Source organism: Bifidobacterium sp. W8110, from assembly GCF_016101375.1.
In the GTDB taxonomy this organism is placed as follows: domain Bacteria; phylum Actinomycetota; class Actinomycetes; order Actinomycetales; family Bifidobacteriaceae; genus Bombiscardovia; species Bombiscardovia asteroides.
Map to the genome: position 1 here is coordinate 230,685 of NZ_JACFQO010000001.1, position 57,671 is coordinate 288,355.

A 57,671-nucleotide genomic window follows, 5' to 3' on the forward strand; every position below is an offset into this window, starting at 1 on the left:
TGGGATGCTCTGCTGTTTCTGGCTGCCGTAGCCCAGCTCGGGCGGAATGACCAGAAGGACCTGAGAGCCTACCGTCTGGCCGGCCAGACCCTGCTGCCAGCCCTTGACCACCTGATCCAGGCTGAAGTCGCTGGCCTGCCCCCGGTCCCAGGAGGAGTCGAACTGCTTGCCGTCGGATGCCAGCCAGCCGGTGTAGTTGGCGCTGACGCTCTGATGCTCGCCGACCTTGGCCCCCTCGCCCTTGATCAGGGTCTGGACGACCAGTCCTCCCTTGGGCTGGTAGCCGTTGAGGTCCAGGGAGGGCTTGCCCTTGTCGTCAAGGCTTATCTTGGGCAGGTCGCTGGGCAGGTCGGTCACCTTCTGACCCTGGGCACGGGTCAGGTTCTTGGACCGGGAGACGAAGGTCAGGGCCATGATATAGGAGTCGGTCGCCTGGCTGCTGCCGGAGCCCGACTCATCTATGCCCACGGCCACGGTGGAGTTGACCTTGAGGCCCTTGAAGGTGTCATAGTAGGCCGGGATGGCTTTCTTGCTGACGACGATGGAGCACTCCGGGCTGCTGTTGTCCCAGGTGGAGTTGATCACCTTGCCGGTCTTGGCGTCCAGGGCCAGGCTCCTTGTGCATACGCGATCCCCATCGCGGATGACCTCGCCATTGCCCTCCTGGATGACCTGATGGGTCTGGTTCTCGACCTTAAAAGGAGTCTTGAAGCTGATGTCGGGCTTGCTGCCAGGTTTGCCACTGGCTGATACGCCCTGCATGGTGTCGCCCGAGTGCCCGCCTCCGTCGGCTTTACCGCTACAGGCCGACAGTCCAAGACATAGAGTCAGAGCGGTTATGGCGCCCAACAGACGCTGGCTGCCTGATTTTCTTGCGATGATGGTCATGGAAGACCAGTTTAGGGCTTATGGGTGATTTCCCGGTGCTGGAAACCATCTCATAGGGTGCCGACGGTAGAATGTCGATAATATGGAGCAAGTACCCGAGGAAAAAGATGAGATGACGCGGCCTGACAAGCCATCGCGTCACAGCATGATCATGCGCGGCATCGTCACCCCCATCTTCGGGCTGCTGGCTGTAACGGCCATTGTGCTGGGTATTCTCAACGGCACGGTCTGGAAGCCTTCGGCTCATGTTGATGCGCATGCGCGTACGAAGGCAGCCTACGTAGTGACCGATCCAGGTGTGCTTCCCCTGGTGGACAACAGAGTGACCATGCGTGTGGATGCGGCGTCGACTGGAACCGCCGCGTCCGCAGATCGGAATTCGCAGAAGCCTACCGTCTGTATGGCCCTGACCACTGCCAAGGATGCGGCTGGTTGGACGGCCGGACATGATGTGGCCCGGGTGCGCGGTCTGGATGATTGGCAGACCCTGTCCGTCGGCAGGGACACCAGCCCTGGCAAGGCCGTCAAAAGTGATCCGGGCGTGGCTTTTCAGGATTCGGACATGTGGAAGCAGGTCACCTGCTCCGACAGCAGCGTTTCCATGTCCCTGAAGACCGATGATCCGCAGGCAGTTCTGCTGGTCGCAGTTTCCCAGGGTTCCCCCTCCCTTGGGCTGGAGATGCTTTGGGAGCGGGACAAGCTGCCCAACTTCGCCATGCCTTTCTACTTCGCCGGCGGGCTTCTGGCCCTGCTGGCCGTTCTTTCAGCCACGGTCTTCGCCATGGATCCGGTCAAGCGCCGCAAACAAATCGAACCTGAACAGGAGACTGAGGAGCCTCCTGAGGTCAGTGTGATCCAGGCCCTGGGAAGCGCCATTCTGCCTGGTCTCGGAAATCGGCATAGTCCGGCTTCAGGGCGACGTCTTCGTCACGCTCGTGGCCAGGCGCGGCAGGGGGATCCAGGACCCCCGCCCAGGCCGCCGGTGGTGATTGATCCGCGCAACCGGAATCTGGTCGCTGACCAACAGGAGGGCGGCGACCGGAGAGCCGACGATGAGTCGTCCACCAGGGTCATCAGCAGTCAGGAGATGGCCTCCTACCTGGCCAGGCTTGCCCACGAGGGGGAGGAGGAGCGCCCATGAGTATGAACAAGCCGATGAACAGGGTAGGGGTTGCAGCGGCACTGGCCTTGTCCCTGGTCCTTTTGCCGGGGCTGTCCGCCTGCGAAGGGCAGGTTCCGCAAACCAGCCGGACCGAACCTCAGAGCACTGCAACCACAGCTCCCGCGCCCAACCTGACCCCGGCCCAGGAGGCCCGTATCCGTAAGAACATCGGGGCTGTTCTGGATCAGGCCAACGAGGCCAAAGACCCGGCCGGGTTGGACCAGCGGGTCAGCGGCCCCCAGTTGGAGATCCGCACCAGCGAGCTGACCATAGCCCGGGCCACCGGGCAGTTGGATCCCAAGACGACCATCCCCACCACCATCGCCCAGACGGTCATCCCCGGCGATCCGGGCTGGCCACGTTCGGTTTTCTCGATTACCACCACCACGCAGGATCAGCAGTCCAAGCGCCTCCTGGTTCTGGATCAGGAGTCCGCCCATGAGAACTATAAGCTCTGGGGTGTGGCACGGCTCTTCCAAGGAGCCCAGCTGCCCAAGTTCCCGGTGGCCACCATCGGTGCCAGGATGGGGCAGGGCGACGATCAGGGTCTCAAGGCCACGCCGGTGGAGGCCGTGCGCCGCTATGCCGACCTCCTGCAGAATCCCCAGGGCAGCAAATATGCCAAGGAGTTCGCCCAGGATGACTTCCGCAACTCCCTGGGTACGCTGACTCAGGTGGTCCAGCAGGGGATTCAAGCCAACAAGGGTAGCCAGTCGCAGACCTTCACGCCGGCGCAGGGACAGCTGCGGGTCATGCACTCCTCCGATGGAGGCGACCTGGTCGTGGCCCGGATCGATTCGGTTTGGATCAGGCAGGCGGGTGAGGGCCGCGAGTCCTCGCCCGCATCGGATGCCGAGAAGGCCCTCTTTGGACAGGGCAAGCCCACCAGCACCATGAAGGTCACCTATGTCAACGTGATCGCCCTCTACGTGCCCTCGGCGGACTCGCATGAGCCCATTAGGGCCGTGGGCGCCGAGCGTGAGCCCATCAAGGTGGAAGCGGTCTGAACGGCGGGATTGCGCTAGGTGAAAGCCCGGACTTTAGACTAGATTGGCTTCCAGGAGTTTGCATTCGAGGGCGGACCGAAGCTGCAGTCGGCGGCCGCCAGGTTAAGGAGGACTGACATGGCGAACAAAAACGGGCAGGGGCAGCCGGGCGTCTCGCTGGCAGGAGCAGTCGACCTGGGCGCACTCAAGCACCAGGTTGATGCCGAGCCAGGCCAGCAGGGAGGGGCGCCCGCTGCCGGCGGCTACGTTATCGATACAACCGAGGCCAGTTTCCAGGCCATGGTTCAGACCTCTGCCACCTTCCCCATTCTGATTCTGCTCTGGGTACCCACCGATGACCGCCTCTTCCCCCTGGCCACACGTCTGGCCCAGGCCGTCAACGCCCTGGAGGGGCGCATTCAGCTCTCCCGTATCGACATCGCGACCAATCCGCAGATCGCCCAGACCTTCCAGGTGCAGGATGCCCCGGCCCTCTTTGCCCTGTTGGCCGGCAGGCCCATGCCCATCCTGCAAGGACTGCCCACCGATGAGGAAATGAACCAGATCACCGATCAGCTCATCCCACAGGTGGTCCAGATGGCGCAGAAGGCCGGCATCACCGGCAGCGCCCCCTACCAGGAGACCAACGACCAGGCACAGGACCAGCAGGCTGGTCAGGCAGCGGCCGATGCCATCCCGCCTGCCCATCAAGAGGCCCACCGGCTGGCCCAGGAGGGCGACTATGCAGCTGCAGCCGAGGCTTACGGCAAGCTGGTCCAGGCAGATTCGACCGACGATCTGGCCAAGCGCGAACAGGCCAAGTGCCTGCTGATGGCCCGGTCAGCCCAGGCCGATGTTCGCAAGGTCCGTCAGGCGGCTGCCGATGCCCCTGACGACTTGCAGGCTCAGTTGGATGTGGCCGATGTGGACATGATCGGCGGCCAGATCCAGGACGCCTTCGATCGCCTGCTCGATTTTCTGGCCGGGCACCGGGATCAGACCGATCCCATCCGCCGCCGTCTGCTGGAGTACTTCGTCATTCCTGAACCGACCGATCCTCGGCTGGCCAAGGCCCGTCGTCGTCTGTCCACGCTGATGTACTGATCAGGCTACCGGGTACTGGCATTGGCCGGTAGCCTGATCAGGATTCTCGGTTCCCGTCGAAGTTGGTAAGGAAGCGTGGTCCGCTGGCCTTTAGCTCCCGGTCGAAATCAGCCGCCCAGTTGCCGAAGGGGTGGTCAGCCAGTCCGTCGTTGGAGAACCGCGGGTCGTCGGTGATTTCCGTGGCGCAAAAATCAGGGATGGTCAGGTCGGTCACCGGCCCGGTCCGCTCCACCTCGGCCACCACCAGGGGGGCGTTCCCATCCCCGAAGACATCCAGGTTCCACCAATCCTCATCCAGCCAGACCCCATACCGGTTCTTGACGATGGGAATGCCGCCCCGCAGGATCAGCTCCAGGGCGATTCCCGGATCGATGGCCCGTTCAGCCTCGTAGCGGGTGCCGCCGACGGAGGGCCCCTTGGCCGTCATTGAGGCAGCGTCGAAGTGGTCGCCTTCCTCAAGCAGGGTGTGGAGGGCATCGGTCCGGGCCGTCATGGGCACCACCGGATCCACCTGGCCCTGCAGACGCACACGAAGAGCGAAGTTGTCCTCATGCACGTAGTAGCTCTGCACAATCAGGGTCGGTCGGCTCTCCCCGAGCAGCTCCCGGGGAAGGTCCCGGCAGAAGAATCTGCGCTCGAACTCGAAATCGTCCTCGTCTTCATTCACGCCCATGCATCCCATGGTACGGTAGGCCGGGCGCGGCCACCATCTGCTGTTCATGACCCATTCGGGTTGTCCAGGTATGTGAAGGCCGCTTGTGATGGCTGGGTGAAGGAACTACAGTGGAGTCTATCCCGAGAGAAGATCATCCGGGAATGTTGGCGGCTTCGCGCCACCGCATGAGGATGCAATGGCGCAACCGGGGCGGTGGCACGAAGCCTTGCCATCACGATACCCACGAAACGCCTGAAATCCTGGGGTAACACGCCGATGTCGGCATGAGCTTAACCGACACGTGAAGACGCGCATGGGTGCGAAACTGTGCAAAATGTCCTAGTATGGTCTCTGTTGTCCACTGGAAAGTGGTTGTCGGGTTCGTAGCTCAGCGGATAGAGCGTCTGTCTCCGGAACAGAAGGTCGAGGGTTCGAATCCCTTCGAGCCCACCAGGATACAATCCCTGCAGCAGGGAGAGCGCAGGGATTTTTCTTTAGACGATCTTGTCTGTCACAATGACCGAGATTGCGGCATCTACTGGATGAGGTAAGCGCACTCCTGGCGTCACGATATGTGTGGTGAATCACTAAGCTTTTGAGGAACATGGCCCTCGGCCCGCTTGTGTCTTCGTTTCCAGGTGCCATAGTAAAAGGGTAAGACCGAACGTCGGGGAGGATCGACGCTTCCGCGTTGTGGCGGAGCATCCTTTCCCCGGTGAAGCAAAGGAGTTCACATGGCCAATCGAATCAATGCAGGGGATGCTGTCCTTCACGTCCTGGAGCAGTGGGGGGTGCCGCGCATCTATGGCCTGCCCGGCGGTTCCTTCGACTCTATGATGAACGCCATCCACAATGAGCGCGAGCGCATCGATTTCATCCAGGTTCGTCATGAGGAGGCCGGAGCCCTGGCAGCCGCCGGCGAGGCCAAGCTGACCGGCCGGATCGGTGTCTGCTTCGGATCGTCGGGTCCCGGTGCCGTCCACCTGCTCAACGGCCTCTACGATGCCCGCGAGGACGGCGTGCCGGTGCTGGCCCTGGTGGGTGAGGTGCCCCAGGCCTTTATGAACATGGACTTCTTCCAGGCCATGGACGAGGTGCCTATCTTTACCGATGTGGCCGTATTCGCCCGGGCCGCGACCAACGCCCAAGGTCTGCCGGCCCTGGTGGACGAGGCCATCCGCCGCGCCTATGCCAGCCATGGGGTCTCCGTGGTCATCATCCCCAAGGATCTGGCCTGGGCTGAGATCGACGACCGCCCGGTGGCATCTGCGCCTAACTTCCGCAAGCCGGAGCCGCTGAAGCCTGCGGCCGACCAGGTCAGCAAGGCGGTTGAGATCATTCAGTCCGCCAAGGCGCCGCTGCTCTACTTCGGCCAGGGCGCTGCCGGGGCCCGCGATGAACTGGTCGCCATGTCCGAGCGTTTCAAGATGCCCATGGTTTCCACATTCCCGGCCAAGGGGATCGTGGAGGACACCTATCCTGCCTACCTGCAGTCGGCCGGCCGTGTGGCCACCAAGACCGCCACGGAGGCCATCTACACCTCGGATCTGACGGTCTGGGTGGGTTCGGACAACCCCTTCGGGTCCATGTTCGTCACTCCCAACACCAAGGTCATCCAGATCGACCTGAACCCGGTCAAGCTGGGCAAGCGCTTCCAGGCCAACGTGGTTCTGGCCATCCAGGCCGACGCCCGCGAGGCCCTCAAGGCAATAACCGCCGCCGGCCAGGACCAGGAGGAGTCCGTCTTCTACCGGGCCTGCCTGCGCAGCAAGGAGAACTGGGACCAGTGGCTGGCCTCCTTCAACGAAGACACCCGCACGCCCTTGAGGCCCGAGCCCGTCTACCACATCATCGATCAGCAGCTTGAGGACAATGACATTGTCATCCCCGACGTGGGCAATGTGGACATCGACTTCCTGCGTCTGCTGCATCTGAAGCCCTCCAACCGCTGGACAGTCTCCGGCAAGCACGCCACCATGGGCTACGCCGTGCCGGCCGCCTTGGCCGCCAAGCTGGAGCATCCGGAATCGACCGTCTACTCCCTGAGCGGCGACGGCGGATTCGCCATGCTCGGCGAAGAGGTGCTGGCCCAGCTCAAGTACCATGCACCGGTCATCAACGTGGTCTTCTCCAATCAGTCCTTGGGCTACATCGAGGCCGAGCAGCGCGACGACAGCCATCAGCCCCTGAGCGGAGTGGACCTGCCCGACACCGATTGGGCCAAGGTCGGCGAGGGCATGGGCGCCCTGGGCTTCACCGTGCGCACGGTGGCCGATGCCCGTCATGCCTTCTCAGAGGCCCGCAAGGCCGACAGGTCCTCGGTCATTGACATCAAGCTGACAGGAGCCAGCCCTCTGGATACCCGCTATATGCGGTTCCCGGAGACCTGCTCGGATCCGGACCAGGTCGAGAAATTCGTCAAGACCTACGAGGCCGGCGACCTGCGCTCCCTGGCCTACTGGATGGGTCAGGAGGCTCGCAAGGGCTGAGACTGGTACCGCTTCTGCTGGGCGGGCACTCCTATAGTGGACGGTGTCCGCCCGGGGCTTCGGCCCGACATGGGTGCGGCGGACCTGTAGAAAGGACGGACTCATGGAAGATGGACCGGAAGAGATCGGCACGCCATATGCGCCCCAGGCCTTGGGAGCCTATAGTCAGGCTGTGAAGGCCGGGGGCTTTGTTTTTGTCTCCGGACAGTTGGGCATTGACCCGGAGACCGGCGAGCTGGTGGAGGGCACTGCGGCCGACCAGGCCACCCAGGCCCTGAAGAACGTCAAGAACATCCTGGATGCAGCCGGTAGCGGCATGGAAAAGGTGGTCAAGGCCACCATCCTTATGCGGCGGGTGGAGGATTTCACCCAGGTGGACCAGGCCTACTCCCAGGTTTTCATCGGTTCGGTGCGGCCGGCCCGCGTGGCTTTCGGCGGCGCGGACATCCCCAAGGGGGCCCTGGTCGAGATCGAGGTCGTGGCTCTGGCCTGAGACAGGCCGGATACTGGTCCCCGCCGTCGCTAGACTTGAGGGCATGAGTCCTGAAGCACTTGCCCGTATCATCTCTTCGACCGCCGTCCAGATGGCCCAGTCAGGCCGCCTGGGAAGTCTGGAGCCCGACATGGTTCCTGACGCCGACCATCTGGCGGTCATGCGCCCCAAGGACCGCTCCCACGGGGACTGGTCCACCAACATCGCCATGCAGCTGGCCAAGAAGGCTGGCATGAGGCCTGTCGAACTGGGGCAGGCCTTGGCTGAAGACCTGCGAGAGGCAGACGGGATCGCCCAGGTGGATGTGGCCGGGCCTGGCTTCATCAACATAACCTTGGATTCGGCCTCGGCGGCCGCTGTGGTCGATGCGGTCCTGGAGGCGGGATCCGCCTTCGGAAGCAACGATCACCTGAGCGGGCGCACGCTCAATCTGGAATTCGTCTCGGCCAACCCCACGGGTCCCATCCACATCGGCGGCACACGGTGGGCGGCTGTGGGCGATTCCATGGCCCGCGTCCTGGAGGCAAACGGTGCCAAGGTGGTCAGGGAATACTACTTCAACGATCACGGCACGCAGATCGACCGCTTCTCCCGATCGTTGGTGGCGGCGGCCCATGGCGAGCCCGTGCCCGCCGACGGCTACAAGGGCTCCTACATTGATGAGATTGCCTCCCGGGTGGTCAAGGAGGCTGCCGATGAAGGGCAGGACATCCTGGCCATGCCCAGGGTGCGCGACGAGGACGGCGCCGAGGGTGACAGTCCCCAGCGCGAGGCCTTCCGCACTCGGGCTGTGCCCATGATGTTCGCGGAGATCCAGCAGTCCATGCGTGACTTCCGGGTCAACTTCGATGTCTGGTTCCACGAGAATAGCCTATATGAGTCCGGCCAGGTGGACCGGGCCATTGACGAGCTGAGGGCCAAGGGCGACATCTTCGAGAAGGATGGGGCTACCTGGTTCCGCTCCACCACCTACGGCGACGACAAGGACCGGGTGATCATCAAGTCCGACGGCCACGCAGCCTATGTGGCCGCCGACATCGCCTACTACCTGAACAAGCGGCGCAGGCCCAATGATCCCTGCGACGAGGCCATCTACATGCTGGGTGCCGACCATCACGGCTACATCGGCCGGATGATGGCCATCTGCGCGGCCTTCGGGGACACTCCCGGAGTGAACATGCAGATTCTGATCGGCCAGATGGTCAACGTCATCAAGGACGGCCAGGCCGTACGCATGAGCAAGCGGGCAGGCAACGTGGTCACCATCGACGATCTGGTGGATGCCGTGGGCGTGGATGCCGCCCGGTATTCCCTGGCCCGCACCGACTACAACCAGAGTGTTGACATCGACCTGGACCTGCTGGCCTCGCATACCAACGACAACCCCGTCTACTACGTGCAGTACGCGCACGCCCGCTCCAAAAACGTGGATCGAAACGCAGCCCAGGCAGGCATCGACCGGTCCGGCGCCGATCTGTCCCTGTTGGACACTGCCGCCGACAACGAAGTTCTGGGCGTCCTGGCCCTCTATCCCAATGTGGTTCAGACTGCCGGCGATCAGAAGGCCCCCCACCGGGTGGCCCACTACCTGGAACAGCTGGCCGGGGTCTATCACCGCTGGTACAACCTGGAGCGCGTGGTGCCCATGGAGCCGACCGGCCGGACGGATCTGGACCAGGACGAGGACAGGAATCCACAGCCGGCTCGGGCGGCGGCGCGTCTGCGGCTCAATGACGCCGTGCAGCAGGTCATCGCCAACGGTCTGGAGCTGCTGGGCGTCCAGGCCCCGGACCGTATGTAAGCCTGAAGGTCGCCGGGAGGTCGTTGATGGAAACAGGGATGTGCGGGCTGGGGTCCGATGGGTTCTGGCCCGGGGCTATGCAGCGGGATCACCAGGGCATGATGATCATGCATGGATGCTCCATGGGGGATCTGGCCAAGCGTTATGGCACCCCTTTGTATCTGATGGACACCGCGATGATGGCGGAACGGGCCTCGGCCTTCCGTCAGGCGGCCCTGCAAGACCTGGGCGGTGCGACAACCAGGGTCAGCTACGCCGGTAAGGCCTTCCTCAGCAAGGAGACCGTGCAGATCATGCTGCGCCAGGGGCTGGATATCGACACCTGTTCCCTGGGCGAGATGCTGATTGCCCGGGCCGCCGGTGCCCCCGGCCGCCGTCTGGTCCTGCACGGCAACAACAAGTCCGACCAGGAGATCGAACTGGCTGTGAGGGAGGGCTACAGGGCCATCGTCATCGATGCGCCTGACGAGCCGGCCCGTATCGCCGCTGCTGCAAGGGCACAAGGGCGTCGTGCCAGGGTCATGCTCCGGGTGACCGTGGGCGTGCACGCCGGCGGCCACGAGTACATCTCCACGGCACATGAGGATCAGAAGTTCGGCATCCCCCTGCTGCCCCAGGGCACCGACGTGGGCCTGCTGGACCTTGGGCCTGAGCCTGGAACCTCAGAGCAGGCCGGGGCAGCGGCTTCGGCGGCCACAAAGGGTGACATCTCCTCGGCTTTTGGCGATTCCGTGGTCTCACCGTCCTCCTCGGCCCTTTATTCGGCTGCCAACGGGCCCGCTGAGCAGGCTGATCCCGCCCGGATCAAAGCCATGTCCGCTCTGGCCGACGGCCCGGCCATTGCCCTGCTCAAGGAGATTCGCTCTTACGAGAAGGAACTGGAACTGGTAGGCATCCATACCCATATCGGCTCCCAGATCCATGACCCTTCGGCCTTCATCGAGGCCGCCCGGCGCATGATGCTGCTGCGGCACACCTTCTGGGCCACCGACGGATACCTTATGCCCGAGGTGGATCTGGGTGGCGGCTTCTCTGTGCCCTACACCCCGGATGAGGATCGGATGGATCTGGACCGGACATTGACCAGCCTGGGGACTGACATGGTCGCCATCAACCGTCGCCTGGGCATGCCCATGCCGGTCATCGCCTTCGAGCCCGGCCGCTGGATTGTGGCCCCCTGTGGCATGAGCCTGTACCGGGTGGGCACCGTCAAGCCCGTCCCCCTGTCTGACGGAAGCGTGCGCACCTACGTTTCGGTTGACGGCGGCATGAGTGACAACATTCGTCCGGCTCTGTATGGGGCCGAGTACACTGCCGTCCTTGCCAACCGACATGGCAGCGTGGACCGGATTCAGGCCCGTGTGGTGGGCAAGCACTGTGAATCTGGGGATATCCTGGTGCAGGATGTGCCTCTGCCTGCGGACATCCGCCGGGGTGACCTGCTCCTTGTGCCGGTGACCGGTGCCTACGGGCGGACCATGGCCAGCAACTACAACCAGGCTCTGATCCCTCCTGTGGTGGGTCTGGACCAGTCCGGTGCCCATCTGATGCTGCGGCGGCAGACCATGGATGACCTGCTGGCCCTGGACCAGGGATGAGCCTCGCCCCCGGTGGAACCAGCCGCTCGGGTGAGTAGGGGTGTCGGATTGGCTTTCTAAGATGGAGCAACACCCGGTGACAGGCCCCGTTGGGGCGGATGGAGGACCATATGCCTGAACGCATGCAGCAGCAGGAGGCCGTCAGGCCCATCCGTGTAGCACTTCTGGGAGCCGGGACCGTGGGTTCCCAGACTGCCCGCCTCCTGGTGGAGCAGAGCCGGGATCTGGCCAGTCGAGTGGGCCGTCCCATGGAGCTGGTGGGCATCGCCGTCCTCCACCCTGACCAGGTCAAGGCTGATTGGATTGATTCCTCCCTGCTGACCACAGACTCAGACGGTCTGGTCACCCGGGCGGACATCGTCATCGAACTGATCGGCGGCATCGAGCCGGCCCGCACCCTGCTGCTCAAGGCCATCGAGTCCGGTGCCAGCGTGGTCACCGCCAACAAGGCCCTTCTGGCCCAGCATGGCCCTGAGCTCTACCGGGCCGCCGAAGAGCGTGGAGTCGACATCTACTTCGAGGCGGCCGTGGGCGGGGCCATCCCCATCGTGCGGCCCCTGCGAGAATCCCTGGTGGGCGACGGCATCACCAGCCTGGTGGGCATTGTCAACGGGACCACCAACTACATTCTGGATGAGATGACCACCAAGGGTCTTCAATTCGACCAGGCCCTGCGCGACGCCCAGGCCAAGGGCTTCGCTGAGGCGGATCCCACCGCCGATGTGGACGGGCTGGATGCAGCCGCCAAGGCCGCCATTATGGCCACACTGGCCTTCCACACCGATGTGCGTCTGGATGATGTCTCCGTGGAGGGCATCCGCGCCATCACCGCCGACGATATCGCGGCCGCACAGACCGAGCACCGGGTCATCAAGCTTCTGGCCGTTGCTGAACGTGGCGAGCAGGGCATCTCCGCCCGGGTCTACCCGGCGCTGATCCCCGACAGCCACCCCCTGGCCTCGGTCCATGGCAGCTTCAACGCGGTCTTCGTCACCGCCAAGGCCGCCGACGACCTCATGTTCTACGGTCGGGGTGCCGGCGGAGCGCCCACAGCGTCGGCCGTTGTGGGGGACGTAGTCACCGAGGCCCGCCACATCGTCCAGCATGGCATGGGTCCGGTGATTCCCATGTACGCCAACATTCCCATGGCTCCGCTGGATGCATCTCGGGCTGCCTTTGCCGTCCGTTTCCTGATTCACGACAAGCCTGGCGTGTTGGCGGCCATCGCCCAGGTCTTCTCCGAGGCGGGCATCTCCATCAACGGAGTCAACCAGGACATCAAGCCCACCCTGCATGACCCGGGCTACAGCGGTGAGATTCAGCAGCTGCGCGTGGTCACCCACCTGTGCGACGAGGTGACCCTGCGACAGGTAGTCAAGCGGATCTCCACCTTCGATTCGGTCACCGGGCAGGCCTCCATCCTGCGCGTATTCGATCGGCAGGCCCAATGATGACGGCTGCCACAGAGAGTCCGTCCACCGTGCGGGTGCGTGTGCCGGCCACCAGTGCCAACCTGGGTTCGGGGTTCGATGCGGTCGGCCTGGCACTGGACTACCACGACGAGATCGTCTTCACCCGTTCCGTGGACCCGGGCGACACCACCGCCTATGTGGTCATCAAGGGGGAGGGGGAGCGGACCCTGCCCCGAGACGAGACCCACTTGGTTGTCTCCGCCTTCCGACGTGCCTGCCAGGTCTTTGGTCTGCCAAAGTTCGGCTTCATCATGCGCGCCGTCAATCGTATTCCCCAGGCAAGGGGGTTGGGATCCAGCGCTGAGGCCATCGTGGCCGGGATTGCGGCGGCTGCGGCCTTCGCCCACGCCGGCCCTCTGCGCCGTGATGCCGTCTTCGCGCTGGCCGCCCAGATCGAGGGACATCCCGACAATGTGGCGCCTGCAGTCTACGGGGGACTGACCGTCTCCTATGATCTGGCCACTGGCGAAGGGGTGGGTTCCCTGCCCATAGCCGGGGGCGCACCCCTGGAGGGCGGTTACCATACCCTGCGCTACAAGGTGGATCCGGCCATCAAAGCCACAGTCTTCGTCCCTGGTGCTCATCTGTCCACACAGAAGGCCCGACAGGCCCTGCCCAACCGGGTGCCTTACGCGGATGCCGTTCATAACCTCTCGCGGGCTGCCCTGATTCCCGGCGCTCTGAACCCCGGCTCACTGGATGACCTGGGGACCGAGGCCGTCGGGCAGGCTGCCAGGGCCAACGCCCTGCTCTTCGTAGCCACCCAGGATCGGCTCCATCAGCCATACCGGGCCGGGCTCATGCCCTCATCGACCAAGCTCCTGCAGCTCCTGCGCCGTCAGGGTTACGCGGCGGCCGTCTCAGGGGCTGGACCGTGCATTATCGTCCTGCACTACGGGGATGCTGAAAATCAGCTGCGGACCCTTGCCAAGGACTATCTGGATTCCGGTCGCTGGCGGATTCTGCCCCTGGATGTGGACTGCCAGGGGGTTCAGGTGGAACGGGACCAGGAAGGCAATCGTGAACACTGAAGACAGGCATATCCCGCTCATCCTGGCCTCATCCTCCCCCTCCAGGCGTCGGCTTCTGGTCCAGGCAGGCATTGACCCCATCATTCGACCCTCAAAGGTGGATGAGCCAGCAGTCCTGGCTGAACAGGCCGGAAAATCAGGTCGTCACCTGGATGACCTGGATGCGTGCGAACGGGTCGGTGTCTTGGCTGAGGCCAAGGCCTCGGCTGTCCAAGCGACCATGGATGCCGTCAAGGATGCCGAAAGGCGCTCGCGGGGCGAACTGGTCACGTTCAGGCCTCTGAACCAGAGCGATTCCGGTGCATCCTCCCGGAATCCCATGAGCCAGGTCCTTGGGGCCTGGGGCGGGATGATCGATGCCGAGCGCGGACCCCTCCTGCTGGGATGTGATTCGCTATTCAGCATGGACGGGGTCGTCATGGGCAAGCCTCACAAGCCGGAGCGTGCTCTGGAGCGGCTTATGGCCATGCGTGGCCGAACCGGCACCCTGGTCACCGGCCACTGCCTGATCGATTTGGCCACCGGACATCGGGCCCGGGCGGTCAGCAGTGCTCAAGTGATCTTCGGAGACTACGACCGGGCCACCATGCAGGCCTATGTAGCCACCGGCGAACCCTTGGAGGTGGCCGGATCCTTCACCTTGGAGGGGTTGGGCAGCGCTTTCATTCAGGGCGTCGAAGGCGACCCCAGTGGGGTGATGGGATTGAGCATGCCCGCCCTGCGCGCCCTGGCCCAGGAGCTGGGTGTCTCCTGGTCTGACCTTTGGGCCGAACGGGTCATGCCCGAGCGTCAGCCGGCCGACGGATCGACGCATGGTCCTGAAGGACTGGCCGCCCCCGCGGAGAACGTCCATCAGCCTGGCGACGGATGGGTGGACTGCGCCTGCGGCAAGCGGCACTGGGGGCTCAATGGGGCTGCCGGTGTCTTGCTGGCCCGGCGTGATGTCCGCAGCGGCGCGCCGGTCAGTGTGCTTCTGCAGCATCGGGCACGTTGGAGCGCTGAGGGCGGCACCTGGGGTGTGCCGGGCGGTGCCATCTCCGACGGGGAGAACCCCCTGGAGGGCGGTCTGCGCGAGAGTTATGAGGAGGCCAACATCCGCCCGGAGGACATTCAGGTGGTGGGGTCCTACCTGGAGGACCATGGTCCCTGGGGTTACACGACCATCCTGGCCTTCGAGCGTCCCGGCCACCATGTCGACCCCCGCATGAATGACGACGAGAGCATTGCCCTGGAATGGGTGGACCTGGACAAGGTCTCGGGCCTACCTCTTCTCAAGGCTTTCGGACAGGACTGGCCGCACTTCCGGCAACGCTTGGAGACCCTGGCGGCCGAAGGCTGAGCGGGAAGCCTGTTCGGGCGTATCAGCTCAGCAGCAAGGCGACCAGGGCGATGATCACGGGCGAGCTGATCGTGCTCAGCAGGATGGCGTCCCTGGCGAAAGTGGTTCCCACCCCGTAGCGGGCTGCGTAGTTGTAGACGTTCTGGCCGGTGGGCAGGGCCGCCAGAACCACGCACCCGTACAGCTCCGCCCCGCTGAAGCCCATCATGAACCGGGCCAGCAGGTAGGCGATTATGGGCATGACCAGATTCTTCAGAATGACCGCGCAGAGGGTGGCCCGGCGGTCCGTCCCCCGGCCCATGGGCCGTGAACCCCGCAGGGACATGCCGAAGGCCATGAGGATCATGGGCACTGCCGACTGCCCGATCATGTCGATGGGCTTGTAGACGAAGTCGGGGATGACGAAATGGCCGGCATGGGCGCTGATGGCCGAGATCACTATGCCGCCCAGGGAGCCGATGAGGATGGGCTGCTTCAGAGGCTGTTTGAGGATGGTCTTGACTGAGAGCCTGCCGCTGGTGGTCGCGTCCAGAACGGTCAGCCCGATAGGGGTGAACAGGGCCTGTTGCATGACCAGGATGGGCGCCACCAATGTGGGATTGCCCAGAATATAGGTGGCGACAGGCAGCCCGATGTTGTTGGAGTTCAGATACAGGGCGTCAAGAGCGCCGATGGTGGCTTCGGCGGCCGGCAGGTGGAAGCTGGTTGCGTTAAGGGCCACGAAGAGCAGACCCACGGCCGCCGCCGACAGGAAGGCCACGATGATGCTGGGGTGGAAGATGACCGACAGCTTCTGCTTGGAGAGGATGGCGAACATCAGGCAGGGCGTTGATACAAAGAAAGAGTATTTGTTGAGCACCAGCTGGGCCGTGGGACCGCCTACGTGGAAGCGTGCGGCCACATAGCCCACGGCGATGACCACGCCGATGATGAAGAACCCTTCCATGGCACTGAGCAGTCCAGGCACTCCGGCATCCTCCTCGTCTCGCTTGGTGGACGGCGGCTTTCCAGGCGGAGTGCCACCGCTTCCGTCGTCCCCATTGTGCCACCCGGACCTCATGCTTGCGGCTATAGTTCCATCCGCGCTCCCTCGGCCCGCTAGCATGGCACTATGGCCAAGAACACACAGACGGATATTGATCTTCTCGCCGGCGTCCGGGGGGCTGAACCTGCCCAGGACCTGGCAAGGATACTGGAGGCCATGACCGCCCTGCCCTCGGTCAGCGGCCAGGAGGGCGCCCTGGCTGATGCCGTCCAGAGGGCCCTGTCCTCACGGGCCGACCTCTTGGTCCGACGGCTGGGCGACACGGTCGTGGCCTCCACCCGGCTGGGCCGTCCCCATCGCATCGTCCTTGCCGGGCATCTGGACACCGTGCCCGTGGATGGGAACATGCCTCCGCGCTGGCTGGAGCCCGGCGACCCGGACATTCGGGCCGACCTGTCCGCCGCCCACCCCGGATCCCGGGTGCTCTACGGCAGGGGCACCGCCGATATGAAGGCTTCGGATACCGTCTTTCTCCACCTGGCGCTCACCCTTCGGGAGCCGGTCTATGACCTGACCTTCGTCTTCTATGACCATGAGGAGGTCCAGGCCGATCTGAACGGGCTGGGTCGGGTGGTGGCTGCCCACCCTGACTGGGTTCAGGGGGATTTCGCCATCATCGGCGAGCCCACGGACTGCGCCATCGAAGCCGGTTGCAACGGAACCATGCGCTTTGACCTGATCACCCACGGCACGACTGCCCACTCTGCCCGGGCCTGGATGGGCAGCAACGCCATCCACGCTGCCGCGCCCATTCTGGACCGGCTGGAGCAGTACAGTCCGGCCACGGTGCGGGTGGATGGTCTGGACTACCGGGAGGGGCTCAACGCCACCATGATCGAGGGCGGCCTGGGCACTAACGTCATCCCCGACCGCTGCCGGGTGCATGTCAACTACCGGTTCGCCCCCGACAAGAGCCTGGCCCAGGCCAAGGAGCTCATGATGGGTCAGGGGACAGGTGCAGAGCTGGGCAATGGCGAGCATATGGCCCGTGGCGGGGTCTTCCAGGGATTCTCGGTGCGTATGTGCGACGAATCGCCCGCGGCCCGTCCGGGTCTGGATTCGCCTTGGGCCCGTTCGCTGGCGGATCTGGTCGCCCGGACCACGGGCCAGCAGCCTCGCGCCAAGCTTGGGTGGACCGATGTGGCGCGATTTTCAGCCCTTGGCCTACCGGCCGTCAACCTGGGCGCAGGGAACCCCCTGCTGGCCCACAAGGCCGACGAACAGGTGCCCCTGGATGACCTGGTCCGGCTGGAAGCAATACTGGTCGAGTGGCTCAATGGACCTGACGGCCGCTGATCTGTGCCATACTAGAGGACGGTGGTTCTGCCTGACCACTTGCAGCGTAGGCGTTGATCCCCCCGTATGGAGACCCAGTGATTCGTACGGGCGTCGGTGTCCGCCTGCGTCAGGAAGACTTTTTGCCAAGGCGTTTCGATCAGGCGCACGCAGGTGCGCGGCTGCAGTGAGAGTGCAGCGTGAGGACGGATCGGAACCGTGAGAGCGGCACGAGGCGGCGTGCCGCAAGGAGCATTGTGCCCGAAAAAACGAATAATGAGGATACCCAGGATAATAGGTCCGCCAGTGGGAATGGGCAGGAGCGGCAGGTCCAGGAGACCGCCGGTTCCGGTACCCGTCGCCGTGCTGGACGGCGTGTGGTCAGGGTGGCCGGCGCAGCTGGTGCCGACGTGCCCGTGAAAGTCGAGGCCGAGAAGCGCAAGACCTCCCGCAGGGCCAAGGAGGAGGACGATGAGTCCGAGCCCTCCTCCACCCGTCGCCGTCGCACCCGCAAGTCCAAGGAGGATCAGACGGCCGATCAGAGCGTGCAGGACCACTCCGGCCAGGATGCCCAAGATGATGGGAGCGAGTCCAAGCCAACCAGGACGACCACTCGTCGTCGCACCAGAACTGCCACCCGTCGACGCACCGAGGAGCATGCCCAGGAGGGCGAACCTGATCAAGACCGTCAGGAGCGTGCCCTTGAGGCTGTGGAGGCTCTGACCTCAGGCCGCAGCCAGAGGACCGGCCGGAAGGCCCAGGAGCAGGATGAGCGTCCACGCGCATCCCGTCCCCGTCCTATGACATCCCTGCTCTTCCAGGAGCCGGTCATACCCGCCTCCCGGCCTGAGCAGGATGAGCGCCAGGAACGGGATGATGAGGACGAGGAAGTCGAGCAATCGTCCAAGACCTCCCGTCGCGGCAGGTCCAGGAACGCTTCGGAGGTCGGCTCGCGCCGTTCCCGCAGGCTCAACGCCGAGGAGCGCAGGGCCGCCGACGAGGTGGAACGCATCGAGGAGGATCTGGATCACGAGGGTATCACTTTCGTGGTCGACGATGATCAGGAGCAGGACGAGGATCAGCAGGAATCCGGCACCCGCACCCGTCGCCGTCGCCGTGCCAAGAGCGATGATGAGGACACTGAGAAGACCGTTTCCACTCGTCGTCGCCGTCGCGGGCACGAGCAGGAGAAAGACAAGGATGACGAGGACGATGTCCCGCTGACCCGTCGTCGTCGCCGTCGCAGGGGCTCCAAGTCCGCTGAGGGCGAGCCAGAGGAGTCCAGCACCCGCCGTTCACGCAAGCAGCAGTATATTGACGAGATCACCGACGTGGAGGGCTCCACCCGCCTGGAGGCCAAGAAGCAGCGCCGACGGGACAACCGCCGCGAGCGCTCCCGCCAGTCCCAGCTGGTCGAGCAGGACTTCCTTGCCCGCCGCGAAAACGTCAACCGTCTGATGGTGGTGCGCGAAAAGGAGCACCACACCCAGATCTCGGTCATCGAGGACGACATCCTGGTCGAGCACTACGTCTCCGACATCCAGGAGGTCTCCACTGTCGGCAACATCTACCTGGGCCGGGTCCAGAACGTCCTTCCCAGCATGGAGGCCGCATTCGTGGACATAGGCCAGGCCCGCAACGGTGTGCTCTACGCCGGCGAGGTCAACTGGGACTCCACCCGTCTGGAGGGCCAGCCACGCCGGATCGAACTGGCCTTCAAATCCGGCGATCCCGTGCTGGTCCAGGTCACCAAGGATCCCATCGGCCACAAGGGCGCCCGCCTGACCTCGCAGGTCACGCTGGCCGGCCGTTTCCTGGTCCTGGTCCCCTCGGGCGGCATGACCGGCGTCAGCCGCAAGCTGCCCGACCGCGAGCGTTCCCGCCTCAAGAGCATCGTCTCCAGGGTGGCTCCCAAGGACATGGGGGTCATCATCCGCACCGCGGCCGAGGGGGCCAGCGAAGAGGCCCTGACCAAGGACCTGGAGAACCTGCAGCGTCAGTGGAGCAAGATCGAGGACAAGCGCAAGGAGTTCCTGCACGGCAAGCGTCCCAAGCTTCTGCAGGGCGAGCCGGACGTGGCCATCCGCGTGGTCCGCGACATCTTCAATGACGACTTCGCCAAGCTGGTGGTCCAGGGCGAGGGGGTCTACGAGAGGGTCCGCAACTACCTGGAGACCATGGCCCCCGACCTGGAGGAGAAGCTTGAGCATTGGGATCCGGCCGAGCACCAGGGCAAGGACGTCTTCGACCGTTGGAGCATCGACAGCCAGCTGCGCAAGGGCATGGAGCGTCAGGTCTACCTGCCATCCGGCGGCTCCCTGGTCATCGACCGCACCGAGGCCATGACCACCATCGATGTGAACACGGGCCGCTTCATAGGCAAGGGCAAGTCCCTGGAGGAGACGGTGACCCGTTGCAACCTGGAGGCCTCCGAGGAGATCGCCCGGCAGTTGCGTCTGCGCGACATCGGCGGCATGATCATGATCGACTATGTGGATATGGTCATGCCGGCCAACCGCGACCTGGTCCTGCGCCGTCTGGTGGAGTGCCTGGCCCGGGACCGCACCAAGCATCAGGTGGCCGAGGTCACCTCCCTGGGTCTGGTCCAGATGACCCGCAAGCGGGTGGGCCAGGGGCTGGTCGAGGCCTTCTCCGAGGAGTGCCCCACCTGCCATGGCCGAGGCTTCATCCTCCACGACAAGCCGACCATCTCCGCCTCCTATGCCGACCCCTATGCGGTCAAGGGCGGCGACCCCTTCGTCAAGACCAACAAGCATGGTCATGGCTCCTCTGCCAAGGAGACCCTGTCCACCGGCTCGACGCCTGCAGTCAAGGCCAAGCTGGCCAGGATCGCTGCGGCGGCCCAGGCGGCATCGGATGAGGATGAAGCCCAGGCTGAGACGGCGGATGTCGCCAAGGAGTCATAAACTGAATTTCGTTTTGTCGGCGGGGCAGGCACATTTGACGACGCGGTGTGTTTGCTTCTATACTGGTTAGCTGGTGTCTGGACGGGTTCGTCAATTGCATGGCGAGACCCGGATGCCGGGCGCATACAGCTTTGGACAACAGGCAAGGTAGGGCTATGTACGCGATTGTGAAGGCCGGAGGCCATCAGGAGAAGGTCGAGGTCGGTGACCAGATCACGGTCAACCGTCTGGCTGCCAGGAAGGGCGAGTCGGTCGAGTTTCCGGTCGCGCTGGTCGTCGATGGATCCAAGGTGACCATGGCCGCCAAGGATCTGGCCAAGATCTCCGTCAAGGGCGAGGTCGTGGACGACGAGGCCAAGGGCCCCAAGATCAACATCCAGAAGTTCAAGAACAAGACCGGCGTGGCGCGCCGCAAGGGCCACCGCCAGAAGCAGACCGTGGTCAGGATCACGGCCATCGCCTGAGGGCCTAGGTCGAGGTAGGAAAGGAACCAGACATGGCACATAAGAAGGGCGCGTCCAGCTCACGCAACGGGCGCGATTCGAATGCACAGTACCTGGGCGTCAAGAAGTTCGGCGGCGAGGCTGTAGTGGCCGGCAACATCATCGTTCGCCAGCGTGGCACCAAGTTCCATCCCGGCCAGAACGTCGGCCTGGGCAAGGACCACACCCTCTTTGCCCTGACGGACGGAACAGTTCGGTTCGCCAACCGGCGTGACCGCAAGGTCGTTGACGTGCTTACAGCCTGATTGCCCTTTATCGGCATCGGCCAAAGGCCATCCCTGTTCATGGGGTGGCCTTTTTCGATATGTATGGAGATGCCGGGCGTTCAGCTCTCAGGGGCCGGATGTCAGGCCGGATTGAGTACCATGGGCCCCTATGAGCGCATTTGTGGATCAGGTCACCGTCCATGTCAAGGGTGGCGACGGCGGCAATGGGGCTTCCTCCATCCGCCGCGAGAAGTACAAGCCCCTGGCCGGGCCCGATGGGGGCGATGGTGGCCAGGGCGGTTCGGTCATTCTTCAGGCCGATGCCAACGCCACCAGCCTGCTGGACTACCGCTTCCTGCCACACCGCCAGGCCGAATCAGGCACTATGGGTCTGGGCGGCGACAAGGATGGCAGCCGTGGCCGGGATCTGATCTTGCCGGTGCCTGTGGGCACTGTGGTCTTTACCGCCAAGGGGGGTCAAGGCGAGCGCAAACAGCCGGGCGAGCGTCTGGCCGACCTGGCTCATGTGGGGGACCGGTTCGTGGCGGCCCAGGGAGGCGTGGGCGGCCTGGGCAACCGCTCCCTGGCCACCAAGGCCAGGCGGGCTCCCGGCTTCGCACTGCTGGGGGACCCCGGGCAGGAGCGCGACCTGGTACTGGAGCTCAAATCCATCGCCGACGTGGCCCTGGTGGGTTTTCCCAGCTCTGGCAAGTCCAGCCTGGTGGCGGCCATGAGCGCGGCCCGGCCCAAGATCGCCGACTATCCATTTACCACCCTGGTGCCCAACCTGGGCGTGGTCCAGGCAGGGGAGAGCCGCTTCACCATGGCCGACGTGCCAGGGCTGATTCCGGGGGCCTCCCAGGGCAAGGGCCTGGGGCTGGAGTTCCTGAGACACATCGAGCGCACTGAGATCATCGCCCATGTCATCGACTGCGCAACCTTGGAGCCAGATCGTGACCCCATGAGCGACTATCAAGCCCTGGAAGAGGAGCTTTCCCGCTATGCCGACCGCCTGGAGCTTCCGCTGGGGGTCATCCCTATGGCCGAGCGGCCCAGGGTGATCATCCTCAACAAGGCTGACCTGCCGGAGGCTCGCGAGCTGGCTGAATTCGTCAGGCCCGACTTTGAGGCTCTGGGCCTCAAGGTCTTTGTGGTCTCCACAGCCTCGCATCAGGGACTCAAGGAGCTGGGCTATTACCTTGCCGGTCTGGTGGACCGCCTGCGCAGGCAGCTGCATGAGCAGCAGGAGGCCAGCCAAGAGGAGCGCGTGGTCATCCGCCCCCTGGAGCGGCGGCGCAGAAATGGGGACCAGTCCGCCGACTTCACTCTTGAGCGGCATCAGACCCGTTCCGGACAGACTTGGTTCAGGGTCTGCGGAGCCAAGCCCGAGCGCTGGGTGCGTCAGACCAACTTTGACAACGAGGAGGCCGTGGGCTATCTGGCCGACTGCCTGGCCAGGATGGGTGTGGAGGATGCCCTGCGCAAGGCCGGAGCCAGGCCAGGTGACGAGGTCCGCATCGGTCCTGGCGACGATGCGGTGGCCTTCGACTGGGATCCGAGCGTGGCGGCCGGTGCCGAAATGCTGGACGGCACCCCCCAGGTGGCCCGGGGCCGTGACCTGCGTCTGGAGGAGAGCCAGGGGCTCAACCGCCGCCGCACCAACAGCGAACGCCGCCGCCGGTACCATCAGATGATGGACGCCCGGCAGGCGGTGCGTCAGGTCATGGAGCAGGAGCGGCGCCAGGGGCACTGGGCCGACCCCTCCGTGGATGACGATCCCCACGACAGGCAGGGCCTGCTGGGGCGCGGGGATACGGATCCGGCCAGTTCGGAGGAGGCTGGGCAATGACCGGTCGGGAGGAATCCGACGAGGCTGAGGTTCGCTCCCGGGTGGCCCAGGCCCGCACCATGGTGGTCAAGGTGGGCACCAGTTCTTTGACTGATTCCCATGGGCGCCTGGACCAGGATCGCCTTCGCTCGCTGGTGGGTGCCCTGGCCTCGGCGGCTGTGGATGGCGCCCGTCTGGTACTGGTCACCTCCGGGGCCATAGCTGCCGGCTTCGGCACACTGGGTTTTGACCAACGTCCTGATGACGTGGCCACCCAGCAGGCAACGGCCTCAGTGGGCCAGGGTCTGCTCATGGCCCAGTACGAGGCTGCCTTCGCCCGCTATGCTTTGCGTGTTGGCCAGATCCTGATCACCGCCCGTGACACCACCCATGCCGTCCAGTACCGCAACGCCCGGCGCACCCTCTGCCGTCTGTTGGATCTGGGGGTCATCCCCATCGTCAATGAGAACGATGCCCTGGCCAGCAACGAGATCCGCTTCGGCGACAACGACCACCTTTCGGCACTGATCGCCAACATCGTCAGCGCCGATGCCCTGGTCCTGCTGACTGACGTGGATGCCCTCTACACTGAGCCCCCGTCCCGCCCAGGGGCGCGCAGGATCGGCTTTGTGCCCGATGTGGCGGCCATCATGGACCAGGTGGATGCCCAAGGGTCCGTCTCCGGGCTGGGAACCGGGGGCATGGCCACCAAGCTGGAGGCGGCGCGGATTGCTGCGGCCTCCGGCATGCCCGTGGTCCTGACCCGTGCCGATCTCGCCGGCCCTGCCCTGGCCGGCGACCATGTGGGCACCCTCTTCGCCCCCATCCATCCACGAGGCTCCTCGCACCGGCTCTGGATCAAGTTCGCCTCCCGTCCCCGGGGCGGCTATCTGGTGGATCAGGGGGCTGTCAAGGCTTTGCGCGGCGGTCGTGCCAGCCTGCTGGCAGCTGGTGCCAAATCGGTCCAGGGTGAGTTCTCGGCCGGGGATCCGGTCTGGATTCACGATGAGTCTGGCCACCAGGTGGCCAAGGGCCTGTCCGGCTATGACTCCGAGGAGGCCCAGGACATGCTGGGCCTGAACACCAAGGAACTCCGCCGCCGACTGGGTGCCCACTATGCCCACCCGCTGGTGCATCGGGACTCTCTGGTCCTGGTCTGAACACAGCCCTGGGGGTGCTGGGCGGTAGCATGGCCACATGACTATGGCGCAATGGCAGACCCTGAGCAGACGCATAGATGCGGTGGCCCCCAGTGCCACTCTGGCCGTGGATTCAAAAGCCAAGGCCATGAAGGCCCAGGGCATGAATGTGATCAGCTTCGGTGCCGGCGAACCCAACTTTCCCACGCCTGACCACATCGTGCAGGTGGCTGCCCGCGCCTGCCTGGATCCGCGTAACCACCGCTATACGCCCACAGCGGGCCTGCCCCAACTGAAGCAGGCCATCGCCGACAAGACCCTGCGCGACTCGGGTTACCAGATTGACCCGGATCAGATTGTGGTCACCAACGGCGGCAAGCAGGCCGTCTATGAGACCTTCCAGATCCTCTTGAACCCCGGTGATGAGGTCATCATTCCCGCACCCTACTGGACCAGCTATCCCCAGATGGTTCTGCTGGCTGGCGGTCGGCCGGTTCCGGTGCTCAGCGGAGCCGACCAGGGCTATATCCCCAGCCTGGAGCAGCTGGAGGCGGCCCGGACCGAGCGCACCCGTGCCATCATCCTCAATCTGCCTGCCAATCCGACCGGGGCAATCTGGGATGCCGACCTGGTGGCTGCCGTGGACCGTTGGGCCATGGAGCACCAAATCTGGGTGATCAGTGACGAAATCTATGAGCACCTGACCTACCAGGGGGCGCGCACGCCCTATCCAGGCGCTCTGGTGCCCCAGGTACGCGATCAGCTGATTGTGGTCAATGGTGTGGCCAAGACCTATGCCATGACCGGCTGGCGGGTGGGCTGGCTGATTGCCCCCGTGCCGGTGGCCAAGGCGGCCGCCAAGCTTCAGGGGCATATGACCTCCAACGTGGCCAATGTCTCCCAGCAGGCGGCCTTGGCTGCCTTGACCGGCGGTCTGAAAGATGTGGAGGCCATGCGGTCGGCTTTCGCCCTGCGTCGGCGGGCCATTGTGGATGCCTTGAATGCCATGGATGGGGTGAGCTGCCCTGAACCCCTGGGTGCCTTCTATGCCTTTGCCGACGTGACCGGCCTGCTGAATCGGCCAGTGGGTCCGCAAGGCACAGTCTGCGCTACCTCGAGTGAGCTGGCCGAGGTCATCCTGGAACAGATCCAGGTGGCGGCCGTGCCAGGCGAGGCCTTCGGCGCGCCCGGCTGCCTGCGTTTTTCCTACGCGCTGGCTGACGACGACCTGGCCGAGGGCATGCGGCGCCTTGGGGGCTGGGTCAGCGCCTGATCCTGCTCCTGAGCGAAATGCTGTCAGGGCAACACGGTTGGACGCAATCCACCCTTTAGGCTAGACTTGCGATTTGGCGGTTTTTCCTCCCTGCCGAGTAGGCTGGTAGGAAGTTCCGATAGGGAAGTGGCGCAATTGGTAGCGCAACGGTCTCCAAAACCGTAGGTTGTGGGTTCGAGTCCCGCCTTCCCTGCCAAGGCTTGCAGCAGATGATGCAGAACAAACGAAGGACGGATGACCATGGCACAGAAGGATGGGGCTGAGGAAGCCAGGCCGAACTTCTTCATGCGTATCGGGCTCTTCATCAAGCAGGTCATCGACGAGATTCGCAAGGTCGTGACCCCCACAGGCAAGGAGCTGGTGGGCTGGTCCGTGGCCGTCTTCATCTTTGTGCTGCTGCTGATGGTCTTCGTGACCGTGATGGACTTCGGGCTGGGTAAACTGGCCTTCCTGATATTTGGCTGAGCCGTGACAAGGTAGAAGGTGGAGTGATCCATGAGTGATGATCTGACCAGAGAGGGACTGGACCCCGATCAGGCCGCTGAGTCGGTCCCGTCGGCGTCCGAGGATGTCCCCACCCAGGAGGATGCCCAGGTCCAGGATCAGCAGCTCGGAACCTCTTCGGAGCAGGCCGAGCAGGACAGCACACCCGCCGAATCCGCCCAGGCCAAGAGCGCCCAGGTCGATTCTTCCGATTCCGAAGGCTCCTCTGACGATGACCAGGCTGATCAGGACGATCCCGGTCAGCGTGCCGTGGACGAGTTCTCCAAGAAGCTGCGCACCCTTGAGGGCAAGTGGTACGTTCTGCACACCTACTCCGGCTACGAGAAGCGCGTCAAGGCCAACGTGGAGTCCCGCGTGGCCTCCTTCGGCTTGGAGGACAAGGTCTTCCAGGTGGAGATTCCCATGGAGGAGGTCGAGAAGCACACCGACAAGGGTAAGAAGGTCGTCACCCGTGTGCGTGTGCCTGGTTATGTGCTGATTCGCATGTGGCCCGATGAGAATGCCCGCCGCATCATCCGCGACACCGAAGGCGTCACCGGGTTTGTCGGCCCCAGCAAGGAGCCGGCTCCGCTGACCCGCAAGGAGGTCGTTCAGATGATGGCCCCCATGATCGCCTCCGAGGCCCTGAAGGCCGCTGGGGACAAGCCCGAGGCCGCCAAGAAGCGCACGGTGGAGGTCTCCTACGCCGTCGGCGATCAGGTCACCGTTACCGAAGGACCTTTCGCCACCATGGCCGCCGTGGTTTCCGACGTGGAGCCCACCACGCAGAAGCTGACCGTTCTGGTCTCCATCTTCGGCAGGGACACTCCTGTGGAGCTGGGCTTCGACCAGGTCGAAAAGATCGCCTGAGCGCCGTCGGCCGGTCCCTGGTCGATGCGATAATCGTCAAGCTTGTGCTCCCCTGTGGAGCGCATTTGGAAAGAACAGGTTGCGGGAGGGGACCTATGGTCTCCGACATCACCGCTTCGTAGAAAGAAGAACCAGCATATGGCTGCAAAGAAGAAAGTCACCGCGCTGATCAAGGTGCAGATAGAGGCCGGCAAGGCCAATCCTGCGCCCCCGCTGGGCCCTGCACTGGGTTCCCACGGCGTGAACATCATGGACTTCTGCAAGCAGTACAACGATGCCACCAAGGACAAGATGGGCCAGGTCATCCCCTGCATCATCACCGTCTACGAGGATCGTTCCTTCACTTTCATCACCAAGACTCCGCCGGCAGCCGACCTGCTGCGCAAGGCGGCCGGTGTCTCCAAGGGTGCCGGCAACCCGCTGACCACCAAGGTGGGATCCGTCACCAAGGCCCAGGTCCGCGAGATTGCCCAGACCAAGATGGAGGATCTGTCGGCCCGTGACGTCGAGGCCGGGATGAAGATCATCGAAGGCACCGCCCGTTCCATGGGCATCACCGTCACCGACTGACATTTTCGTTGTGAGCGGTAGGGCATACGCTTGCCCGCACCGCGACTGCTGATAGGAGAAGCAGATGACCAAGCGTTCCAAGAAGTACCGCGAGGCGGCCGAGAAGGTCGATCGCACCAACCTGTACACCCCCGAGGAGGGCATCGCCCTGCTCAAGAGCATGCCCAAGCGCGGGTTTGACGAGACCGTTGAGGCCGTCTACCGCCTGAACGTGGATCCCCGCAAGGCCGACCAGCTGGTCCGCGGCACCGTCAGCCTGCCCAACGGCACCGGCAAGACCGTGCGCGTCCTGGTCTTCGCTCGCGGTCCCCAGGCGACTGCAGCCGCCGAGGCCGGAGCCGACGAGGTGGGCGATGACGAGCTGGTGACCAAGGTTGCCGGCGGCTACCTGGACTTCGACGCCGTGGTGGCCACCCCCGACATGATGGGCAAGGTCGGCCGTCTGGGCCGCGTGCTGGGTCCCCGTGGCCTCATGCCCAACCCCAAGACCGGCACCGTGACCATGGATGTGGCCAAGGCGGTCACCGAAATCAAGGCTGGACGTATCGAGTTCCGTGTGGACAAGAACGGCAACCTGAGCTTCCCCGTGGGCAAGGTCTCCTTCGAGCAGCAGGCTCTGGAGGAGAACTTCCACGCGGTCGACGAGGAGATCAAGCGTCTGAAGCCGGCCACGGTCAAGGGTCGCTACATCACCAAGGCCACCGTCACCACCACCATGGGTCCGGGCGTCCCCCTGGACATCGCGGTGCTCTGAGCCGGTTCGGCTGTATACTTCCAGGGCGGGAGACCTTCGGGTTCCCGCCCTTTTTGTATCTTGATCAGGCAGCACTCGTCCCAGTACCAGTTGGCCAGGTAGCAGTCAGTCGGTGCCCGGGTGCGACCTGCGGATTCTGCCGATGATCAGGGCTGCCTGGAGGACGAAGGATTCTCGTGGGTCCATGGCATCCCAGCCGGTCACCTCCACGCAGCGCCTGAGCCGGTAGCGCACGGTGTTGGGATGGATGCCCAGCTTCTTTGCAGTGACCTCCAGCGAGTTGCCCGAGCGCAGGAAGGTGAGCAGGGTGGTCGGCAGGGGCCCATCCGGGTCCTGTCCGGCCAGGCTCAGATAGACTTCCTGGTAAAGCTGGTCGGCTGCGTCCGTGTCTCCGTTGAGGGCCCGTTCAGGCAGCAGGTCGTCGGCGTGCAGTGGTCTGGGCAGCGCGGCGGTGATGGGATCGGCCACTGCTGGAGCTGCAGCGTACGTGCTCAGGGCGGCTCGGATGGAGGCTCCCGCACCGGAGATTCCATGGTGGAGAGGTCCCAGGCAGACAGCTGACTCGTCGGCGAAGAAGCGCAGGGTGGATGCGCAGAAGTCCGCCGGAGTGCCCGACCGGTTGGGGTCGATCAGGGCCACCATGAGTCCTTCATTCTCGCCCACTAGGGCTCTGCCGCCTTGACGGGCCACCGTGGTGTTGATGGGTTGACGGGCGTTCTCCATACCCTGTCCGTCATCGTTGCCCCGGGCCTCGCCGACGACGGCGAAGCAATCGAATTCGGTCGGCCAGCCCAGCCGGGCCAGATCGTCAACAGTGCGTGTATCTGCTGTGTTCTCAATCAAATGCCGGATGATTCTCGACTCCGCTGCGGCCTTGCGCCCGTTCCTCGCCTCGGCCAGGTCGGCGTAGAGAGCGGCTGCTGCGGTGGCTGCATGACGGGTGTAGACCAGCGTGGACCGTTCCCCCTCGGCTCCCATGGTCCGGCCAGCCTCCTCAAGCATGTCCAGAATGACCCGGGTCAGCTCCATGGCCCGGTGCGGTCCCAGGCTCCGGGAGAGTTCGGCTGGGACGGGGGAGGGGACTTCGCTGTCTTCCGAACCCTGGGCGTCAAGTCGGGACAACAGGTCGTCCAGGGCTGTTCGAATGGCCCCCTCCAAGGTTCTGCGCCCATCGGCAGGCGCTGATCTGGTCCAGGGCAGTGCCTCCTCCAGATGATCCAGTGTCTTCAGAAGAATCTGCTCCATGGCGGCATCGGACGCATGAGGTGCCAGGTGAACCTGCTGCGCTTCGGCAGGGTCGTCGCCCTTCGGCCCGGACCGCTTCGACTTGCCAATCATGTCGGCCGGTCCATCAGGTTTTCGGCACGGGCACGGCGGCTCTGTCGGACCATGTCCAGGATCAGGAAGGGCACCACCATGTCCACCGGCAGCATGTGCCGTTCGAAGTTGTTGGCTGGGGCGGTGATCATGACCCCCATGATCAGCAGGAGGGGGAACCAGCACAGGGCCCCACGCCAGTGACCGGCTGCCAGGCGGGCGACGATCAGCAGCAGGGTGACCACCACCCAGAAGTTGGCCCGTGCCACAAGGCCGAGGAGGGGGGTATCGGCCCAGGTTCTGACGAATCCGGTAACCCCGTTGCGCCAGTCGTGGCACCAGGCCGCCAGCCAGGAGCCCGAGTTCTGTACGTAGCCGTTGTTGAGGTAGTAGGACATGGCCACGTAGGCAGGGTCGCCGGGGTCGAAGTAGCCGTAGGACTCGGCCATGAAGGCATCCAGGTAGATCGCCGGGTTATGCAGTCCCACCTGGAGCCAGGCCCGATTCAGCCGGGACAGCTGCTCGGGCGTGACGGTCCTCCAGCGATAGACGATCAGTTTGGGCTGGTTGCCCGAGGACTTGACCCGGTCGGCCTCCCAGGGGGTGTACTGGATGCCGGCATTGTCCAGGTCCATGATTGGTTCAAGGTCGGCTCTCGCCTGGGCCGGAATCCCCTGGGGGTTGCGCTGGGCCACCCGGGCGATCTGCTGCAGCTGGATGCTGCGGCTCTCCACCGGGTCACCCTTGATGACCGTCCCCGTGGCCGTCAGGGTCCCGGTCACCCCGGTGAACAGGATCAGAGGCAGCAGGAGCCCTATCAGGATGGTGACCCACTGGCGACGGTGGATGATCAGTGCCAGGACCAGCTGGGCCAGAACGATGTAGAGGGCGTACTTGGCGCTGATCAGCATGATCAGGGTGCTCAGGGCCAGGGCGGGCCGCTGTCGGGCCGCCTGGCTGGCGTAGAGCGGCGAGTTCCTGTCCACTGACTCCAGCTGGTGCCAGATGCCGAACCACCAGATGAAGGCGAAGGCGAAGAGGGGGGACTTGGTCAGGCTGAAGGTGCTGAAGACCACGAAGGGGGAGAGGAGGAAGAAGAGCATGACCAGGGTGCGGGCCAGGGCCCCAACCTGTTCAGTTCCGCTGTCGCGTAGGAAGCGGTCGGCGGTGACGGCGCAGCAGAAGGCTGCGAAGATCACCTGCAGCCCTGCCAGGAGTACGATGCCCGCGTCATAGGATCCCGTCAGATGGTTGGAGGCCATGATGGTCATCCCGTAGAACAAGGTCAGCACCATGTTGTGCTGGTCGGTCAGGAAGGCGGGGTGGTCCGGCCACAGGTAATGACCGATGGGGTAGACGTCCATCTGTGTGAAGGTATTGCCGCCGTAGGGGGGCTGATCGCCCTGCAGTAGAGCCAGGAAGTTGGCGCACTCCTGGGCCTGTGCGTACAGGTCGGCCCCATAGGCGGCCAGCAGGGTAAGAAAGGCCCAGGCCCAGCCCAGCAAAAGCAGGCGCATGATGGACCGCCAGCCGCTGGTTTGCCGGGTTATGAAGGCCGCGTAGGTACGCATCCGTGGACGCTGTGCCAGGGCGGTCAAGCGCTGTGGCATCCTAAAGGGCTCGCGACCCAGCAGAATCCGGCGGCAGACCAGGACCACAGTCAGACAGACGGCCAGGGTGCCCAGCATGATCAGCACCTGGGGCAAACCCGCTTGCGTAAGCGATCCCTGCTGACGGTAGATGGGGCCCAGGCCAGTGCAGAAAGCGATCCAGAGGCAGGCCAGCAGGGCCAGGACCAGGCCGACGGTCCGGGATGCACGAGACCCGGGTCTCCCGGTCTGCAAGGCCGATGTCTGCACAGGTTGTTCGCCCGCCTCTCTCGCTTGCGCCCTTCCGCTGTCTGCGCTCAAAAGAACCCCTTTCGCGGGTCATGCCTGGTCTACGGCTTCCCCATTTTATCCAGTGCCCATCCGAGGATGCGCTCTGAGCTATCCAAGGGTCCCCTGTGAAAAGATACAAAAACCGGCCGCCGCTTTTGTGTGTGGTTCGCTACCGGGGCTGACCCCTTGTGCCGTATAGTGGAACGCGTGCCTCATCAGAATATCAAGTGGCAGCCATCGGCATCGCTGGACAGTGGCGTAATCTCCTCGATCGTGGTGCTCGACACCGTCGATTCGACCAATACGCTCGTGGCTCATGCTCTGGAAGCCTCGACCTATTCGGATGCGCGCGACCGGGTCGAGCGGCTGTTTGGGGGCGGTGAATCGACAACGAGCTCGGAGACCGTGAAGGGATTGGTCTCTGGCACAAGGGGAAAAGCCGAAGATACGCCTCGAAAAAATGCCCGTCAGGGTATTTCTACGACTACACGATACGAGGGAAGAGTCGCAAGTAAAGGTATTCGGCGATGGCCGGGCGCCGGGGGGAGCACCATGCCGCTGAGCGTAGCGGTTGCCGATGCGCAGTCCCGGTGCCGCGGTCGTCTTGCCCGAACCTGGGTCAATCAGCCCCGATGCTCCCTGCTGGCCACTTGGGCCCTGCCGCTGCCCACCAGCCTGCTGACAGGATCCTTCGGTGGATGGATGCCCATGGTGGCGGGACTGGCTGCCTTGGAAGGCCTGCAGGACGTGCTTGAGTATCACGGCTGCACTCTGAGCGACGGTGGCGACCCTGAACGAGTCATGACGCTCAAGTGGCCCAACGATCTGTTCTGCCGCGGGGCCAAGCTGGGGGGCATCCTCTGCGAACTGGTCCGGGTGGATCAGGACTGGTCGGCACTGGCTGTCGGCATCGGCATCAACCTCTTCCTGCCCCGGCAGGCGCTGCCCATTGCGGAGTCCACCTCCCTGCAGCTCCACTACCGGAATCTGCCCGACTATCAGACCCTGCGCGACGACCTGGTCGATGCCATCAGCTGGCACCTGAGCGGGGAGATGGCCCCCCTTGGCCTTGACGGGTCGCTGGACCGGGTCCTGAACGGGCCCCAGGGAGTGCGCTCGAGGATTGCCGGACTCAGCTGGACGCTGGGCCGGCGGGTCAGGGTCGTCCCCGTAGCCGGTGAGCCCGTGGAGGGACGTGCCCTGCAGATCAATCCGGACGCCTCCCTGCGGGTACGGCTGCCCGACGGCGACCAGGTTGACGTGTCTACGGCAGATGTGGGCGTCCTGCCTGAAGTGGCCGCTGTGGGGGCCTAGATTCCCACCCTGTTCATGCTTTCCGTCAGTCCGATCACCCTTGAGCAACCAGTGAGGAGAGGGGAATGAAAAAACTGCTGATCGCCAACCGCGGCGAGATAGCCCTGCGGGTTGTACGCACCGCCCAGGAGATGGGCATTGCCACCGTGGCCGTCTATGCCGACCAGGATCGGGATGCCCCCTATGCCCAGATGGCGGACGAGGCCTACCTCTTGCCTGGGGACACCAACATTGAGACCTATCTGAACGAGGATCTGATCGTTTCCATCGCCCGCAGGTCAGGCGCCGACGCCCTTCACCCGGGCTATGGTTTCCTGTCCGAGTTCTCCTCCTTCGCGCGGAAGGTGATTGAGGCGGGCATCACCTGGGTGGGGCCGGATCCGGAGGTCCTGGACGAGCTGGGCGACAAGATCACAGCCTGCAAGGTGGCCGAGCGGGCCCGGGTGCCCGTGGTGCCCGGACTGAGCGAGCCCGTCACCGACATGCGCCCCCTGCTGGACTTCGCCGACGAGCACGGCTATCCGGTCATGATGAAGAAGGCTGACGGCGGCGGCGGCCGGGGGATAACCCTGATCAACGACAGCGACGAGCTGCGCACCTTCTACATGAACCATGATGCCCTTCAGGGAGGCGACCTGGGCGACTACTTCATCGAGAAGTTCGTGGATCGGGCCCGGCACGTGGAGACCCAGTCCGGCAGGGACAGCCACGGCCAGTTCACCGTCTACTCCACCAGGGACTGCTCGGTCCAGCGCCGCAACCAGAAGCTGGTGGAAGAGGCCCCGGCCCCCTTCCTGTCCGACGATGTGATCGCCCAGCTGGAGGGATTCTCCCGCCGCCTGTTCGACACGGTGGGCTATGTGGGCCTGGGCACCTGCGAGTTTCTGGTCACCCCCAGGGACGACGTCTACTTCATGGAGGTCAACCCCCGGCTGCAGGTGGAGCATACGGTCAGCGAGCAGGTCTGCGGACTGGACCTGGTCCGCGAGCAGCTACGGATCGCCGACGGCGGCTCCCTGAATGTGGCGCCTCCGCCCCGAGGCCACAGCTTCGAGTTGCGCATCACCAGCGAGGACCCGGCCACCAACCTGACCCCCAGCTCAGGGACCATCGAGTCGATTCAGTGGCCCTCCGGCCCCGGCATCCGCGTGGACTCGGGCGTCGAGGTGGGTGACACGGTCTCGCCCAGGGACGACTCCATGATGGGCAAGCTGATCGTGACCGCCCAGGACCGTCCGGCGGCCGTGGCCAGGGTTCGTCGGGCCCTGCGCGAGATGAGCATCAGCGGGGTCCCCACACCGGCCGGCCTCTTCCAGAAGATCTTCACCAACCCCGAGTTCACCGCCGAGGACGGGCACTCCTTCGACGTGTCCACCAAGTGGCTTGAACGGGTTTACCTGAACGTGGAGCCTGCCTCCAACGGCAGTGGCCAGCCCGCCTCGGTCTCCGGCGCCTCCGCCCAGGAACAGGACCGGGACAGCGATTCCATGGAGACCTACAACGTGGAGATCGACGACAAGCGGGTCAAGCTCTCCCTGCCCCAGTCGCTGCTGGGAGGTATGGGCGGCCCCGGCGGTCACGGCGGCATTTCCAGGCCCAGGCAGCCCCTGCGCGGGCGCGGGCTGCGCGACCAGGAGCCTGGCGCACCCCGGCAGGATGCGGCCCGGTCCGGCATCATCGTGGCCACCATGCAGGCGGTGGTCACCCGCATCAACGTGGCCCCCGACCAGGAGGTGGACAAGGGCGACCTGCTGGTTGTTCTGGAGTCCATGAAGATGGAGAACTACGTCTATGCCCCGGCCAAGGGCCGTGTGAAGACCATCGATGTGTCCGTGGCACAGGGGGTGGATCCGGGCCAGACCCTGGTCACCCTGGATCTGGGCGGGGAGGAGCAGGCATGAGCGTCACCGAATCCGCCTTGGGCTCCCAGCCGGTGCGCCAGGGCATCCATCGGGCAGCCGCCCTGGCCAAGCAGGCCGAGGAGCACGCCCGCGACCGTCAGCATGCCAAGGGCAAGCAGACCGCCCGTGAGCGGCTGGATCTGCTCTTCGATAAGGACACCTTCGAGGAGGTGGGCCGCTTCGCTGGTGGCGACATCGCCGGGGACCGGGCGGGCTCTGCGGTCATCACCGGCTTCGGCCTGGTCTACGGGCGCAAGGTCGGCGTCTACGCCCAGGACTTCTCCGTCAGGGGCGGCACCCTGGGCCGGGCCGAGGGCGAGAAGATCTGCCGGCTCATGGACATGGCCCTGCGGATCAAGGTCCCCATCGTGGCCATGATCGACTCGGGCGGCGCCCGCATCCAGGAGGGTGTGGCCGCCCTCACCCAGTACGGCCGCATCTTCCGCAAGACCTGCCAGGCCAGCGGCTTCGTCCCGCAGATCTCCCTGATTCTGGGACCCTGCGCAGGGGGTGCCGTCTACTGCCCGGCCCTGACCGACCTGATCATCATGACCAAGGAGAACTCGGACATGTTCGTCACCGGTCCTGACGTGGTCAAAGCGGCGACCGGCGAAACCATCAGCATGGACCAGCTTGGCGGCGGTTACGTGCACAACACCCGTTCCGGCGTGGCCCACTACCTGGGAGAGGATGAGGCCGATGCCATCGACTATGCCAGGACCGTCCTGGCCTACCTGCCTGCAAACAGCGGTCAGGAGCCTCCCCGATACGCCTTCATCTCCGGCCATGCAGAGCGCCAGGCCGCCAAGCGACTGGCTACGGTCATTCCTGAAAATGACCGACAGCCCTACGACGTGCTGGACGTCATCCATGCCATCGTCGACTACGGCGAGCTGGTCCAGGTCCAGGAACTCTACGCCCGGTCCATTGTGGTGGGCTTTGCCTGCCTGGAGGGTCGGCCGGTGGGAATCGTGGCCAACCAGCCCATGGTGGACGCGGGCAGCCTGGATGTGGAGTCCTCCGAGAAGCTGGCCCGCTTCGTCCGCCTCTGCGACGCCTTCAACCTGCCGGTCATCACCCTGGTGGACACCCCCGGCTACAAGCCGGGCTCGGACCAGGAGCATGCCGGCATCATCCGCCGGGGGGCCAAGGTCATCTACGCCTACGCCAACGCCCAGGTGCCCATGGTCACCATTGTGCTGCGCAAGGCCTTCGGCGGCTCCTACATCGTCATGGGCTCCAAAGCCATCGGCGCGGACCTCAACTACGCCTGGCCCTCCTCGCAGATAGCTGTGCTGGGAGCCCAGGGCGCGGTCAACATCATCCACCGGCGCGACCTGCAGGAGGCCAAGGAGGCCGGCCGGGACGTGGATGAGCTGCGGAACAAGCTGGCCCAGGAATATGAAAGCAGCACCGTCAACGCCAATCTCTCCCTGGAGATGGGCGAGCTGGACGGCATGATCGATCCGGAGCAGACCAGACCGGTCCTGGTCCAGGCCATGGACCTCCTGGCAGACAAGCAGCGCGTCAGGGTCAACGACAAGCACCACGGCAACCAGCCTCTATGAGCTTCCCCTCGTCATTATCAGCAATCCCCAACTCTCTATGAATAGGACATCATGACCAGTACATTCTTCATCAACCGTCTCGCCGAGCAGCCGCACGCGCTCATGTTCGCCGGCCAGTCCAACCCCTGGACCGTGGCCCTGGCCGATCTGCAGGGCGATCCCGACATTGACAAGGCCCTGAGGGAGCGCATGGCGGCGGCCACCGACCTGCTCAGGGCGGTCAAGCCCGATCTGCTGGCCACCAACGGCCGTCAGCTGGATCTGTTCGGCTACAGACCTGACCCGGTCAGGCTGGGGCCGGCCGCCGACGCGGCGGTCAGCGTTCCCGGCATCGCCCTGGTGCAGCTGGGCGCCCTCATGGACATGGACCAACTGGGCTACGACGCAGCCCAGGCCCGTCCGGTGGCCCTGCTGGGACACTCCCAGGGAATCATCGGCGTTCACATGGTCCAGGAGATCCAGGCTGCCGGATCCTTCAAGGCCGCCCAGGGCGCCATCGACCAGATTCTGGCCACCGCCATGCTGATCGGCACGGCCGGCACCCGCCAGGCCCGTCGTCTGGGCATCCACCGCCAGGGTGAGGCCACGCCCATGCTCTCGGTGCGCGGCGCCACCCGCCATCAGGTGGAGGTCCTGGTCGACCGGGTGCCTGGCGCTCGCGGTCCCATCAGCGTGGCCGTGACCAATTCGGACCGCAACCTGGTCCTGTCCGGCTATCCGGAGGATCTGGCCGCCTTTGCCATCGAGGCGAGCAAGGAGAGCGAGCACCAGCGCCAGCTGCGCGAAGACAAGGTCCGTGGCGGAACCGCCTTCTCGCCGGTCCTGGAGTATCTGGACGTGACCCTGCCCTTCCACTCGCCGCTCATGAAGGAGGCCGTGGACCTGAGCGTGGACTGGGCCTCCCGCTGCGGTCTGGACGCCAAGCGTGCCCGGGTTCTGGCTCAGGAGGTCCTGCTCAACCATGCCGACTGGGCCGGCCGGATCGCCGAGGTCATGGACCAGCAGGATGCCGCCTCCCTCTGGCTGGTGGATCTGGGCCCGGGCGAGACCCTGGGCAAGCTGGTGGACAACCTGGTCCAGGGCACCGGTGTTGGTGTGGTCGAGGCCTCCAACCAGGCCCGGCGCGCGCAGCTGTCCACCATGGAGGAGGATCCGGCCCGCACCCAGGACTGGTCCAAGCTGGCCCCCCGTCTGCTTGAGACCCCTGCCGGGCCCCGGGTCGAGACGGCCTTCAGCCGGTTGACCGGCAAGCCCCCGGTCATGCTGGCCGGCATGACCCCGACCACCGTGGAGCCCGAGATCGTGGCTGCGGCCGCCAACGCCGGCTACTGGGCCGAACTGGCAGGCGGCGGCCAGGTGACCGCCGAGGTCTTCGACCGCCATGTGTCCCAGCTGGAGGACCAGCTGCAGGAGGGCCGCACGGTCGAGTTCAACGCCATGTTCATGGACCGCTACCTGTGGAACCTCCAGTTCGGCAGCCAGCACATCGTGCCCAAGAAGCGTGCCTCCGGCACCCCCATCGACGGGGTGGTCATCTCTGCCGGTATTCCCGAGCTGGATGAGGCCGTGACCCTGATCCACCAGCTCAACGAGGAGGGCTTCCCCTACGTGGCCTTCAAGCCCGGCACGGTGGACCAGATACGCCAGGTCGTGGCTATCGCCCGCAAGGTTGCCCCAACACACATTCTCATGGAGGTCGAAGGCGGGGCCGCCGGCGGCCACCATTCCTGGGAGTCCCTGGACGACCTGCTTTCGACCACCTATGCCGAGGTCCGCGCCTGCCCCAACATCGTCCTGGTGGCCGGGGGCGGCATCGGCACCCCTGAGCGGGCGGCCGACTATATCAGCGGCCAGTGGTCCCGCGCCTACAACCTGCCGGACATGCCCGTGGACGGCGTCATGATCGGCACAGCGGCCATGACCGCCAAGGAGGCCCACACCAATCCTGAGATCAAGCGGGCTCTGGTGGCCACCCCTGGCATCGACAGCTCCACCCCCGATCCGGACCCCTTCGCCCCCATGGGCGAGAAGTGGGTGCCCAGCGGCAAATCCGTGGGAGGCGTGGGATCCGGCCTGAGCCATCTGCACGCCGACATCTACGAGATGGAGAACTCCTCCGCCGAGTGCGGCCGTCTGCTGGTCCGGGTCATGAAGCACCCCGAGGAGTTGGAGACCCGTCGCGGGGAGATCATCGAGGCCCTGGACAAGACCGCCAAGCCCTACTTCGGCGATCTGGAGACCATGACCTACCAGGACTGGGCCCAACGTTTCGCCGACCTGGCCTACCCCTGGGCCGATGACACCTACATCGACCGTTTCCTGCACCTGCTACGGCGCATTGAGGCCCGTGTCTGCGAGCGTCAGAGCGGCGAGTTCGACTCCATCTTCGCCTCCAGGCAGGATGTGGCCGAGCCCGAGCAGGCGCTTCGACGGCTGCACGAGGCCTATCCCCAGGCAGCCGAGCTCAAGGTGGTGCCCACCGACGTGGCCTGGTTCCCCGTCCTGGTGCGCGAGTACCCCAAGCCCATGCCCTTCGTGCCGGTCATCGACAACGATTTGCTGCGCTGGTGGGGCCAGGATCAGCTCTGGCAGTCAGAGGACCCCCGCTACGGCGCCGACTCGGTCAGGGCCATCCCCGGGCCCATCTCCGTGGCGGGCATCACCACGGTGGACGAGCCGGTGGCCTCCATCCTGGGACGGTTCGAGCGGGCGGCCATCGACCGGGTGCGCGACCTGGACAGTAGTCCCGCCAAGGCCTACAGCCAGCTGGCAGGCGCCGCTGACGCGCAGGAGTTCATCCGCCGCAGCCCCAACATCTCCTGGGTGGGCCACCTGATGGCCAATCCGGCTTACGGCACGGCCATGGACGACCCCAACTACACCATCACCGCCACCGGCCAGGACGCCCAGGGCGAGCACTACGACCTGGACATCCACCTGGACACTTACTGGGACGACGATCCCGACGGCGGCCTGGACCGGCATGCGGTGCGTGACATCGTCGTGCCGCTGACCCTCAAGAGCGACCAGGTCGGTCTCTTCCCGGTGGTCGACCGTAGCCGCCTGCCCAAGGACGTCTACGCCCTGCTGGCCGATACGGCCGGCATCGGCAACACCACCATCACCGGCGACAAGCTGGAGGCCATGCCTGTCATCGAGAAGGACGATGACGACCAGGAACACCCCTTCGGCCTGGCCCACAGCGGCTACACCCTGGCGGCCAACCTGGGCTTCGACCATGAGGCGGCAACCGGTGGCGCCCTGCCTGATGCGCTGATCCCCTCCGGCTTCGCCCCGGACGCCCTGGTGGGTCCGGCCTGGCCGGCCATCTATGCAGCTCTGGGATCCGTCTATGTGGATGGCTTCCCCATCATCGAGGGATTGCTCAACGCGGTCCATCTGGACCATCTGATTGAGCTGGAGGTCCCCGAGAAGCGCCTGCTGGAGCATACCGGCCAGCGGATCGGACTGACCAGCTGGGCCGAGCCCTACCAGGAGTCCGCCTCCGGGCGGGTGGTGACCATCCATGTGGTCCACGCCGCCCAGGACGGAACCGTGCTGGCCCGCGAGGTCGAGCGCTTCGCCATCCGTGGCCGCGCCTACAGCGACCAGTTGCCCCAGGAGGCTCCCGAGTACGGCGGCATCCGCGCCGACACGGTGGACACACCCCGCAGGCTGCTGCGCCGTGTCACCGTCACCGCCCCCACGGATATGACCGCCTTTGCGCGCACCTCCGGGGACTTCAACCCAATCCACACCTCCAAGCGTGGCGCTGCGGTCTCCGGCCTGTCTGCGCCGCTGGTGCACGGCATGTGGCTGTCGGCTACCGCACAGTACGCGGCTCAGGCCACCGACGAGCAGGGCGTCCACTACGAGATCGCCGGATGGACCTACAACATGTACGGCATGGTCCAGCTGGGCGACAAGGTGGAGATCAGCCTGGAGCGTGTGGGCAAGGTCCGCCATGGCGGTCTGGTCCTGGAGGTCACCTGCAGGATCGATGGCCAGCTGGTCTCCCGCGGCACGGCAATAGCTCGCGCCCCGAGGACCGCCTACGTCTACCCCGGCCAGGGGATCCAGCAGCAGGGCATGGTCCTGGACGAGCGGGCCAAGTCGCCTGCCGCCCGTGAGACCTGGGAACGGGCCGATGCCCTGACCCGCAGCAAGCTTGGGTTCTCCATCCTGGCCGTGGTGCGTGACAACCCGCACACCCTTACAGCCAAGGGGGTCACCTACCACCATCCTGAGGGTCTGCTCAACCTGACCCAGTTCACCCAGGTGGCCTTGGCCACCGTGGCCTTCGCCCAGACCGCCCGCCTGCGCGAGTCCGGCATGGACATCTGGCCCGCCTACTTCGCCGGCCACTCCCTGGGCGAGTACAACGCCCTGAGCTCCTTCGCCGGGGTCATGTCCCTGGAGACGGTTCTGGAGCTGGTCTTCCACCGCGGTTCCACCATGCACTCCCTGATCGAACGCGACGAGCAGGGGCGCAGCAACTACCGGATGGGTGCACTGCGTCCCAACCAGTTCGGCGTGGGCGACTCCGGCGTCAAGCAGTATGTGGAGTCCGTGTCCAAGGAGTGCGGCGAATTCCTGGAGATCGTCAACTACAATCTGGCCGGCCAGCAGTACGCCGTGGCCGGGACCATCGCCGGTCTGGAGTATCTGCGTGCCGACGCCAACCGTCGGGCCAAGGAGGCGGGCGGTAAGCCGGCCTTCATGTACGTGCCCGGCATCGACGTGCCCTTCCACTCCACGCTGCTGCGCAAGGGGGTGCCTGAGTTCCGCGACACCCTGGATGCCCTGCTGCCCGAGCACATCGACTACTCCCGCCTGGAGGGTCGCTACATACCCAACCTGGTTGCACGGCCCTTCCGGATGACCAAGGAGTTCGCGGCCTCCATCCTGGAGGTGGTCCCTTCAGAACGCATCAAGCAGGCTCTGGACGATCCCCGGGTCTGGGACCAGTATGCGGCCGACGACCAGAAGCTGGGCCGTCTGTTGCTGACCGAGCTGCTCTCCTGGCAGTTCGCCTCCCCGGTGCGCTGGATCGAGACCCAGGCGATTATGTTCGACGCCCCCGAGCAGGGCGGACTGGGCGTGGAGCAGCTGATTGAGGTGGGGCTGGGCCATTCGCCCACCCTGGCCAACCTGGGCACCAAGACCCTGAAGTTGCCCGACTTCCGCGAGCGCCACGTGAGCGTCTACAACCTGGGCAGGGACGAGAGCCGGGTCTATCTGACCGACACTGATCCCATGGCCCCGGTGGCGGAGGAGGAGTCCGCAGCTCCGGTCCAGGACTCCAGTCCTGAGCCTGCTCCGGCTGCTGCTCCTGCCCCAGCCCCTGCATCGGTTCCCGCTCCGGCTCCAGCGGCAGTCGAGGACTCGGTTCCTGCTCCAGCTCCGGCCCCGGCGACCGCTGGTCCGTCGGGTGCCGATGTGGCCGACCTGCCCTTCAAGGCCTCGGACGCCATCGCCGTCCTGCTGGCCTACTCCACCAAGATCCGCCCCGAGCAGATCGGGCAGACCGACACCACCGACACCCTGACCAACGGCGTCTCCTCCAGGCGCAACCAGCTGCTGATGGACATCAGCTCCGAGCTGGGCGTGGCCAGCGTGGACGGCGCCGCCGAGGCCAGCATGACCGACCTGAGCGCCCTGGTGAACAAGGTGGCCCCCAACTATCGGCCCTTCGGCCCGGTGCTCTCCGACATCGTTCGTGAACGCATCCGCGACCTCTTCGGCCCCTCCGGCCTCAAGCTGCAGCAGGTCGAGCAGCGGGTCTCCGACGTCTGGCAACTGGGTGCCGGCTGGGTCTCGGCCACCGTGGCCAGTCTGGTCCTGGACACCCGTGAGGGTGCCTCCTCGCGCGGCGGCGACCTGGCGATTCTGCCCACTGAAGCCGTCTCCACTGTGCCTGCGGCCAATGCTCTGATCGACCAGGCCGTTCAGCAGGTGGCCCAGCGTCACGGCGTCACGGTCTCCATGCCCTCTGCAGGCGGTACTGCTGGCGGTGCCGTGGTCGACTCCGCCGCCCTGGATGCCTTCGCAGCCCAGGTGACCGGCTCTGAGGGTATACTGGCTTCCACCGCACGCTTCCTTCTGGACAAGCTGGGGCTTGAACCCCCGACCGTCCAGCCTGGTGAGAATGAGGATGCTGCAGTCGTGGCCGCCGTCGATGCCGAGCTGGGCAGCGACTGGCCCGAGCAGGTGGCACCACGGTTCGAGGCCTCGCGTGCCGTCCTCTTCGACGATCGCTGGGCCAGCGCCCGCGAGGATCTGGCTCACATCTACCACGAGCATGATGATGACCGCAGTCGCCTAAGCTTCGTAGGAGCCGGACGTGAGGTGCACGATCAGGCCGTCTGGTACGCCGAGCAGGCAGGCAAACGCGGCGAGCAGGATCTGGCCCGGGTCTTCAGCGGCATCGCCGACCAGGCCATGACTCCTGCCGACTCGGACCAGACCACCGCACGATTCGCCAAGGATGTGGCCGTGGTCACCGGCGTGGCCCCCAAGTCCATCGCGGGATCTCTGACTGCCGGGCTCCTGGAGGGCGGGGCGACGGTCATCGCCGTCTGCCACTCCCTGAAGCCGCAGACCGTCATCTGGGCCCGCGACCTCTACCGTCGCCATGCCGTGGGTGGTGCCCGTCTCTGGATCGTGCCCGCCAACCTGTCCAGCTACCGGGATGTGGATGCTTTGGTCGACTGGGTCGGCAATGAGCAGCGCAAGACCACGGGGGCCACGACCACCGTGCTCAAGCCCGCCTACGAGCCCACCCTGCTGCTGCCCTTCGCAGCCCCCGCCATGCACGGGACCATGGCCGACTCGGGCCGGCTCTTCGAGTCCCAGGCCCGGCTCATGCTCTGGAGCCTGGAACGCCAGATCGCCGGGTTCGCCGGCATCGGGGCGGACACCGATGTCGACCACCGTCTGCATGTGGTTCTGCCCGGCTCGCCCAACCGTGGCATGTTCGGCGGCGACGGAGCCTACGGGGAGGTCAAGGCCGCCCTGGACGCCATCGTCAACCGGTCCCGCCCCGAGCAGGACTGGTCCGGCCGGGTCACCTTCGCCCACCCGCTGATCGGCTGGGTCCGTGGCACCGGGCTCATGGGCGGCAACGATCCGCTGGTTAAAGTCGTGGAGCGCCACGGCATCCACACCTACTCCACCGAGCAGATGGCTGATTCCCTGCTGGAGCTGTGCACTGTGCAGGCCCGCCAGCAGGCTCTTCAGTCCCCGCTTAAGGCCGACCTGACCGGTGGCCTGGGCTCTGGTCCGCTGGACCTCAAGGCCCTGAAGGCCGAGGCTGCCCAGGACGGCGATTCGTCGACACCGGCTCCAACCGGGAAGTCCGGAGATGCTCTTGCAGATGCAGACAAGGATCCGGGCCGGGTCATCAAGGCTCTGCCCACACCCCGGGTGCCCGCCCAGGCCCCGGTGGATCTGCAGGATTGGCAGGGCGTGACCGCTCGTCCCGAGGATCAGATCGTCATCGTCTCCATCGGCGAGATGGGTCCCTGGGGCTCCGGCCGCACCCGCTTCGAGGCCGAGATGGGCATCCACTCGGATGGTCAGGTAGACCTGAGTGCGGCCGCCGTCCTCGAACTGGCCTGGAACATGGGTCTGGTCGAGTGGCAGGACAGCCCCAAGCCGGGCTGGTACGACACCGACGGCGAGCTGGTGCCCGAGCAGGACATCGCCGAGCGCTACCACGACCAGGTGGTGGCCCGCTCCGGCATCCGTCCCTTCGACGACGGCATGGGCTCCGATTACCGTCAAGGCACCAATGAAGAGGAGGTGGATGTCTTCCTGGATCACGATGTGGCCTTCTCGGTGCCCACCAAGGACATGGCCGTGGAGTACGTGGCACAGGATCCTGACCACACCAGCATCGCCCGAGATGAGCAGTCCGGTGAGTGGACCGTCACCCGCCTGCCGGGCTCCCGCATCCGTGTGCCGCGTCGGGCCACCATGTCCAGGACCGTGGGCGGCCAGTTCCCCAAGGGCTTCGACCCGGTCAAGTGGGGCATTCCCGCCTCCATGGTCGGGGACGTGGACGAAATCGCCCTCTGGAACATCGTGACCACCGTGGACGCCTACCTGTCGGCCGGCTTCACACCGGTGGAGATCCTGCAGGCCGTGCATCCCTCCAAGGTGGCCTCCACCCAGGGGACCGGCTTCGGCGGCATGGCCTCCATGCGCAAGCTCTACCTGGATCGCTTCCTGGGCAGGGAGATCCCCACGGACATCCTCCAGGAGGCTCTGCCCAACGTGGTGGCCGCGCACGTCATGCAGTCCTACATCGGCGGATACGGCAACATGGTCCAGCCGGTCTCGGCCTGCGCCACGGCTGCGGTCTCCCTTGAGGAGGGCGCTGACAAGATCGCCCTTGGCAAGGCGGACTTCGTGGTCACGGGCGCCATAGACGACATCGGCGTGGAGTCGGTCATCGGCTTCGGCAATATGAACGCCACCGCTGATTCCGCCGAGATGTATGCCAAGGGCATTCAGCCTCGGTTCTTCTCCCGGGCCAACGACCGTCGGCGCGGCGGCTTCCTGGAGTCCCAGGGCGGCGGGACCATCCTGCTGACCCGCGGTGACATCGCCCTGCGCATGGGTCTGCCCGTGGCTGGCGTGGTCGGGTACATCCACTCCTTCGCGGACGGTGCCCACACCTCTATCCCCGCACCCGGGCTTGGGGCTCTGGCCGCCGGCATGGGCGGCAGGGACTCGGACCTGGTGCGCTCGCTGGCCAAGCTGGGCGTGGACCCCGACGACATCGCCGTGGTCTCCAAGCATGACACCTCCACCAACGCCAACGACCCCAACGAGTCCGAGCTGCACAACACCCTGGCCCATGCCATCGGGCGGACGGATGGCAACCCGCTCTACGTCATCTCCCAGAAGAGCCTGACGGGCCATGCCAAGGGCGGCGCCTGCATCTTCCAGATCAACGGGCTCACCCAGCTCTTCCGGTCCGGGGTCATCCCGGCCAATGCCTCCCTGGATTGCGTGGATCCGGTCCTGAGGCGTGACGACCATCTGGTCTGGCTGGAGCAGCCTCTGAAGGTCGGCAGGGTCAAGGCCGGACTGGTCACCTCCCTGGGCTTCGGCCATGTCTCCGGCATCGGGGTCATCGTCAGCCCTGGGGCTTTCGAAGCTGCCGTGCTCAAGACCTCCGGCCGGGAGGCCTTGGATCAGTGGCGTCGCCGGGCCAATGACCGTCTGGCCGCTGGCCAACGTCGCTTGGAGGAGGGCCGCATGGGTCGGGCCCCGCTCTATGAGCCCATCGACAACCGTCGCTTCCATGAGGACGGCAACGGGTATGTGGGCCATGAGGTCGAGAAGGCCATGCTGCTGGATCCCCAGGCCCGTCTGGGCGCCGACGGTTATTACGACCGGAGCTGAGAGCAGCGTGAGTTGGTCGGTTTCCTATTCTCTGTAGCGGGAAATGGGAAATCGGTAAGAGCTCAATCATCGCGCTGATCAGGGAGGTGGGCCAAACGGCTCACCTCCCCTTTTGTTATGGGGTGGATGCTCATCAGCTGCTCATACTCGGGTGATCGCTTCCTTCACGGGAGAGTGGGTGAAATGTCCCTGGGCACGTCAGGCTTGGCTATGGCTATCCCTTGTCTTGCTTCAATGCTGTTTGAGGGGCAGGCGGCCTTTACGACCTGACGGTGTTTGGCTCCTGTTCATGAAAAGGTATAAAAAAGTAGATGGGTGGCCCAGGTTTTACTTGGGGTTATTGCTGGGCCACCCGAATGGCCGGACTTGTCTTTGGGGAGTCGTCCGACCGCTTACTCGTACGAAGTGTTGGTGTTAGTGGCCGCTGTTCTGGAATTCCTGCGGCTGCGGTTTGTTGTCATAATACTCATGGCGGGAAGCCCGACCACCATAGCCACGCCGATATTTTCCCCTTCAGCTGTGGGCGGGACTCCAAGTTGTACAAGGCTCTGCCCAGTGATGCCTACATAGGTTTATCGCTGAGTAAAACCACGCAATGATTAATTGACCGCATGTTCCGACTGGCCCATGTGCTATGCTGTTTACCGAGCCAACGGCTTCGCGGGCGTAGCTCAATGGTAGAGCCTCAGTCTTCCAAACTGATTACGCGGGTTCGATTCCCGCCGCCCGCTCCACGATAATCGTTGATATTCCGCCATTCTTGGCGGGTTTCCCAGCCTCTTGGAATGGTCAGGATCGGGCCTGGCTGAGTGAGATTTTCCTAATATTCGGCACTTTACAGGCTAAATGGGTACACGTTAGGGTACACATGGAGGTGCTCGGATGGCCACAGCGACAAGGCCTGCCAGATTCTGCACGGGTATATAGCGATTGCACAAGAGGGGAGGGGCTACTGGCATCTTCGCCGCAAGCTGCTCCGCGACCCTCCCCGCGTCAGCGCCAACCCCATCGTCATCTTTCAGCCCGAACAGCCGGCCAAACTTATCGAGGCCGAGGTGTCGGCAAGGAGCCGTTCCAGGCGGCACCAATGGCCCGACGATGCCGCGGACAGACGCATGTGGACGCTCATGTGGCGGCTCGCCTTCAGCGCCGGCATGAGGCAGGGCGAGCGTTTCACCCTCACCCCGTCAGAGCTGGTGACCCACAACGTCGCCCATGGCATCATGGTCATGCACGAGCTGCAGTGGTATAAGGCAGACTCGATCATCCACGGCTCCTGGCAGCAGGATAAACGGGCTGTGTAGCGTAACCTCACACGACTGCGTGGGAAGTCCGGGCCAATCGCAGGCTGGTCATGGCCGACCCTGCCAGCGAGGTGGTTCGCTCAGCGGGTTGCTTCCGGCTGGGTGCTGTGCGACCCTGACGGGCTAATCTGGCGGGTGCATGACCTCCGCGACTGGGCGCGTTCGCATGCGCACCTGTCCGGTCTGAAGGACGGGGAGCGTGGTGCGATTCAAGTGTCCTCAGGCATTGTTGCGGTCAAGCGGAGCATGGACAAGCAGGACCAGGTCAGTTCCTACAAAGGGGTGGACGCTGGTCTCCTAGTTGCCTCCGGGCCGTCAGTCGCCGTCGGCCTGGAGCCGCTCGTAGTCGGGGGGTCGTTGCCCGTCCGTGTAGGCATCGGCCAGCAGGTCCACTATCCAGCCAAGCTGCTCGGGGGTGAGCTGGTCGGCAAGCTCTGCCGGGATCCGATCCCAGTTGGCGGCGAAAGTCCCGCCGGATTCGCCGACTCTGCTGTACTGCTTGGCCTGCGCGATCTTGATCTCGTTCCGGTGTGCGTCCGGGTCGTTCATCCCTTCCCTGGTCGGGGCCTCGCTTACACGCCGGCGATGGTCTGGGTAGGGCTCCTGGGAGTCGACCATCCAGTCTCGCCCCTGTTTGCGGGCGGTGCGCAGGCCGCCCCTGCGGGCCATTTGTCTGGCGGTCACTGCGGCCTTGCCGTGCATGGCCGCATACTCCGTGATGGGGATCATGGTCATGTCAGTCCCCCTGCCCGCGCAGCGCCTTCTGAGCGTCCAGGATGGCATGGACAGGGTCCTGGTGATCGACCCACCATGATGCGGACGCCTGGGCCCTGAGCCAGGCGGAGGTGCGGTCGCCCAATCCTGTCCCCTCTTTGGTGGCCCCGTACTCGGCCCGGCCGTCATGGTCCTCCTGTGTCTCGTCCATCAGCTCCATCAGCTCCAGCATCTTCTCGCGTATGTCGTCGGCGCGGGCCACCTGCTCGTCGCTGCCTTCAAGCACGGGCAGGAAATCGAGCTCCCGGCGGACCTTTGCCGTCCGGCAGGCTGGGCAGTCGATGGTTCTGTACCAGGCGATCTTCTTCTTGCGTTTCCCGAACAAGTTGGTGCCCTCGATCTGCACCGTGTCTGTGTGCCCGCACTTGTAGGTGATGTCGCAGAGTGCCATCTTGTCCTCCTTGGTTGCGTGCCCCCTTGCCGATACTCATATTGCATCTTTAGCGATGTGATGCAAGATGGAGGTGTCCGGTGTGTCGTACCGGGGCAGCATCACAGCCATATCATTCAGGTATGGCCTACATCCCCGATGACATCTCCCAGATCCCCGACAACCGCCCCGGCTACACATCCGCTTCGGATGGCGAGCGGGAACGGCTGACCATCCTTTTGCGCAAGCGCCTCGACCAGGTCATCGACCAGGAGCAGCAGGCTGGCCTCAGCCGACAGGATCGCGAGCGCCTGACCGTCATGCACAAGCAAATCAGAGCCGACCTCGCTGCAATACGATATGGTGCCACCGAGAAAACTGTAAGAGATATAGAGCATAGATACCGGTAGGGTATATTTGGGGGTACGCGAGCATTCGTTATGATTTGCCTTGCAATGCGTGAGGTGCTGTATGTAGTCAGTCTTCCAATTTGATTACGCGGGTTCGATTCCCGTGACCCGCTCTACTCGGACGTAGGATTCGACAAGTCGACGTTTGCGTTAGTGAGTACGCCGGAATAGGTGTGGGAAATCCGTTGCGTTAGCGTGTTGGAATTCTACGGTAGCCTGTACCGCATTTCTTCTTAATAAATTATGCATTCTGGATTGAATGTGATAATGAGCGTGAGATTAAGGCTGCTTCACAAGGTGGTGCGGTGAAGTTGTATGAATCTGGTGATGAACGGACTGAAGAGATTTCTAAGCGGGTTGTTCAGTTATTGCCCAAGTCTCAGACTCCCGGTCTGCTTACGGTCCTAATACTGGCGCGCCAGTCGTTCTTCTTCCAGCCGTGCAGTGCCGGGTCGAGACCCTATATGGTATGGCAAGCATCCCAGTACGAGGGAACTCTTGGCCCAAACATAAGGCCTTGGTAAGGAGAAACCGGCATCTTGAAAGGCTTGGATCAACGTCTCGTTTGATATAACACCAAGCAGGCCGCCGCGTTGACGGACAACCGTCGCTCCTTTCATGGTGCGCGGATTGAAATGGTTTTTTGTGCGGTTGGCTCAGCCCGCTGAACTGAAAGCAGGTTGTATGGATTCAGAGCCCCGGGTGTGCTCGGACATGCAGCAGGTCAAAGATATCGAGCAGATAGCCGTTCACCAACCCTCTCCCGGAGTAGTGGCTAAATGCTAACATCAAAGTCAATATCAATGAACTACTCAAGGATGAGTCCCATGAAGAAACGATCTTTAACCGTGGTTATCTTCGTAACGTTCTTGGGCCCGATGCTGTTGATGGGGCTCATAGTCTCCGCAGATCAAGCTTCCGTACAGCCTGCATCGGGAAATGCTGCAGAAGGTCGGCCAGTCTCAATTGATGCAGCTACCGTTTCTTCTTCACAATCATCATCTCAAGACATCGACGCGGCAGAATACTGGACGGAAGAGAGGGATGCACTCTGCTCGTCCTGCAGAAGAACTGATATCTGAGACAAGTCAAAGTGATCAAATTCGACCAGCCGAGCAATCTAGCAAGATGAAAGTTACAGAAAGCTTCTCACATCCTGTCCGCCCCAAGCCATTGCTGGGTCATCAGACCGGGAATGCAGTTGTTCCTGAGATGACTGGGACGGTGCTCTTTAATTACGATGGGGAAGGGGTTGGTACATGGTCCTTCTTACACGATGGATGGAAGGGCACTGACTACGCTCCGTAAGATATGGCAGAATCTCACCCTATCTGTTCTCTTTCGTGCCTTCCCGCCTTGCTAGCCTCTTGTTCTTTCTGATTTGATTCCTTTTTGGGGCTATTTGTGCAAGATTGCAGTGATCGTTGATTATGCCTATAGGTTGTGGGCCTCCGAATTTCTGATCGGATGATTTGCTGCGGGGGCTGATGAAGGGCATACTCGGGCCTATGAATGATGCCGGGTTTGGACAAGTGCTGGGGTTGGGACATGACTTGGTCGATCTGAAGGAGTTCGGCCGGCAGCTGGCTATGCCAGGCACACGCATGACAAGCTTGTTCTCGCCTCGGGAGCGGCGGCAGGCCCAGCAGCGGGCCCTGCTCAAGCATGACGACACGGCGGCGCACTTGGCCGTGCGCTGGGCCGGCAAGGAATCGGTGCTTAAGGCCTGGTCGCAGGCGCTTGGACCTGAGCCATCGCCCTATGGTTTGGATGATTTTCCCTGGAGCGGTGTGGAGATCTTGGATGATGGCCGGGGTCGGCCGAGCGTCAATCTAGAGCCTTCCGTAGAAACCAGGCTTTACGATTCCTTGCCTCTAACCAGGGGTCAGGTCGGCCGAGTGCAGTTATGCTGGCACATCGCTCTCAGCCATGACGGACCGATGGCTTCGGCGGTCGTGCTTTTGTGCAGGTGCGTCTGAATCCGAGGCTAGGACATGTGACGCATGTGGCGTTAATTCCTAGTTATCGCCCTGGGCAGCCGAATAGAAGTCTTCGGCATGTGGGGCGATGCCCTGACTGTGTCGAAGCCGAATTCGATGATCAAGGCTTCAGATGCAGTCAGCACTATGTATTACATGCGTCGTTCTAAGGGTTGACCGAGGCTCCCGTGTAGACTACATACAGCCTCTTCTTGAGGCCTGTTCCCTGCTTACGTAGGGATGATCCGTTGTGTCATTAGGATTTTATATGTTCCCTGAATAGTCAGGGTATATCAAACAACTTGTGACATTAAGACATAATAAATTTGGTAAGTTCTAATTCTCTGTGCTATGCTTAAAAATTGTTACAACGAGGTTGTCCAATTGGCAGAGTCGCTGAGCTGAGAACGGGGGAACAATGAGCGGAGCGATACCAACAGACTTGGGTCTGGACGCTAAAGCCATGTCCCTGTGGGGCAAGACAAATCTGCAAGACGAGAATGATTGGCAGGGAGTTTTCGCGCATCTGAGTGATTCCGCTGCAGTGGCTGGGTACTTATGGCGCGACTGGGTGCCCAGGGGTACTCGAGAGATCATCATCCGCGATGTTGGTGATCCGGAATTGGCTCGCAAAGTCTGCATGTTCATCACTGGTGCCCATGATATCGGTAAGGCAACCCCGGTTTTCCAAAGCAAGCCGTTGACACATGCACCGGGCATGCAGGAGCTCTCCTTGCAATGGAAGCCAAGACAGGCCGGCCTGCGGTTCCCTGATGTTCCGATTACGAATACGAATTATCCAACCCATCCCATAGCGGGTCAACGGATTCTGGAGTCTTACCTGACTCAGGTACAGCATTGGAGCAAGTCAGTGGCTGAATCCTATGCTTGCATCGTCGGTGGGCATCATGGTCAGCCTCCTACCCGACAGGCCCTGAGCAAGTCCGATATGGATGTACGTATGGGTACCGCTCGGGGTTATGAGGACTGGACTAAAGCCCAGCGAGAACTGATTGAATTCGTGGCCAACCAGTGTGAACTCAGTGACGATGACTTCGCCCGGCTAAGTAAAAAGCGGTTGGACATATATGCCGAATCGGTGCTGGAGGGGCTGGTCATCATGGCCGACTGGATTGCCAGCAACAGCGACGACGATCTTTTTCCCCTGGTGCCGCTCAACCCCCCGAGCTACGACGAACAGACCTGGAACCGGATGAATTCAGTACGTACACGAGCCGGTCTTAAGGCCCGTCAGGAGCGCGGATGGCGTAACCTCGACCTGCCTCCTAAGTGGCAGCCGATTCATGAGCAGATCAGTATAGGGGAGCGTTTTGCTTCCAGGTTTGATCTGCCTACGGGTGCCAATCCCAGACCAGTCCAAGAGCAGGCCGCGCATTTGGCGGAAACGACCAAGGACCCGGGCATTATGGTCATCGAAGCACCCATGGGCGAAGGCAAGACCGAAGCAGCCCTGACCTGTGCGGAAATCCTGGCGGAACGAACAGGCAGGGGAGGGGTCTGCGTGGCCTTGCCGACAATGGCTACTACCGATGCCATGTTCTCAAGGTGCAAGAGCTGGATCGATAGATTGCCTCAACCTGAGGGGCGCTCTGAAAAATCCACCTCGCTCAGACATGGCAAAGCTGCTCTCAACAGGGAATTCATGTCAATGATGACTTCAGCAAGGGGTTCGGCCACCTCATCAGTCTTCGATGAGGATGTCCTCCAAGGCTCTGGTGCACAAAAGGCCGCCTGCCCTGAGGCGGTGGTGAATGACTGGCTGCGAGGCAGGAAGAAAGGGGTGCTGGCTAATTTCCTGATCTGCACTATCGATCAGGTGCTCATGGCCGCTTTGCAGATGAAGCACGTCAGTCTGCGGCAATTGGCTCTGGCAAACAAAGTTGTCATCATCGACGAATGCCACGCTTACGACACCTACATGCGTGAATACCTCAAGCGGACCTTGGAATGGTTGGGAGGATTCCACAATCCAGTCATCCTCCTGTCGGCAACCCTGCCTGCATCGCTGCGACATGAGTTAGTTGACGCTTATATCAAAGGGTATTCCTCAGTGCTGGGCGGATCAGGTAGCCAGACGGGGCAGCCCTCCGAAGTTGCACCGCGTCGTTTTGCAAGCATGGAAGCATTTACTGATCGTTACTCCAAGCCACGCATTGATCAGACCTCTGCCCCTTTACGACCAGGTGATAAGCAGTCCTCTAATGAGGAGCAGGACTTTGACGATCTGCATGCTTATCCGTTGATTACTTACACGTCTGGAACGACCTGCCGGACTAGCTCGGTGGAGCCTTCGGGTCGTGCAGTGGAAATCGATTGTCAAGTCATTGACGACGATCTTGAGCATCTGTCAGACCTGCTGCAAGAGCGTCTGGCTGAAGGCGGCTGCGCCGCTGTGATTTGCGACACTGTAGACCGTGCCCAGCAAACCGCTGCAGCTTTGACAAATCTATTTGGCTCGGACCAGGTCAGACTGACGCATTCACGCTTCATCGACCTGGATCGTATGGACAACGAACGAGAACTCCGAGAACGTCTTGGTCCGGATGCAACCTTGGACAATGGGGGGCGCCCTCACCGGCTGATTGTCGTGGGCACGCAGGTTCTGGAGCAATCCCTGGACATTGACTTCGATCTTATGGTCACCGATATAGCTCCGGTCGATCTGTTGTTGCAACGCATGGGTCGTCTGCATCGCCATCGCCGTGGACATGGTGAGAGCGACCGTCCAGCTGGTCTGCGGAAAGCCTTCTGTTATCTGCGGGGCATAGCCTCCTGGAACGCAGATGGTCCAGCATTTCCTGACTATGTAGACAGCGTCTATCCGCCGGCATCCCTGCTTGAAGCCCTTGCTGTTCTTCGTCTGCAAGGAGACGGCACCCACCGCTTGCTACAGCTTCCTGATGACATCGCTCCCCTTGTCCGCACTGCTTATGACTCTGATGCAGTTGCACAGTTGATACCCAAAGCCTGGCAAGAACGGTATCGGCTGGATGCGCACAAGCGTGCTGAAAAGGATGCGGAAGAGATCGATAAGGCCCAAGTCTATTTGATGAAAGATTCGGCGCATCTGCTGCGCCAGTCTCACACCTTGGTGGACCTATTCACGAGCACCGTGGACGCCAGGTCGGAAGCCAAAGCCAGACAGGCCGTCAGAGATACTCATGATTCGGTGGAGGTGGTGCTTCTGCGCCGGTGCGGCGACGAGTATGCGCTTCTACCATGGATCGGAGGCGATACAGTACCTTGCGGAGCTTCTGTGCCCACAAACACCGAGCCTGAGAACCAGCTGGCGCAAGTGGTGTTGCGTTGCTCTGTAAATCTGCCGGATCGCATCTGTCATGACATTGATGCTCTGATCAACGAACTCGAGATTCGAGCTGGTGATTGCGTTGATGCATGGCATCAATCTCCTTGGCTGGATGGCTGTTTGCCGCTGGTCTTGGATGAGGAGGAATCCGATTCGAATCGCCAGAGATTCGTCACCACTGTACTTGGTTACCGTATCGGATACACCCGTGAGGATGGGCTGACTTGTGTGAAAGCCGACAAGGGCGGGGAGAGTTGAATTTGCGGTGCCTTGCTAGTTGCAGGCATTTTCCACTTATGAAAAACCGAACAAGCAGAAAGGACAATGATAATGAATGATATTGGAGCGACCGGCGGAGGTCGGCCGTCGTTCAATCTCTTGGAGCAGCCTTGGATCAGGGTTACCTATCTGGAAGGATGTGTCGACCTGGTCTCCCTGCGCGACCTTTTGGTTGAGGCCCATCGAATCCGTGAAATTTCCAGTGACATGCCTCAACAGACCCTGCCCATACTGAGGATGACCGAAGCTGTGCTCTACCAGGCATACGCTCAACGGTATCGCCCCATGATAGGGGATGATAATCCGACGGCCTTGCTGCAGCTGTGGTGGACGCTCTGGCAGACTGGGCAGTTCGACCCTCAAGTAATTGACGATTATCTTGAGCGCTATCACGACAGGTTCGATTTGTTCAACCCTGGGCATCCCTTTTATCAGACGCCGGGATTGACCTACTCGTCCGATGATAAAGAGTATGACAGCATTGGCGAGCTTCAGGCTGACGTGCCTAAGCCCAAGAAGTTTCTCTTCACCATGCGCGCCAAGAACGACCTGGACTCGCTGACCTTGCCAGAGGCAGCTCGATGGCTGGTCTTTCTCCAGGCCTATGACCCTGCAGGCATCAAATCACCGGTAGACGGAGAGACCCATGTGCGGAACAATAAGGTTTATCCGCCCAAATCCAAGGTGGGAACTGGCTGGCTGGGCGCCTTGGGCAACGTCTATCTTGAACAAGACAACCTGTTTGCCACCCTGATGCTCAACTGGTGCTTGATTAATCCCCGAAGTCGTGGGGATGATGATGCCTGGTTTGGCAAGCCTGGTGATTTGGCGCCCTGGGAACGCGAGCCGGCCGGCCCTGACATGAATCCCGACTATCACCCTGCAGGCATTGTGGACATGCTCACTCTGCAATCACGCAGGGTGAGGCTGATACCCGATAGTTCAGGCTCCCGTGTGATCGGCATTATCGTCTGCTACGGCGATGTCATCAGCGCTGACAACATGGACGCTTATGAGCCTATGACGGCCTGGCGTTACGGCAGCGAGAACCTGCGGAAGAAATTGGGACTGCCGACGGCTCCTCGCATGCCTGTCACATTCACTTCTGACAAGGCCATCTGGAGGCAACTGCAGCCTTTGATTAGCGCGGGAAGCAACGGTGCAGGTCAGACTGACGACACCCGTCCTGGTGTTATTCGGTGGGTCGAGACTCTATTGAATTGGAATCAGGATGATGCCGGATCCGGAAAAGTGATGCAAATGGCTCGCATCCATACCCAGAGCATGATTTATGGCCCGCAGAACAGCTTCTTTTCGGATGCCATTGATGATTCGCTTGATGCAAATCTCCAACTGCTTCATTTGGATGCCGCCGCCGTGGATGTGGTGGTTCAGGTTGTTGAGCGTACTGAGGATTCCGTCAAGGCATTGGATTCCATGGTTGCCCACTTGAACCAATCCGCAGGCGAGAAAGCGCAGAAGGACCGCTTCTATGCCGCAGTAGCCCGCGTCAAGGAACGTGCATATGCTTCCCTGGATCAGCTGTTCAGACAGAGGATTGCGGAGTTCGGTCCTTCAGAAGACATCGAACATTACCGGAATGACTGGTTCCAGGCCATTCATCGGGATCTGATCGGCATAGCTGGTGAATACCGCGATCAGTCTCCGGCGCCATCTTTCCTGCCCAAGGCCAATGGTTCCCGATCTTCTGAGCAGATCTTTGATAGATTCCTGAGCCAATTGAATAAATATCTAGGTCCTCTTCCCTCGCGTGAGGGCGAGACCGCAAATGAAAAGGAGGTTCAATGATGACTGCAGCCACTATGACGAACGATCATGTCTTGTCAGTCGACGACCGCAAACAGGCCGTCGGGCGGTATGCCAACTACCGGATCGGGAAATTGCAGTACGCCTACACGGTTCAGGCCAGCAGCGTGGCCAGGGCTCATCTGGCTCTGCTGCGTCGGGGCATTGATGACGGTAGGGTGCGGTGGATGAATGTCGGGTTTGATCTATATGAGGATTGGCCACAGGATATCCTGGGAAACCCGGCCCTCGACAATGACCCCAATATCGTCACTGAAACACGGGCTATTGCTGTTGCCTTGCAGATGTATGCGCTTCATCAGCAGTCGAAATCTAAAGGTATGGCCTGGATGCCTGATCATAAGGGTACAGGGAATAACACCGAAGCTAAGCAGCTGGCGCGATCAGAGCGCTCCCGCTACAGTTTCGGCCACGCATGCCGCATGATTGACGCTGGCCAGGACGGTTCCAAGGCCACCCCGGTTCTTCGAAGGCTGCAAATCATGGAGGATGTTCCTGATTTCGATGGCATCCGGCATCAGCTGTATTCGTTGATAAGGATGATGAGGAATCAGGATGTGAAGCTGGACTATCAGGCTTTCACTCAGGATCTTTATCTGTTGCAGCTGCCTGGTCGGAGGGCCTCTGTCTTTCACCGTTGGGCTCGTCAGTATTACGCCGTGCACAAGGCCGCGGAGGCGAAAGAGGGCGAGGAAGCCAATAGAACAGCTGAGGTCTAGCAGAACGGTCAATGATGACAGGTCGTCTCGAATGATTCGCCATCTAGCAGATACACATACACAAGATTACCAATTTTTCAAAAATAAATATTAAGGAGAAAAGCCATGTTTATGGATATTTATGCAGTTCAGAACGTTCCTCCGAGCAATATCAATCGTGACGAGACGGGCAATCCTAAGACCGCTCAGTATGGTGGTGTCTTGCGCTCGCGTGTCTCCAGCCAGGCCTGGAAGCGTGCCATGCGTGAGACCTTCAAGTCGTTGCTGGACAAGAAGCAGCTGGGGGTGCGGACGAAGAACGCAGTCGAGCTGATCGTGAAGGCCATGGTCGACCGACGGCCTGAATCGGCGGACCAGGCTGAAAGCTACGCCTCCTTGGTTTTGCAGGCTACTGGTGTCAAGGTTGTCGCTTCCACTCGTGCAGGGGCGGCCAGTGGCAAACCAGTCACTCAGTACCTGATCTTTATCGGCAACACCGAAATCGGGAAGCTGGCCAATATTGCTCTGGAATGGATGGATCAGGGAAAGGATCCGGCCAAGGCACCGGATTCGGCTATGAAGAAGGAGGTGTCGGGGGTTTTCCACGGTGAGCAGGCGGTCGACATTGCCCTGTTCGGCCGTATGCTGGCTGATGCCCCTGACCTGAACACGGATGCCAGCGCTCAGGTGGCTCACGCCATTTCCGTGGATGCCATCAAGCCAGAGTACGACTATTTCACCGCCGCTGATGACTTCACGGAAGCGGACAACGCCGGTGCAGCTATGATCGACTCCGTCGGCTTCAACTCATCCACGCTCTATCGCTACGCGACCGTGAACCTGGATGCCCTGCAGGAGCAAATCGGCAATGCGGAGGCCACTGCGAGAGTGGCTTCGGTCTTCGTAGAGGCCTTCATCCGATCCATGCCGACCGGCAAGCAGAATTCATACGCCAACAGGACCCTGCCCGAGACATGCATTGTGGCCTTCCGTGACAGCCAGCCTATTAATGCCGTGGAAGCCTTTGAACGTCCGGTTGTGGCTGAGCATGACCGGCCTATCTCGCAAGTAGCTGGCCGCAGGCTGGTTGAGGAGTTGCGCAGGATTCAGGATGCCTATGATGAGCGGCCTGTGCGAGCTTGGGCGATCAGCACGGATTTGTCAGCGCAGGACCTGGCTCCGGTGGCTGAGTCTGTCGGTCTGAAGGATCTGACCAGCCAGGTGGATGCTGAGACTATGCGCGTGCTGGGTCAGCAGGAGTAACTATGAGCATACTGCTGTTGCGATTGTCGGGGCCTTTGCAGTCCTGGGGGAGCTCCTCGCGTTTTACGATTCGCACCACACAACGGGAGCCCACCAAGAGCGCGGTGATTGGTCTGCTTGCTTCGGCGCAAGGCCGTCAACGCGGCGATGACAT

40 protein-coding genes, 3 tRNA genes and 2 pseudogenes (2 of these 45 cut by a window edge) are annotated in these 57,671 nt (G+C 63.1%); 38 read left to right on the forward strand and 7 right to left on the reverse strand.

All coding sequences use genetic code 11. The features are described from left to right. Nucleotides 1-888 carry the 5' portion of an FKBP-type peptidyl-prolyl cis-trans isomerase gene (locus tag H3T88_RS00935; RefSeq protein ID WP_198203238.1) on the reverse strand. It extends 48 nt beyond the left edge of the window, so only the first 888 of its 936 coding nucleotides appear in the window; the start codon lies at nucleotides 886-888; the stop codon falls past the left edge of the window. A 112-nt stretch (nucleotides 889-1,000) separates the two neighbouring features. Between H3T88_RS00935 and H3T88_RS00940 the strand changes: the two genes are divergently transcribed. The 3 genes from H3T88_RS00940 (at nucleotide 1,001) to H3T88_RS00950 (ending at nucleotide 4,140) form a co-directional block, all read left to right on the forward strand. Beyond that, nucleotides 1,001-2,029 (forward strand): hypothetical protein, encoded by a 1,029-nt coding sequence (locus tag H3T88_RS00940; protein ID WP_198203239.1) that lies wholly within the window; start codon nucleotides 1,001-1,003, stop codon nucleotides 2,027-2,029. A gap of 2 nt (nucleotides 2,030-2,031) precedes the next feature. Further along, nucleotides 2,032-3,057: a hypothetical protein gene (locus H3T88_RS00945; RefSeq protein WP_110417678.1), complete on the forward strand. Its 1,026-nt coding sequence runs from the start codon at nucleotides 2,032-2,034 to the stop codon at nucleotides 3,055-3,057. 117 nt (nucleotides 3,058-3,174) lie between these two features. After that, nucleotides 3,175-4,140: a co-chaperone YbbN gene (locus H3T88_RS00950; RefSeq protein WP_110417677.1), complete on the forward strand. Its 966-nt coding sequence runs from the start codon at nucleotides 3,175-3,177 to the stop codon at nucleotides 4,138-4,140. A gap of 37 nt (nucleotides 4,141-4,177) precedes the next feature. Here the strand turns inward: H3T88_RS00950 and H3T88_RS00955 are convergent, their stop codons facing one another. Then, entirely contained in the window at nucleotides 4,178-4,807 is a 630-nt protein-coding gene (locus H3T88_RS00955) for a hypothetical protein (protein ID WP_033510829.1), read from the reverse strand. A gap of 365 nt (nucleotides 4,808-5,172) precedes the next feature. Between H3T88_RS00955 and H3T88_RS00960 the strand changes: the two genes are divergently transcribed. From H3T88_RS00960 to H3T88_RS00995, 8 genes are all read left to right on the forward strand, one after another. Further along, nucleotides 5,173-5,248: transfer RNA gene (locus H3T88_RS00960), tRNA-Arg, on the forward strand. Between the two features lie 281 nt (nucleotides 5,249-5,529). After that, on the forward strand, nucleotides 5,530-7,284 hold the full coding sequence (gene spxB / locus H3T88_RS00965; RefSeq protein WP_198203240.1) for a pyruvate oxidase: 1,755 nt from the start codon (nucleotides 5,530-5,532) through the stop codon (nucleotides 7,282-7,284). 103 nt (nucleotides 7,285-7,387) lie between these two features. Further along, nucleotides 7,388-7,777 (forward strand): Rid family detoxifying hydrolase, encoded by a 390-nt coding sequence (locus H3T88_RS00970; RefSeq protein ID WP_198203241.1) that lies wholly within the window; start codon nucleotides 7,388-7,390, stop codon nucleotides 7,775-7,777. Between the two features lie 43 nt (nucleotides 7,778-7,820). Next, nucleotides 7,821-9,578, forward strand: coding sequence for an arginine--tRNA ligase (argS, locus tag H3T88_RS00975; RefSeq protein ID WP_015022466.1), 1,758 nt, complete (start codon nucleotides 7,821-7,823; stop codon nucleotides 9,576-9,578). 26 nt (nucleotides 9,579-9,604) lie between these two features. Further along, nucleotides 9,605-11,176 carry a diaminopimelate decarboxylase family protein gene (locus H3T88_RS00980; protein ID WP_198203242.1) on the forward strand — a complete coding sequence of 524 codons (1,572 nt, stop codon included), beginning with the start codon at nucleotides 9,605-9,607 and terminating at the stop codon, nucleotides 11,174-11,176. Between the two features lie 110 nt (nucleotides 11,177-11,286). Further along, complete coding sequence (locus H3T88_RS00985; RefSeq protein WP_198203243.1) at nucleotides 11,287-12,627, forward strand: homoserine dehydrogenase; 1,341 nt, start codon at nucleotides 11,287-11,289, stop codon at nucleotides 12,625-12,627. After that, nucleotides 12,627-13,679, forward strand: a complete 1,053-nt coding sequence (thrB, locus tag H3T88_RS00990) for a homoserine kinase (RefSeq protein ID WP_198203244.1) — start codon at nucleotides 12,627-12,629, stop codon at nucleotides 13,677-13,679. The genes H3T88_RS00985 and thrB overlap by 1 nt, the downstream gene beginning before the upstream one ends. Then, nucleotides 13,669-15,018, forward strand: a complete 1,350-nt coding sequence (locus H3T88_RS00995; protein ID WP_198203245.1) for a Maf family nucleotide pyrophosphatase — start codon at nucleotides 13,669-13,671, stop codon at nucleotides 15,016-15,018. Before thrB ends, H3T88_RS00995 begins: the two co-directional genes overlap by 11 nt. A 22-nt stretch (nucleotides 15,019-15,040) precedes the next feature. Here H3T88_RS00995 and H3T88_RS01000 read toward each other — a convergent pair whose 3' ends face one another. Continuing rightward, nucleotides 15,041-15,985 carry an AEC family transporter gene (locus H3T88_RS01000; RefSeq protein WP_198203520.1) on the reverse strand — a complete coding sequence of 315 codons (945 nt, stop codon included), beginning with the start codon at nucleotides 15,983-15,985 and terminating at the stop codon, nucleotides 15,041-15,043. Between the two features lie 144 nt (nucleotides 15,986-16,129). Between H3T88_RS01000 and dapE the strand changes: the two genes are divergently transcribed. From dapE to rplA, 12 genes are all read left to right on the forward strand, one after another. Continuing rightward, a complete protein-coding gene (gene dapE, locus H3T88_RS01005) occupies nucleotides 16,130-17,359 on the forward strand; it encodes a succinyl-diaminopimelate desuccinylase (protein WP_110417672.1) in 1,230 nt (409 codons plus the stop codon). A gap of 179 nt (nucleotides 17,360-17,538) precedes the next feature. Next, complete coding sequence (locus H3T88_RS01010; protein WP_415873717.1) at nucleotides 17,539-20,265, forward strand: Rne/Rng family ribonuclease; 2,727 nt, start codon at nucleotides 17,539-17,541, stop codon at nucleotides 20,263-20,265. Between the two features lie 155 nt (nucleotides 20,266-20,420). Further along, nucleotides 20,421-20,729 (forward strand): 50S ribosomal protein L21, encoded by a 309-nt coding sequence (rplU, locus tag H3T88_RS01015; protein WP_015022458.1) that lies wholly within the window; start codon nucleotides 20,421-20,423, stop codon nucleotides 20,727-20,729. A gap of 32 nt (nucleotides 20,730-20,761) precedes the next feature. Next, on the forward strand, nucleotides 20,762-21,013 hold the full coding sequence (rpmA, locus tag H3T88_RS01020; RefSeq protein WP_015022457.1) for a 50S ribosomal protein L27: 252 nt from the start codon (nucleotides 20,762-20,764) through the stop codon (nucleotides 21,011-21,013). A 130-nt stretch (nucleotides 21,014-21,143) separates the two neighbouring features. Continuing rightward, a complete protein-coding gene (gene obgE, locus H3T88_RS01025; protein WP_198203247.1) occupies nucleotides 21,144-22,823 on the forward strand; it encodes a GTPase ObgE in 1,680 nt (559 codons plus the stop codon). After that, nucleotides 22,820-23,962, forward strand: coding sequence for a glutamate 5-kinase (gene proB, locus H3T88_RS01030; protein WP_198203248.1), 1,143 nt, complete (start codon nucleotides 22,820-22,822; stop codon nucleotides 23,960-23,962). Before obgE ends, proB begins: the two co-directional genes overlap by 4 nt. Before the next feature lie 43 nt (nucleotides 23,963-24,005). Then, nucleotides 24,006-25,214, forward strand: a complete 1,209-nt coding sequence (locus tag H3T88_RS01035; RefSeq protein ID WP_198203521.1) for a pyridoxal phosphate-dependent aminotransferase — start codon at nucleotides 24,006-24,008, stop codon at nucleotides 25,212-25,214. Between the two features lie 120 nt (nucleotides 25,215-25,334). Further along, a tRNA-Trp gene (locus H3T88_RS01040) sits at nucleotides 25,335-25,410 on the forward strand. 44 nt (nucleotides 25,411-25,454) lie between these two features. Beyond that, nucleotides 25,455-25,679 carry a preprotein translocase subunit SecE gene (secE, locus tag H3T88_RS01045; RefSeq protein WP_015022453.1) on the forward strand — a complete coding sequence of 75 codons (225 nt, stop codon included), beginning with the start codon at nucleotides 25,455-25,457 and terminating at the stop codon, nucleotides 25,677-25,679. Between the two features lie 30 nt (nucleotides 25,680-25,709). Beyond that, a complete protein-coding gene (gene nusG / locus H3T88_RS01050) occupies nucleotides 25,710-26,567 on the forward strand; it encodes a transcription termination/antitermination protein NusG (RefSeq protein WP_198203249.1) in 858 nt (285 codons plus the stop codon). 138 nt (nucleotides 26,568-26,705) lie between these two features. Next, nucleotides 26,706-27,137, forward strand: coding sequence for a 50S ribosomal protein L11 (gene rplK / locus H3T88_RS01055; RefSeq protein ID WP_015022451.1), 432 nt, complete (start codon nucleotides 26,706-26,708; stop codon nucleotides 27,135-27,137). A 64-nt stretch (nucleotides 27,138-27,201) separates the two neighbouring features. Next, complete coding sequence (rplA, locus tag H3T88_RS01060; protein WP_015022450.1) at nucleotides 27,202-27,891, forward strand: 50S ribosomal protein L1; 690 nt, start codon at nucleotides 27,202-27,204, stop codon at nucleotides 27,889-27,891. A 105-nt stretch (nucleotides 27,892-27,996) separates the two neighbouring features. Here the strand turns inward: rplA and H3T88_RS01065 are convergent, their stop codons facing one another. Together H3T88_RS01065 and H3T88_RS01070 are read right to left on the reverse strand one after the other, a co-directional pair. Further along, nucleotides 27,997-29,229 (reverse strand): PucR family transcriptional regulator, encoded by a 1,233-nt coding sequence (locus H3T88_RS01065; protein ID WP_198203250.1) that lies wholly within the window; start codon nucleotides 29,227-29,229, stop codon nucleotides 27,997-27,999. After that, entirely contained in the window at nucleotides 29,226-31,118 is a 1,893-nt protein-coding gene (locus H3T88_RS01070; protein ID WP_198203251.1) for a DUF6020 family protein, read from the reverse strand. Before H3T88_RS01070 ends, H3T88_RS01065 begins: the two co-directional genes overlap by 4 nt. 522 nt (nucleotides 31,119-31,640) lie before the next feature. Between H3T88_RS01070 and H3T88_RS01075 the strand changes: the two genes are divergently transcribed. From H3T88_RS01075 to H3T88_RS01100, 7 genes and pseudogenes are all read left to right on the forward strand, one after another. After that, nucleotides 31,641-32,402 carry a biotin--[acetyl-CoA-carboxylase] ligase gene (locus tag H3T88_RS01075; RefSeq protein ID WP_198203252.1) on the forward strand — a complete coding sequence of 254 codons (762 nt, stop codon included), beginning with the start codon at nucleotides 31,641-31,643 and terminating at the stop codon, nucleotides 32,400-32,402. A gap of 65 nt (nucleotides 32,403-32,467) precedes the next feature. Then, nucleotides 32,468-34,303, forward strand: coding sequence for an acetyl/propionyl/methylcrotonyl-CoA carboxylase subunit alpha (locus H3T88_RS01080; protein WP_198203253.1), 1,836 nt, complete (start codon nucleotides 32,468-32,470; stop codon nucleotides 34,301-34,303). Continuing rightward, complete coding sequence (locus H3T88_RS01085) at nucleotides 34,300-35,871, forward strand: acyl-CoA carboxylase subunit beta (RefSeq protein ID WP_198203254.1); 1,572 nt, start codon at nucleotides 34,300-34,302, stop codon at nucleotides 35,869-35,871. Before H3T88_RS01080 ends, H3T88_RS01085 begins: the two co-directional genes overlap by 4 nt. A gap of 51 nt (nucleotides 35,872-35,922) precedes the next feature. Next, nucleotides 35,923-42,954: pseudogene (locus H3T88_RS01090) on the forward strand (fatty acid synthase subunit beta domain-containing protein); the annotation flags it as partial. A 309-nt stretch (nucleotides 42,955-43,263) separates the two neighbouring features. Then, a pseudogene (locus H3T88_RS08875) lies at nucleotides 43,264-45,285 on the forward strand (beta-ketoacyl synthase N-terminal-like domain-containing protein); the annotation flags it as partial. A gap of 660 nt (nucleotides 45,286-45,945) precedes the next feature. Next, a tRNA-Gly gene (locus H3T88_RS01095) sits at nucleotides 45,946-46,019 on the forward strand. Nucleotides 46,020-46,340: 321 nt separating this feature from the next. Beyond that, complete coding sequence (locus H3T88_RS01100; RefSeq protein ID WP_198203256.1) at nucleotides 46,341-46,589, forward strand: hypothetical protein; 249 nt, start codon at nucleotides 46,341-46,343, stop codon at nucleotides 46,587-46,589. 315 nt (nucleotides 46,590-46,904) lie between these two features. Here H3T88_RS01100 and H3T88_RS01105 read toward each other — a convergent pair whose 3' ends face one another. Both H3T88_RS01105 and H3T88_RS01110 read right to left on the reverse strand, forming a co-directional pair. Then, entirely contained in the window at nucleotides 46,905-47,324 is a 420-nt protein-coding gene (locus H3T88_RS01105) for a hypothetical protein (RefSeq protein WP_198203257.1), read from the reverse strand. A 1-nt stretch (nucleotide 47,325) separates the two neighbouring features. Next, on the reverse strand, nucleotides 47,326-47,754 hold the full coding sequence (locus H3T88_RS01110) for a hypothetical protein (RefSeq protein WP_198203258.1): 429 nt from the start codon (nucleotides 47,752-47,754) through the stop codon (nucleotides 47,326-47,328). Nucleotides 47,755-47,834: 80 nt separating this feature from the next. On the opposite strand from H3T88_RS01110, the gene H3T88_RS01115 reads away from it, so the two are divergent. The 8 genes from H3T88_RS01115 to cas5e all read left to right on the forward strand — a co-directional run. After that, on the forward strand, nucleotides 47,835-48,143 hold the full coding sequence (locus H3T88_RS01115; RefSeq protein ID WP_198203259.1) for a hypothetical protein: 309 nt from the start codon (nucleotides 47,835-47,837) through the stop codon (nucleotides 48,141-48,143). 827 nt (nucleotides 48,144-48,970) lie between these two features. Beyond that, nucleotides 48,971-49,225: a hypothetical protein gene (locus H3T88_RS01120; protein ID WP_198203260.1), complete on the forward strand. Its 255-nt coding sequence runs from the start codon at nucleotides 48,971-48,973 to the stop codon at nucleotides 49,223-49,225. A 405-nt stretch (nucleotides 49,226-49,630) separates the two neighbouring features. Beyond that, entirely contained in the window at nucleotides 49,631-50,122 is a 492-nt protein-coding gene (locus H3T88_RS01125) for a holo-ACP synthase (protein WP_232347052.1), read from the forward strand. Nucleotides 50,123-50,540: 418 nt separating this feature from the next. Continuing rightward, a complete protein-coding gene (gene cas3, locus H3T88_RS01130) occupies nucleotides 50,541-53,708 on the forward strand; it encodes a CRISPR-associated helicase Cas3' (protein ID WP_198203261.1) in 3,168 nt (1,055 codons plus the stop codon). 72 nt (nucleotides 53,709-53,780) lie between these two features. Continuing rightward, nucleotides 53,781-55,538 carry a type I-E CRISPR-associated protein Cse1/CasA gene (casA, locus tag H3T88_RS01135; RefSeq protein WP_198203262.1) on the forward strand — a complete coding sequence of 586 codons (1,758 nt, stop codon included), beginning with the start codon at nucleotides 53,781-53,783 and terminating at the stop codon, nucleotides 55,536-55,538. After that, nucleotides 55,535-56,275 (forward strand): type I-E CRISPR-associated protein Cse2/CasB, encoded by a 741-nt coding sequence (casB, locus tag H3T88_RS01140; protein ID WP_198203263.1) that lies wholly within the window; start codon nucleotides 55,535-55,537, stop codon nucleotides 56,273-56,275. The genes casA and casB overlap by 4 nt, the downstream gene beginning before the upstream one ends. A 111-nt stretch (nucleotides 56,276-56,386) precedes the next feature. Further along, on the forward strand, nucleotides 56,387-57,517 hold the full coding sequence (gene cas7e, locus H3T88_RS01145; protein ID WP_232347053.1) for a type I-E CRISPR-associated protein Cas7/Cse4/CasC: 1,131 nt from the start codon (nucleotides 56,387-56,389) through the stop codon (nucleotides 57,515-57,517). 2 nt (nucleotides 57,518-57,519) lie between these two features. Continuing rightward, nucleotides 57,520-57,671, forward strand: the start of a protein-coding gene (cas5e, locus tag H3T88_RS01150) for a type I-E CRISPR-associated protein Cas5/CasD (RefSeq protein ID WP_198203265.1). The gene runs 562 nt beyond the window's last position; only the first 152 of its 714 coding nucleotides appear in the window; it begins with the start codon at nucleotides 57,520-57,522; its stop codon lies beyond the right edge, outside the window.

Bases quoted from the DNA above. Each gene is read 5' to 3' on its own strand.
- rpmA (WP_015022457.1), top strand. From the start codon at position 20,762: ATGGCACATAAGAAGGGCGCGTCCAGCTCACGCAACGGGCGCGATTCG.
- casA (WP_198203262.1), top strand. From the start codon at position 53,781: ATGAATGATATTGGAGCGACCGGCGGAGGTCGGCCGTCGTTCAATCTC.
- H3T88_RS01120 (WP_198203260.1), top strand. From the start codon at position 48,971: ATGAAGAAACGATCTTTAACCGTGGTTATCTTCGTAACGTTCTTGGGC.
- rplA (WP_015022450.1), top strand. From the start codon at position 27,202: ATGACCAAGCGTTCCAAGAAGTACCGCGAGGCGGCCGAGAAGGTCGAT.
- argS (WP_015022466.1), top strand. From the start codon at position 7,821: ATGAGTCCTGAAGCACTTGCCCGTATCATCTCTTCGACCGCCGTCCAG.
- cas7e (WP_232347053.1), top strand. From the start codon at position 56,387: ATGGATATTTATGCAGTTCAGAACGTTCCTCCGAGCAATATCAATCGT.
- H3T88_RS00980 (WP_198203242.1), top strand. From the start codon at position 9,605: ATGGAAACAGGGATGTGCGGGCTGGGGTCCGATGGGTTCTGGCCCGGG.
- H3T88_RS01110 (WP_198203258.1), bottom strand. From the start codon at position 47,754: ATGGCACTCTGCGACATCACCTACAAGTGCGGGCACACAGACACGGTG.
- H3T88_RS00950 (WP_110417677.1), top strand. From the start codon at position 3,175: ATGGCGAACAAAAACGGGCAGGGGCAGCCGGGCGTCTCGCTGGCAGGA.
- H3T88_RS01080 (WP_198203253.1), top strand. From the start codon at position 32,468: ATGAAAAAACTGCTGATCGCCAACCGCGGCGAGATAGCCCTGCGGGTT.
- rplU (WP_015022458.1), top strand. From the start codon at position 20,421: ATGTACGCGATTGTGAAGGCCGGAGGCCATCAGGAGAAGGTCGAGGTC.
- dapE (WP_110417672.1), top strand. From the start codon at position 16,130: ATGGCCAAGAACACACAGACGGATATTGATCTTCTCGCCGGCGTCCGG.
- cas3 (WP_198203261.1), top strand. From the start codon at position 50,541: ATGAGCGGAGCGATACCAACAGACTTGGGTCTGGACGCTAAAGCCATG.
- spxB (WP_198203240.1), top strand. From the start codon at position 5,530: ATGGCCAATCGAATCAATGCAGGGGATGCTGTCCTTCACGTCCTGGAG.
- casB (WP_198203263.1), top strand. From the start codon at position 55,535: ATGATGACTGCAGCCACTATGACGAACGATCATGTCTTGTCAGTCGAC.
- H3T88_RS00945 (WP_110417678.1), top strand. From the start codon at position 2,032: ATGAACAAGCCGATGAACAGGGTAGGGGTTGCAGCGGCACTGGCCTTG.
- H3T88_RS01075 (WP_198203252.1), top strand. From the start codon at position 31,641: ATGCCGCTGAGCGTAGCGGTTGCCGATGCGCAGTCCCGGTGCCGCGGT.
- H3T88_RS01035 (WP_198203521.1), top strand. From the start codon at position 24,006: ATGGCGCAATGGCAGACCCTGAGCAGACGCATAGATGCGGTGGCCCCC.
- H3T88_RS00985 (WP_198203243.1), top strand. From the start codon at position 11,287: ATGCCTGAACGCATGCAGCAGCAGGAGGCCGTCAGGCCCATCCGTGTA.
- H3T88_RS01085 (WP_198203254.1), top strand. From the start codon at position 34,300: ATGAGCGTCACCGAATCCGCCTTGGGCTCCCAGCCGGTGCGCCAGGGC.
- nusG (WP_198203249.1), top strand. From the start codon at position 25,710: ATGAGTGATGATCTGACCAGAGAGGGACTGGACCCCGATCAGGCCGCT.
- rplK (WP_015022451.1), top strand. From the start codon at position 26,706: ATGGCTGCAAAGAAGAAAGTCACCGCGCTGATCAAGGTGCAGATAGAG.
- H3T88_RS00970 (WP_198203241.1), top strand. From the start codon at position 7,388: ATGGAAGATGGACCGGAAGAGATCGGCACGCCATATGCGCCCCAGGCC.
- H3T88_RS01105 (WP_198203257.1), bottom strand. From the start codon at position 47,324: ATGACCATGATCCCCATCACGGAGTATGCGGCCATGCACGGCAAGGCC.
- thrB (WP_198203244.1), top strand. From the start codon at position 12,627: ATGACGGCTGCCACAGAGAGTCCGTCCACCGTGCGGGTGCGTGTGCCG.
- obgE (WP_198203247.1), top strand. From the start codon at position 21,144: ATGAGCGCATTTGTGGATCAGGTCACCGTCCATGTCAAGGGTGGCGAC.
- H3T88_RS00940 (WP_198203239.1), top strand. From the start codon at position 1,001: ATGACGCGGCCTGACAAGCCATCGCGTCACAGCATGATCATGCGCGGC.
- H3T88_RS01125 (WP_232347052.1), top strand. From the start codon at position 49,631: ATGAAGGGCATACTCGGGCCTATGAATGATGCCGGGTTTGGACAAGTG.
- proB (WP_198203248.1), top strand. From the start codon at position 22,820: ATGACCGGTCGGGAGGAATCCGACGAGGCTGAGGTTCGCTCCCGGGTG.
- H3T88_RS01065 (WP_198203250.1), bottom strand. From the start codon at position 29,229: ATGATTGGCAAGTCGAAGCGGTCCGGGCCGAAGGGCGACGACCCTGCC.
- secE (WP_015022453.1), top strand. From the start codon at position 25,455: ATGGCACAGAAGGATGGGGCTGAGGAAGCCAGGCCGAACTTCTTCATG.